This is a genomic window from Bacillus sp. 007/AIA-02/001 (assembly GCF_004634455.1).
Classification (GTDB): Bacteria; Bacillota; Bacilli; order Bacillales; family Bacillaceae_G; genus Bacillus_A; species Bacillus_A cereus.
Genome location: NZ_SEIY01000021.1, coordinates 1 through 57,671 on the forward strand (window position 1 = coordinate 1; position 57,671 = coordinate 57,671).

Genomic DNA, 57,671 nt, shown 5'->3' on the forward strand with positions numbered 1-57,671 from the left:
AAGATTCCAAGAAAAACTTCACGGCCTTTCCCCGATAGAATATCGGGAAAAGGCCGTGGCATAATACTCTTTTTATTACTGTCTACTTGACAGGGAGATGACCAGGTCGCGTCCTCTTTTTTATAAATCTTTCACTCTTAATACACGCATTGCATTTAACACTGCAAGTAGTGTCACACCAACATCTGAGAAAACAGCTTCCCACATTGTTGCAATACCAAAAGCACCAAGTAATAAAACGATCCCTTTTACACCTAGAGCAAAGATGATATTTTGCCACACTATACTTCTTGTACGTTTTGCAATTTTTACAGCTGTCGCAATTTTTGAAGGCTCATCAGTCATAATAACGATGTCTGCCGCTTCAATTGCTGCATCTGATCCTAAACCACCCATCGCAATACCAACGTCTGCACGGGCTAATACTGGTGTATCGTTAATACCGTCACCAACGAAGGCAATTTTTTCTTTTCCGTGCTTCGCTGCATCAATTTTTTCAATCTCTTCTACTTTTTGTTGCGGTAGTAATTCCGCATGAACTTCATCTAAGCCTAATTCTTTACCGACAACTTCACCAACTGGTTTTGCATCACCAGTTAACATTACTGTCTTTTTAATACCTAGTTCTTTTAACTTTTGAATCGCTTGTTTCGAATCCTCTTTTACCTCATCAGAGATAACAATATAACCTGCATATCTTCCATCTACAGCAACGTGAACTAATGTACCTACTGTTTCTGGTTGCTTAAATTCAATATTTTCTTTTCTCATTAATTTTGCATTACCTGCAAAAATTTCTTTTCCTTGTACTTTTACGACTGTACCGTGACCAGAAATTTCGTTATAATCATCGATTATTTTTTCATCAATTGATTTTCCATATGCCTTTCGAATAGATTGGGCAATTGGATGGTTAGAATATACTTCAGCAAATGCCGCATACTCTAATAACTCTTCACTTGTAGTACCTTCGCTCGGTTCCATTTTTGTAACTTTGAAAACACCTTTTGTTAATGTTCCTGTTTTGTCAAAAACAATATATTTTACATCATTTAAAGCTTCTAAATAGTTACTACCTTTTACTAACACACCACTTTTAGATGCACCACCAATACCTCCAAAGAATCCAAGAGGAATGGATACAACTAACGCACATGGACAAGAGATTACTAAGAACACTAAAGCTCTATAAATCCACTCAGAGAATGTAGCTCCTTCTAAAATAAGTGGTGGAATAAACGCCATGATCGCCGCTGTAATAACTACAACTGGAGTGTAGTAACGTGCAAACTTCGTAATAAAGTTTTCCGTTGGTGCTTTTTTACTGCTTGCATTTTGAACTAAATCTAAAATTTTCGATACAGTGGATTCACCGAATTCTTTTGTAACTTCAATTGTCAACACACCGTTTTGGTTCACAAAGCCACTTAATACATCATTTCCAACTTCAACTTCACGTGGTACAGATTCACCTGTTAATGCTGAAGTATCTACCATTGATGTTCCTTCAATTACTTTTCCGTCTAACGGCACCTTCTCACCTGGCTTAACGATAATATAATCGCCAATTTGTACATCTTCTGGTGATACTTGTTTCGTTTCATTTCCAACCTTTACATTCGCATAATCAGGACGAATATCCATTAATGAAGTAATTGATTTTCGGGAGCGGTTTACCGCAATACTTTGGAATAGTTCTCCTACTTGATAAAATAGCATTACTGCTACAGCTTCAGAATATTGTTGAATTGCAAAAGCTCCTACAGTTGCAATTGCCATTAAGAAGTTTTCATCAAATACTTGGCCACGAGTTATGTTTCTTATCGCTCTCCAAACGATATCTCCACCTATTAATAAATAAGCAAGGACGAATAACGGAATTGTTACCATTTGTGGTAAGCCCGCTAATGCAGCAATTGCTGTCAAAATTCCGCCGACCACTAATCTCCCTACCATCTTTTTCACATTTGCTTCACCATGATCGTGACTATGTCCGTGGTCATGACCGTTCTTCTCTTCACGAACAACTTTCACATCTGGTTCTAACTTTTGAACGACATTTGTTATATTTGCTACAGTCGCTTCTAGTTCTCTTTTATTCGCAACTTCTACTCGTAATTTCTTCGATACGAAATCAACAGTTGCTTCTGAGACAGCTGGCATTTCCTTCACTTTATTTTCAATTTTCATTGCACAGTTCGCGCAATCTAAACCTTCTAATATAAATACTTCTTTAGCAATTTTATTTTTTTGTTCTTCTTGAACTTTAATATGCGGTTCTAATTTTGTAACGAGTTGTTTTGCTTCCGTAACAACTTCGTTTTCTTTATTTTGTGCTGTTTCTAAGATCATTGTCTTTGTTGCGAAGTTTACAGAGCAAGAATTTACTCCTTCTATATTCCCAACACCTTTTTCAATTTTCATTGCACAGTTCGCACAATCTAAACCTTCTAACATCAGTTTCTTTTTCACCAATGCTTCAGCCATCGTTCTCCCTCCTCGCGTTCTTTTATTCTTCTTCGTTTACGTGTTCAAACGCTTGCTCGAAGATATGAATTACGTGCTGGTCAGCTAACGAATAATAAACAACCTTTCCTTCTTTACGATTCTTCACAAGTTTCGCTTGCTTTAACACACGAAGCTGATGCGAAATAGATGATTGTGTCATTCCTAATAAATAAGCTAAATCACAAACGCACATTTCAGCTTCAAATAGCGCATGTAATATTCTCGTACGTGTACGGTCACCTAATACTTTAAATAGTTCTGCTACTTTACTTAAACTTTCATCAGTTGGAATTGTTTGTTTTACTTGCTCTACAACTTCTTCATGAATTATCGTTTGAGAACATGTCTCTTGTGGTGTTTCTACTTTATTTCCAGCCATTATAGCTCACCTCTTTAATTGAACATATGAACAATCATTCATATATCTTATACTCTTATTATATGAGCGCCCACTCATATGTGTCAATGAAATCTGAATTTTTTTTATGAACATTCCGTTCACATTTTAATAAGTCGTATACATATTTTTCGCACTCTCTATATTCTCATACAAAAAAGGATGCACAATTCGCACCCCCCTTTTTACTTACTTTTCATTTTTCACCGCATCCACAATTAAAGAAACAAATCCTAAATGATTATCCCGATTTCTATGGTCAAAACGTTTCGAACGATAAATAAATCCATCTTTCTCATTCCAATCATTATAGTGAAACTTACCATTCTCATCACAGTATTCTAAGAGCCTTACTTGAAAACCTGCTGATTCAAACATGGACGTGATTGTTTTATAGCTATGAACAATTTTATGACTTGCTGCAGGATGATCTAATGGACCAGGTCCACCTACTTGTACCCCTTGCTGATATTCTTCATCTGGAAAAAATGCATCTGGTACTGCACAACGAATATATCCATTCTCCATTAAAAACTCATAACAAATTTTTGCAGCTTCAATTCCTTCTTCATATGATAAATGCTCCCATACATGTTCTGCCAAAATTACTGATAAAGAATTAGGTTGAAATTTATCAAGCCAAGCTTCTCTCCGTAATAAATTTAATTCTTCTTCATTCGTATGTAACCAACCAGGGTTATTATTATAACCCTCTGCTCCAACAACAACTTTTGCTTCTTCCATTTCGCTCCCACCCTTTTTTCATATTCCGACAGAGAAATTCGACAAAATAATATACATTCCCTTTATTTCAACAAAAGAAAAAGCCTTGCGCGCTCCCTAGACGCACAAGGCTTACTGTGTTTATATCCCTTTAATTAGCTTGTTCTAAATTATCCTGCGAACTTCCATCGTCTTTTAAATGACTATGTTTTTTCGAATAAACAAAGTATACAACTACTCCGATTGCTAACCAAGCACCGAAGTACATCCATGTTTTTAATGGTAGGTTTACCATTAAGAATAGACAACATGCAATTGAAATAATCGGCAAGATCGGTACAAGTGGTACCATAAATCCACGTTGTAATTTTGGATGTGTTTTACGAAGAATAATAACTGACACACCAACCATCGCAAATGTTAACAACGCTCCAATATTCGCTAAATTCGACAATTCTTTCAAATCGATAAATCCAGCAATTAAAGCACTACCAATTCCTGTTAACCAAACTGTAAATGTTGGTGCTTCTGTCTTTTTATTAATTTTCGCGAAAGATTCTGGCAATAAACCGTCACGGCTCATAGCGAAGAATACACGTGTCGTTGCATAAATGTAAGCAAAAATTACTGCCATAATACCAATTACAGCTCCAATTGCGATTATACCAGCTACTTTATCTTGTCCTACAACTTCTAACACATACGCCATCGCTTCCGGTACATCTAGCTCTTTATATGAAACCATACCCGTCATAACGAGACAAACTACAACATAAATGATTGTACAAATGACTAACGAAGCGATAATACCAATCGGTAGATCACGTTGCGGATTTTTTACTTCTTCAGCAGAAGTTGCTAATGCATCAAATCCTAAGAAAGCAAAGAATACTGCTGCTCCCCCCGCGAAAACTCCACTTAAACCATACGGTGCAAATGGTATCCAGTTTTCTGGTTTCACGTAGAATACACCAACTGCAATGAATAAAACAACGATACCAATTTTAATTAATACCATTATGTTATTCACTCGTTTACTTTCTTTCGTACCTCTTGATAATAACCAAGTTATAACTAATGTAACGATAACTGCTGGTAAATTCACTATACCACCTTGAGACGGAATCGTTAGCAGTGCTTTTGGAATTTCAAGCCCTAATCCACTCACTAAGTTATGGAAGTAACCAGTCCACCCGCCAGCTACTGCGGCAGTCGTTACAACATATACGGATAGTAATGTCCATCCCATTAAATGAGCTACAAACTCACCAATTGTTGCATATGAGTATGTGTACACACTACCTGAAACAGGAAGTGTAGAAGCAACCTCTGCGTAACATAATGCTGCAAATCCACAAACGATGGCTGCAATCATGAATGAAAAAATAACTGCTGGACCAGCATCTCTTGCTGCTACTAATCCAGTTAATACTAGAACTCCTGTACCAATTATCGCACCAATCCCTAGCATTGTTAGGTCAAATGCCCCTAGCGTTTTCGTCAAAGTTTTACTTTTACTTTCCCCTAACAATTGCGTAACGGATTTCTTTTTAAATAGGTTGGCCACGATGTATGCCCCCTTTTGCCAAGAAGAGCTAAGAGATCTTCACTCTTAGCTCTTATCATGTTGTTTTATATATTGTTCGATTTTGTTTTGTATAATGCTTCTATTAGCAAGATACTGTTTCTGCTTCTAATAATTCTTTAGCACCTTTGTACTCTACACCGTGAGCTTCTGCAACTGCTTCGAATGTTACATAGCCATCTAATGTGTTAATACCTTTTAGTAATGCAGTGTTACCTAGGCAAGCTTCTTTGTAGCCTTTGTTAGCAATTTGTACTGCATATGGTACTGTTACGTTTGTTAATGCAAGAGTTGATGTACGTGGAACCGCACCTGGCATGTTTGCAACTGCATAATGAACAACGCCGTGTTTTTCATAAGTTGGGTTATCATGAGTTGTAATACGATCAGTTGTTTCGAAAATACCACCTTGGTCAATCGCGATATCTACAACAACAGAACCTGGTTCCATTGATTTAATCATTTCTTCTGTTACAAGTTTTGGAGCTTTTGCACCTGGGATTAATACTGCACCGATTACAAGATCAGACTCTTTAACAGCTTCTGCAATATTGTAAGGATTAGACATTAAAGTTTTTACTTGGTTTCCGAAAATGTCATCTAATTGACGAAGACGTTCTGCACTTAAGTCGATGATTGTTACATCCGCACCTAGTCCAACTGCAATTTTAGCAGCATTTGTACCAGCTTGTCCACCACCGATGATTGTTACTTTACCACGTTTAACCCCTGGAACACCTGCAAGTAAGATACCTTTACCGCCTTTGTTTTTCTCAAGGAATTGTGCACCAATTTGTGCAGCCATACGACCAGCTACTTCACTCATAGGTGCAAGTAATGGTAATGAACGGTTTTCTAATTGTACTGTTTCATATGCGATAGAAACAACTTTTTTCTCGATTAAAGCTTTTGTTAATTCTGGCTCTGGAGCTAAGTGTAAGTATGTGAATAAGATTAAGCCTTCACTGAAGTGTTTGTATTCGCTTTCAATTGGTTCCTTAACTTTCATAACCATTTCCATGTTCCAAGCTTCTTCAGCTGTATCAACAATTTTTGCTCCCGCTTCAACATACTGAGCGTCTGTGAAACCAGACCCTAAACCTGCACCCTTTTGAATGAATACTTCGTGATTGTTACGAATTAAATGTACAACACCTGCTGGTGTCATTGCCACACGGTTTTCGTTGTTTTTAATTTCTGCTGGTACCCCAATACGCATAATGAAATGCCCCCTTATAATTAACAGAAAAAAGAGATTCTTTTTTCTTTTTGTAATAATTAATAACTTATGTCCTTATTCTAGCATAACTTAAAAGTTATGAAAACGCTAACATACCATTTTCCTAAAGTTTTTATATTTAGAATAGTGTAAATATATAAAACATTGATTCTATTAGGGGTTTCGTGTCATTTCATTATCTTTCACTCTATTTTTATTATACTGCTTCAAAATAAACAGCAATCATTTATTATTTGACAATAATGTAACAATGTAAGAAACCTAAGCGATAACGTATACATATACAGTTATTACTTTACTCAATACTTTAGAGATATATTCTTTTCACAAAAAAACAGCTGCTAGCATTTAGCCAGCAGCTGGGTAACTTATAAATAACTTAGAAAATAAATCATCTGTCGTTTCAGTAATTTTATCAAACAGATCACTTTCTTCCGCTTCTTGCTCTTTTAACATCTTAATTGTTTCACGTGCATCTTCAGGGTAATCGGTTATGATACCATCTACGTTCAACTTATAATATGCCTTTAAATTTTCCATATCATTTACTGTCCATACGTAAATTGGTTTGTTTAACTTCCTTGCTTCTTTTACTAATTTCTTATTTAACATATATTCTTCTGCTACGTAAAAGTCAGCCTTCACATTCTTTAAGTTAGCTCTACTTGCATACAATATATACCCTACTTTTATATCCGGATTTGCACGCTTAAACTCTTTAATAAGTGGATAGTGTAACGTTTGAATTACACATTGCTTCTCAAATTCATTATCTTTAATCGTTTTTAAGACTTTGTTTACAAAATCTTTTTCGCCCCCATGAAGCTTCACTTCTATATTAAGTTTGATTTTGCCATTTGCTAGCTTAATGATTTCATCAAGTGTACTTATTTGTCCTGAAAGTCCATCTTGACTAAGGGTAAGTTGCCTTAACTCCGCCATCGTTAAATCTGACACATGCACATTGGCATTTGCGAGACGTTTCAGCTTCAAATCATGTATAACCGCTAGTTCACCGTCTTTCGTTTGTAATACATCTATTTCAGCGTAGTCTGCTTTTGCATCAATCGCACCTTGCACAGCTTCTTTCGTATTTTCTACGCCTTTTGATATATACCCGCGGTGCGCCATAATAATCGGTTCTTTATACGAATTTGAAATAAACGTTACAATGAAGGCAACGACCATTCCGGCAGTAATAATTCCTACAATGTATACGCCAATGAATTTCCAACGATGTTTTTGGAAAAAACATTTATCTGCTTTCGTTTTCGAATAATCTAATCCTTCTTCTAATAAAACATCCTCAACCGGTACCTTTTGTAAGTATAATCGCGTAATCGCCATAATATAAAATGGCGTCACGATAAAGCTGAATAAATACAATGTGCTCGTTAAAAATACAGAAATCGTTGATTCAGCTAATAATGCAAATGTTCCTTTCGGGTTTGTAAATTCATAAACACCCCATAGGCACAATAAATATATTCCCAAAAACACGACATATACAATTCCAATTGAAATAAAAAACCCTACTAAAAAGAATAGTACTTTAAAAAAGCTTTCATTTACTAAAGTTGCACTTTTACGTGCTGCCACGCGAAATGGTTTTTGCTCTAAAACAACAATGGGTAGAACGAAAATCCATCGAAGATTCAAATACGCGACTACAGCAAAGAACGTGTAATAACCAACTTGTCCCATCGTTGTCTTAAACAGTTCTCCTGTAATAAAGTTAGGAATTTGAATTTGCGGGATTAATGCCGTTTCATATCCCATATTTAAAAGAGGCAACAATACGACAGCATATAAAATAAATCCTGGTAAGCAATATGTAAAAAGAGTAGGTAAATACGTTACCGTTTTATATAAAATCGGACGTAATTTCACCTTCTGTCTTTTATGAGCGAAATACGAAATAATAATAAGCACCGCAAATTCTGTAAAGATAAGAAACAGTGCTAACAATGATAAAATTACGATTGCTAAGATGCCATAAGGCGTCTTTAAAAACGCTAATAATTCATCATTTGTCGCATTTGCATAACCAGCAAAATACAATAACTTATTAAAAATGATTCCAAATAGTGGAACAAACACAATCGCTGCTAATAATTTATAAGCAAGTTGAAAAGTTAATACATTCCAAAAAGCAAATTTAACTGTTTGAAAGGAATGTCTCATTACTCCTGGTATAGATAGTTTTTTACGGTGTTGCATATATTCCTCCAAATTCTAAAACGGTATTTGAGATGGATTCCATATTTCAAGTTCTAATCCATCTTTTTAATAATAATATATTCCGCTTAACATGAACACTCTTATACATATAATGAAAAAAGTGATGGCTACTTCCCATCACTTTTTCATTTATTCTATTTTTTCTCTAGGCCTTGTCCAAATGCTTTCAAGAAGCTAAAACCGAATGTAATAGCTCTATTGATATCAGGATCTTTTAATACTTTAAAGAAATCCATTACTTTTGTTTTTTTACCACTATTTAATTCATCTGTTGCAAATTGCAATCCTGTAACTAAACTTGACGTAATTTGCTTCGTTATTTCTGGATCAACTGAAGATAACGCTTCTCCTGCCCCCATCATATTGTTGAGTGCATTTTTAACTGGTTCACGATTTAATTGCTCCACAGCGATTTTTGAAACATCTTCCTTCGCAGCAAGTAAACTAATTGCTGCATCTAATATACCAGCCTTCTGCAACTGTGCTAAAAGCTGCATCGTTTCTTCTACTGCTTCACGATTATTAGATAACTCATTTAGAAGTTCAGCTGCTACTTGCTGTTTCTGTTCTTCCTCTGTTACAACTTTCTTTTTAATTACAGTAATTTCTTTCGCCACTATCTCCGCCCCCTAGTCCACAAGTGATACGTATTGTTTTCTTTGCCATTTTTGCTGGATTTCAACACCATTTTGCGGATTACGCTTTTTATCTCTCGGGTTTGAAGATGGTAACGGACGATTCCCTTTTTCACGTAGTACACGCATCTTTACCATCGTTTGTTTGTACGCTGGTGTACACGTATAAAGATCTGTCGCCGTTCCAGTTAAAATATTGATTGCCTCTTCATTTACCGTTGCATGCATCGGTAAATATAGCTCTTTCCCCGTTACACGATCTGTAACAAGTGCCTGTACTTTAATTTTCCCAAATGGTGATGCTAATTCTACAAGGCCACCATCTTTCACATTGCGCTCTAGGGCAAGTTCAGGCGAGATTTCAACGAACACTTCAGATACTTTAGATAAAATACCAGCCGATTTATTCGTCATATTCCCTTCGTGGAAATGTTCTAACATACGTCCATTATTTAAAAGTAAATCATACTCATCTGGCGCTACAACTGGTGGTACCCATTCATCTAATGATAGACGAGCTAGTTTATCCGGGAAGTTAAATCCATGCACATATAATAGCGGTGTATCGCTACCATCATGGCTACCCCAACATAAACTATTCCATCCTTCTAAACGATCGTATGTTGCCTGAGAATATAAAGGTGCAAGCGATGCAATTTCATCCATGATTTCACTTGGACTTTCATAATTCCAGTCCCCGCCAAGTGCACGAGCTACTTTTTGTAAAATCCACCAGTCTGGCTTTGAATCACCAAGCGGCTTCAATACTTCATATAATCTTTGAATACGGCGCTCTGTATTCGTAAATGTTCCCTCTTTTTCTAAGCTTGGTGCTGCCGGTAAAATAACATCAGCAAAACGAGCTGTTTTCGATAAGAACATATCTTGAACAACAAGGAAATCTAAATTCGCTAAAATATGTTGTACATGGTTGGCATTCGAATCTACTAAAGCCATTTCTTCACCCATAACATACATACCACGCAGTTTTCCTTCATCTGCCGCAAGTAACATTGCAATATTATTTAAACCTGGTGCTTTCGGAATTGTAGTACCGTATGCTTTTTCAAATTTCGCACGGAGCGCATCATCTGAAACCGCTTGGTAACCTGGAAGCCAGTTTGGTAATGTTGCCATATCACAAGCGCCTTGTACGTTATTATGTCCGCGTAATGGATATGCTCCTGCACCAGGACGACGATAGTTACCCGTAACAAGCAATAGATTTGAAATTGCTGCTGAAGTTGTACTTCCTCCAGTATTTTGAGTTACACCCATTCCCCAAAGTACACAAGTACCATCTGCTTCATATACCATACGAGCCATTTCTTTCAGATTTTCTTTCGAAATCCCCGTAATTTCTTCTGTATAATCAAGCGTATACTTTTCTACCATTTTGCTATATTCATCAAAATTCTTCACATTTTCAGCTATGAACTTTTTATCGTGCCAATCTTGATCAATAATATATTTCGTAATACCAGCGAGCCATACGTAATCAGTTCCTTGGCGCGGATGAATGAATAAATCCGCACGCTCTGCCATTTCATGTTTACGAAGGTCTGCCACAATTAATTTTTGGTCATGTAATTTATGAGCACGTTTTACACGCGTTGCAAGTACAGGATGTCCTTCTGTTGGATTTGCTCCAACGATAATGACAAGGCCTGCTTCCGCAATATCTTTCACTGTTCCAGCGTCCCCGCCCATACCGACAGTTTTAAATAAACCGTCTGTTGCTGGAGATTGACAATAACGGGAACAATTGTCTACATTATTCGTTCCATATATTTGACGGGCTAGTTTTTGCATAAGATAATTTTCTTCATTCGTTACTTTCGAAGAAGAAATAAATCCAAATGCATCACTTCCATATTCTGATTTAATATGCTGCATATTGGATGCAACAACTTCCAGAGCCTCTTCCCATGAAGCTTCAACAAACGTATCTCCTTGGCGAATTAATGGCTTTGTAATACGATCTTCACTGTTTACAAAATCCCATCCAAATTTGCCTTTTACACATGTGGAAATACCGTTAACCGGCGCATCTGAAACAGGCTGCACTTTCAAAATGTGGCGGTCTTTCGTCCATACTTCAAATGAACAACCTACACCACAAAATGTACAAACTGTTTTTGTTTTATTCACTTTCGTCTTACGCATCGCAGCCTCTACTTCTGAAACTGCTAAAATACTACTATATCCCGGCTCTACATCCTTTACAAAATCAATCATCGGATCTAACACATCCGGTTTCAATCCTGTCATGAATCCAGCTTCACCCAGCATTGTTTTTTCCATTAACGCATTACATGGACATACTGTTACACACTGCCCACAACTTACACAAGATGAGTCATTTATACTTACACCATTGTCCCATATAACACGTGGACGGTCTAAGCTCCAATCAATCGATATAGTTTCATTCACTTGTAAGTTTTGACATACTTCTACACACTGCCCACAAGCAATACATTGATTTGGATCATATCGATAAAATGGATGTGACATATCCACTTCACACGCACTTACTTTTGGCTCATACGGATATTTCTGTTCCTCAATTCCCATCATATGTACTGTATTATGGACTTTACAGTTACCATTATTGTTATCACAAACGGTACAATACAATAGATGATTTTCTAATATTCGATCCATTGCCTCAGTCTGTGCCTCTTTTGCACGCTGGGACTGTCTTTCGATATGCATACCGTTCTCTAATTTCGTTGAACAAGCACGCAATAACTTTCCATTTACTTCTACAATACACGTATCACAAGTTTGAATTGGATCTACTTCTGGTACATGACAAATTTGAGGATGTTCCAAATTACTCTCGTTAAATAATTGTAGTATCGTCTTTTCACCTGATGCAGAAAATTCTTTACCATCGACGGTTACACGGACTGTCTGTTCTGCCATAGTTTCCCCTCTCCTTACAACCAACTGTACAACACAATTATGAATCCGTTTTCAAAATCGCATTACTGTACATATTTTTGAAACGCTCTACCCAAATACTTTCTTATGAAGTCGATTCTAGATGTTATAAGGTATAACTACGAAAGCTTGAAAATATCACTATTCTACAGTTCTATTATATCGTACATATACAATAATAACCAAAATAATCTGTGATCTTCTTGTTAATAGGTGTTTTTATTTTTTCCATTGTTTTATGATAAATGTGGGAGATAAATACATATAAAAGGGGAATGAAATATGGGGCCTACGCAAGAGACTTATACAATTGTACGTTATCAATCTGGTACATTTTCAAAACAACTTGATGAGATTGTTACAGAATCTCCTATTACTATTAAATTGAATGGTGAAGAATATGTAACAGTCGTATGTACACCAAATTATATTGAAGATATGGTAATTGGTTTTTTAATTTCTGAGGGGATTATTTCTTCCTATAAAGATGTTGAAGAACTATGGGTTCAAAAAGATAACGGAATTGTCCATGTAAAATCATCAAAAGTGAATCCGCTCTATCAAACTTTATATAATAAACGATACATCACTTCTTGCTGCGGAAAAGGTAGACAAGGTTTTATTTTCGTAAACGACGCAGCAAAAGCAAAAGACTTACATGATATACATGTAAAAATTACTCCTGAAGAATGCTTTCATTTAATGAATACCTTGCAACAATCTTCTACTACATTTCGCCAAACTGGCGGTGTTCACAATACCGCGCTATGTGATCGAAACAATATCCTCCTATCAAGAATGGATATTGGAAGACATAATGCATTAGATAAAATATATGGTCATTGTTTGCGTAACGATATATCCATTAAAGGAAAAATCATCGCATTTAGCGGACGTATTTCATCCGAAATTTTACTCAAAGTTTCAAAAATCGGATGTGAAATTGTTCTATCTAAATCCGCTCCAACAAAACTGGCATTGCAACTTGCCCATGATTTAGGCATTACAGTCGTAGGGTTTATTAGAAATGAATCTTGTAATATTTACACACATCCAAAACGAATTGATGGCTATCAATCCAATGTTTAAAAAATAACTCCTCAATCGAGGAGTTATTTTAGTTATAAAAATGTAACATATTAAACACTTGAATAGTTAACAAAGTTAATATATAATTTCATTACATAATTAAAACAAAACATTGTAGCATATATCTTTTCATTCTTTTACAAATTAAAAGAGAATACTAACAAAACATATACTCAATCTTATAAAAGTAATGGATTTATTTGAAATCCACCAGGGAGGTTACAACTATGGAAATTCGCTTATTAACAACAGAGGACGCAGAAATATATTTAAAAGTTTGTATGGAAGGTTTAACGAAGAATCCGGAAGCTTTTAGCTCTTCTTATGAAGATGTTCTTAAACATGAAAATCCTGTGGCTGCTATGGCTAAACGATTAAGCAATCCGGATAAGTATACTCTAGGTGTCTTCAAAGATAATGATTTAATTGGTATCGCTACTTTAGAAACAAAACCATTTATTAAACAAGAACATAAAGCAAAAATTGGCTCCGTTTTTGTTTCTCCAAAAGCGCGTGGCCTTGGAGCAGGACGAGCTCTAATTAAAGCAATTATTGAAAATGCCGATAAATTACATGTAGAACAACTTATGCTCGATGTTGTAGTTGGTAACGATGCAGCAAAAAAATTATATGAGTCATTAGGTTTCCAAACTTACGGCGTACAAGAGCGTTCATTAAAACATAACGGTCAATATTGGGACGAGGAACATATGGTTCTGTTCTTAAATGATTAATACTTCAATATAAAGTGAAACTTTACTCAGTGGGTGATTTTTCCATCCCCTACTGAGTATTAGCTGAACCAATCGGGCTTTTGCGGGGTAGTTTTCCAAAAACATCTTTCTTAATAAGAAAGATGTTTTTTTGCATTACAACAATGTAATCTTCATGTCACCTTTATCGATCGTACCAATCCTTACCATTCATTATACTAAAAATATAAAGTGAAACTTTACTCAGTGGGGAACTATATCCCACGCTGATCGCATGTACTTGATATGTAGAGGAGAATGTGACATGAAACAAAACAAACGAGCTATGCTTTTAATATTTACTACAGCAATTGTAACTTCTGGGTTAGCAATTTTACCTTGGTTTATCATATAGGAATACTCCCCTAACAATGAAAAAAGCTGATTGCTTCTTAAGAAGCAATCAGCTTTTTTTATATTATAAAATCCCCAAAATTTTATTTACACAACTTATAATAATAACCATAGATACGGCAACGCACATGACAACCGTATTACGATCTTGCTTTTCTTTTTTTGAAATTTCTTCTTTTGAATTCATGTGTATGATCTCCTTTTAAAAAAAGTGTGAGATAGGAAATTTTTCTTATCCGATGCGAGGTGAATACGAAAACCCTCTCTATCTCACATACACAATAGAATGGAATTGTCATTTTATAAATAAAATGACATGACGTTATGTCGCAACATAGGGTATTTTGTGTCGCTACGTTTTTTATTATAAAAAATAGTTGTGCAAAACTAGTGCATTTTTTATGTCAATTACTCCGAGCGAAAAAATCATCCCTCCATTCAATCACATAAAAAGAGTTTTTTATTATTTTCATGTAAACTATACAAGTAGAATGAACAGTTTGGGGTGCACAAGATTATGGTAAAAATTTTATTAGTAGACGATGAAGAACGTATGTTACGATTATTAGATCTATTCTTAAGCCCTCGCGGCTATTTTTGTATGAAAGCTACCTCTGGCCTTGAAGCACTAAAATTAATCGAACAAAAAGAATTCGATATTATTTTATTAGATGTTATGATGCCGAATATGGATGGATGGGATACTTGCTATCAAATTCGTCAAATTTCTAACGTTCCTATCATTATGTTAACAGCTCGCAACCAAAACTACGATATGGTGAAAGGCCTCACGATGGGCGCAGATGATTATATTACAAAACCATTTGATGAGCATGTATTAGTCGCACGAATCGAGGCTATATTACGCCGTACAAAAAAAGATGGCTTTGTTAGTTTCAATGGTATTGAGTGGGATAAAACGAAACATACCGTCACAGTGTACGATGAAAAAATCTCGCTAACTCCTATCGAATTTTCGTTACTCGGACTATTTTTGCAAAATACAAACCGTGCTTATAGCCGAGATGATTTAATCGAAAAAATTTGGGGCTATGAAACAGATATCGAATATAGAACAATTGATTCACACATTCGTAATATCCGTGATAAACTACGCAAAAAAGGATTTCCGATTGAAGATTACCTAGAAACGGTCTATAAAGTCGGATATAAATGGAAAAGTGAATAATTACTTCGGTCAGTGGGAAATCGTATACCACTGACTCTTTATTATGAATAAGGTATGGTGAGAAAATGAGTAAACTTTCCCTTAAAATTGGGACATACTTTTTAATATTAGCTTTATGTATTGAAACAATTGCTTTCGTATCTTTTTATAAAAGCCTTTCAACAATGCGTGTGAAAGAAGAAACCGATGCTCTATTAGAGAAAGGTAATCGGTATCGTGATAAGATTGTAAACCGTGCAAGATGGAATGATCATTCTAAACAACAGCAATACACAGAACGTCCTAAACACCCTCGGTATCAGGATTTCACTATCGAGCATGCGGCTGAAGATTTAATCGGTTCCGAATTAATTGCTAATACTGATATCACAATCATTATAACTGACAATAACGGCAAAATTATTTCTAACTCAGAACCCATAACGAAAGAAATGCAAAAACAACTTATTTGTAAAACAAAATCTATTCCAAAAAGCGGGTTAATTGTAGAAAGAAACTGGAAAAAATCAAAATTCATCTCAACAGTAAGTCCACTTGAAATTCAAGGATTTCAAGGTAATTTACATATGTTATTAAAAACATCTTTCTTAGAAAAGATGTTACTTAAGCTCCTGCATCAATTTCTTATCATTAGTATTTTGACGATTATTTTAACAACTATTTCTGTCTTTGTTTTTTCTAAATTTATTACAGATCCTCTTATAAAAATGAAGAGAGCGACAGAAAAAATGTCAAAATTAAACAAGCCAATTCAATTAGGTATTAAACGAAATGATGAACTCGGAAGTTTAGCAAAAACAATTGAAGATTTATCGAGTGAGCTTACGTATATGAAAAAAGAGCGCAATGAATTTCTCGCTAGTGTCGCTCATGAACTATTAACTCCATTGACCTATATGAAAGGTTATGCAAAGGTAGCAAAGAGAGACTCTTTAACAAAAGAGGAGCGAGAAGAATACTTACAAATCATTGAGGATGAAACGGATAGTGTAACCGATCTCGTCCAAGATTTATTTATGCTTGTACAATTAGAACAACACCAATTTGTTATAAAAAAACAAAAAGTGCTTCTTCAGCCATTTTTAGAACGAATGGTTGAAAAGACAAAAACAACATTAACGAATAAGCAAATGCAACTTCATGTATATTGCAAAGATGATTTAGAAGTTTGTATAGACGAAAGACGTATGGAACAAGTTATGTTAAATTTATTACACAACGCTTATCAACATTCGCCAGAAAACACATCCATTACGATACGTGTACTCATGGAAACAGATTCTTTTACAATAAGTGTACAAGATGAAGGTGAAGGTATTCCTGAAGAAGATATCCCGCATATTTTTGACCGTTTTTATCGTGTTGATAAATCTAGAACACGAGCTACAGGCGGAAAAGGCATCGGGCTAGCTGTTGCAAAGGAAATTGTAGAATTGCATAACGGTTCTATTCTAGTAACAAGCCAATTAGGAGCGGGAACAAACTTTATAATCGAGCTACCTTTTGAATAATATGCGTGTGAAAACACCAGTAGTAGTAAACACTACTGGTGTTATTTTGTTCATAAAAACAGCTCATATAAGCTAAGCTTTTGAAATTATTCTTATTTCAATATAAAATAAAGGTACATTTGCAAAGATTTGGAGGGTGATATAATTGGATATCCATGTATTAACAAAAGACGAAGCAGAAATTTACTTAGAACTTCGCGTAGAAGGATTAAAGCAAAACCCTGAAGCATTCAGCTCTTCTTATGAAGATATTATTAATAAAGAGTGTGCGATTGAATATAAAGCACAAAAATTAGCACAAGATGAAAACTATACGCTAGGTGCATTTAAAGATGGAAAATTAATCGGGGTTGCAACACTGGAAACGAAACCATATGTAAAACAAGAACATAAAGCTAAAATCGGTTCTGTATATGTATCTCCAAAAGCACGCGGACTTGGAGCAGGAAAAGCACTTATTAAAGAATGTCTTGAGCTTGCTAAATCTTTAGAAGTAGAACAAGTTATGCTTGATGTTGTTGTTGGCAACGATGGAGCGAAAAAACTTTATGAATCATTAGGTTTTAAAACATTCGGTGTACAAGAACGTTCATTAAAATATAACGGACAATATTGGGACGAAGAGCATATGGTCTTATTCTTAGATGAAAATAAATAATAAAAAACATCCTCATGTTTGGAGGATGTTTTTTACTTTCTTGTAAACCATGCCGTGTGTAATAATTGAATCGCTTTCGCAATCTCTTCCTCTGATAATATCGCAAACCCAAGTAAAACTACACTCTCAGGCGCCATACCGTCTTTATAGTACGTAGACACAGGATATATTTTAATACTATATTTCGCAGCTTCTTGAATTAATTCTTCTTCCCGCATTCCATTATGCACTTTTAATAAAATGTGTAATCCCGAATCTTCTCCTATCACTTCAACACTATTAGAGAAATACTTCTCTATTTCAAAAACAAGTCTATCTCTCTTCTTTCGGTAGACAACACGCATTTTATGAATATGTTTTTCCCAATATCCTTCATTTAAAAATCTTCTAATCACTTCTTGATCTATTCTTGAAACACTTTGTGTATAAAATAAATATTGCTGTTGATACTTTTTAATTAATTTCTTCGGCAACACCATATAGCTCATCCGTAGCGATGGCAATAATGCTTTAGATAGCGTCCCCATATAAATAACTTTCCCCTCTGTATCTAACCCTTGCAGCGCCGGTATAGGCTTTCCAGAATAACGAAATTCACTATCGTAATCATCTTCAATAATATACCTGCTCTCTTCTTTCTTTGCCCATTGTAAAAGCTGCATCCTTCTCGTAATAGGCATAATCATTCCATATGGAAACTGATGGGAAGGTGTAACAAATACAACATTCGCATTGCTATTTTCTAAATCTGCAATACAAATTCCATCTCTATCTAAAGATAACATTTGGACTCTTGCTTCTCCCTGTTCAAAAACAACCATCTTTCTATGATACCCTGGGTTTTCAACTGCATAATTGCTTCCCTTTAACAATTGAAACAATAGTTTCACTAATATTTGTGTTCCCGCTCCTAATACAATTTGACTAGCTGAACAACGCACACCTCTAGATTCATACAAATAATTCGTAATCTCTTCTCTTAAGCTTGCTTCCCCTTGAGGGTGTCCTAGAAAGAGAAGTTCGTTATTATGCGGCTGCCATACTTCATTTACAATTTTCCGATACATATTAAATGGAAAAGCATTTGTATCAATTCCTGTTTGTGTAAAGTCAAATTTATAACGCTTCTCCTGAAACGGGACTTCTTCTATCCTCTCTTCGCTATCCTCTACATGAACCATTTGCTCAATCTTGCATACAAAATAACCTTTTCTCGATATCGACTCAATATAACCTTCTGCAAGTAATTGTTCGTACGCTGCCTCTACTGTATTTTTACTTACTTGTAAATGTATCGCTAACTTTCGCTTAGCCGGTAATTTCGTAAAAGGGACAATTGATCCATCTTTAATCTCTTTTTTTATATACTCATACAATTGCACATATAATGCCTTTTTACTATTCATATTTAAATTAGGCGTTAATTCTAACATAGTATCTGACCCCTTAATAAAACTAAAACCTGATACTTTTTACAGTACCAGATTTTATATATAATTCCTTTTATCATGTCACACATCAAAAATCAAATACTGGAGAGGAGAAACATGATAATGAACAACGGTAGACGTATCGGACTTATTATGATTATTACAGGGGCTACATTATGGGGATTATCTGGTCCAATGATTCAGTGGCTATTTCAGCATACTAATGTATCCTCAATTGATTTTTTAACAATTCGATTGTTGCTTGCAGGAATATTTATTTTGTCTTTCTTACTTATAAAGAAACAAAACATATTTCAAATTTGGAAACACCTTAGATATTCTATACAACTTATTATTTTTTCTATTCTCGGCATGCTCGGTGCACAATACGCCTTTATCGAAACGGTTCATATTAGTAACGCGGTCACTGCAACGCTATTTCAATTTCTAGGTCCTGTTCTTATTACCGTGTATGTCGCATTTGAACAAAGAAAATTCCCTGCTTCCATGCAACTATTCGCAATTATAGCCGCGCTAATAGGAACATACTTTATTATTACAAATGGCTCAATTGAAAATATTGTTTTATCTAAAGAAGCTATTATTTTTGGAATATTAACAGCAATCGGATTTGCATTTTATACCCTTCATCCGGCTTCTCTCATTAAAGAATGCGGGACAACTGTAGTAATTGGTTGGGGGATGTTAATCGGAGGAATTGCACTACTTATTTATAATCGTTCATTCGGGTGGAATCAATTTTCACAAACCCTTACACTGAAAACTTTTTCTATGCTTATTCTTATCATTGTTAGTGGTACCCTTTCTTTCCTTCTATATATCGGTAGTCTTAAATATTTAGCAGCAACAGAAACAAGCATTTTATCTAGCATTGAACCCCTTGTAGCTGCCATCGTTTCAATCACTTGGCTAAATGAAGCTTTTGGAGCATACCAATTATTAGGCGGCGTATGTATCGTTCTGTCCGTTATTTTTTTGACGATGCCTCAAAAAGAAACCGAACCAACCTATACAACGGAACAAATATAAAATGAAACTTTAATTAGTGGGGCTATCTCCCACTGATTATTAACCTACACCAATCGGGCTTTACGGGATAAAAAATGTCAAAAGAGGTCGTACAAAACTTACAACCTCTTTTTATACTTTAAAGGAATTGTCCCGCCTTCTAGCAAATACAATTACACTAACAATAAAAACTAGGAGTGTGGCACCATGAAAAAAATCGGAACTATGCTACTTCTCTCCCTCCTCATCACTGGATGCACACAAACTCAACCGGATTCAAAAGAACAAAAAAAAGACGTAATAGCAACTTCATCCACTCAAGTGAACGCACCTTCCTTCTTTCACCTTAGTGTTTTAAAAGATGTAAATTGGGAAGAAGCCCCCTCATTCATAGACGGAAAAATACCTTTAAAAGGCATCGAAGGAAAAATCGCAATGGCTGATAGTCCTATTATCGCAAATGAACAAAATGAAATAATGTGGTACTTTCTAGATTCTGAAATACCTACTGGAAAATTGTCTATTATTGCGCTAAAACAAGGATCTGTAACGCCAACACCAGTACTCTTTCAAAAAGAAATTTCCAAACAAACTTGGACTACTTCAAATACAATCAATTCTACTACAAGCGAACTCCCTCTCGCTATGTCACTACCTTCATCTGGATTATGGTTATTAAATATCTATGTGAATGAAAAATATTATGATCAGTTTGTAATCACCGCTAAGTAAAGTGACAAAAATAAACCACTTTCTTACAACAATGTAATTTCTACGTCATGTACTTCGATAGTTGAATTATCTCTCTTCTCTTATACTTAAAGTAAGAAATGAAGCGAGGAGAGATGAGAGATGAAAAAAATGATAGAAGTAATCGTAGCAGTAACTGAGGTTTTAGTGAATGGTAAACAAGTTGCAATGGAATTAAATAAATAGTGAAGAAACATAAATAATTCTACACTTCTTCATTATTTTGATTTCTTATCTCAAAAAAGCAGTGCCTTTTAGGCACTGCTTTTAGCTATTAATAACGTGGTATTTTCGTAATTTGTGCCACGCCTGAATCAATAGCTGCTTTCGCTACTGCTTCCGCAACACTTGGAACAACTCTTTTATCTAATGGATTCGGGATTACATAATTCGCATTACGTTCTTCATCAGTAATGATGTTAGCGATCCCATATGCTGCCGCTAATTTCATCTCTTCTGTAATATCAGTTGCGCGCACATCTAACGCACCGCGGAATATTCCGGGAAACGCCAATACATTATTTACTTGATTCGCATAATCCGAGCGCCCAGTTCCTACTACAGCTGCCCCAGCCTCTAATGCATCCTCAGGGAAGATTTCTGGAATTGGATTCGCCATTGCAAACACAATTGCTTTCTCATTCATCGTCTGTACAAGTTCTTTCGTTAATACGTTAGGAGCAGATACGCCAATAAAAATATCAGCTTGGTTAATCGCTTCTTTTAACGTTCCACGCACATGTTCACGATTTGTCTTTTTTGAAACTTCAATTTGCGCTTCGTTCATCCATGTTTCACCTTCACAAACAATACCTTCTAGGCTAACTAGCGTAATGTGCTTTGCACCAGCCTTTAATAATAATTTTCCAATTGCAATTCCTGCCGAACCCGCACCGTTAATAACGATTTTCACATTATCCATTTGTTTGCTAACAACTTTTAATGCATTAATAACAGCTGCTAAAACGACAATAGCTGTTCCATGTTGATCATCATGGAATACAGGAATATTCGTTTCTTCTTTTAATCGTTTTTCAATTTCAAAACAACGCGGTGCTGCAATATCTTCTAAATTAATCCCTGCAAATGTAGGCTCTAAATTTTTCACAAGGGTAACGATTTCATCTACATCCGTTGTGCCTAAACATAATGGGAAAGCATCTACATTCGCAAACTTCTTAAACAAAATACTTTTTCCTTCCATAACAGGCATAGCCGCTTTCGGTCCAATGTTTCCTAAACCGAGTACCGCTGTTCCATCTGAGACAACTGCCACCATATTACCACGTGCTGTATAGTCATACACCGTTTCTTCATCTGCCGCAATTGCTTTACAAGACTCCGCTACACCTGGTGTATACGTCAGGCTTAAATCATCCGCTGAATTTACTTCTACTTTACTTGTAATTTCAATTTTCCCTACTAATTCTTTATGCAATAACAATGATCTTTCATTAATTTGATTTGCTAACATACTTATAATCTCCCCTTAATTTGACAAGCTAGCTATATGAATATAGCTAGCTTGTTTGATCATGAAAACATCTTTAATAATATTGTCGCTGTTACAACCATTGCCGCTCCGCCTAAACGAGTCGAAATTTGCGCGAACGGCATTAATTCCATACGATTTGAAGCTGATAAAATAGCAACATCTCCAGTTCCACCTAAACCGCTATGACATCCAGTTACAATCGCTGATTCAACTGGATACATTTTCATCACTTTCCCTACAAGAAAACCTGATGCTACCATTGTAAGAACAACCGATGCGCACACAACAACATATCCTACTGAAAGAACTGCTGCTACGTCTTTTAACGGAATATATAGCAATCCTAATCCAACCATTAAAGGCCAAGTTAAGTTCTTCGAAATAAATTTATATAAATGGAATGCTCCTTGCTCCATTTTTGCTGGCATTAATTTAAAGTATTTCACAAGCGCTGCTGAGAAAATCATAATGATTGCCCCAGGAATACCGATGAACTTAGAAGCAAATCCTCCGAAGATGAAGAACGTACACGCAATTAATAAACCTGCTCCCATTAATGAGAAGTCAATTGGCTTCTCTGTATTTTGTTCTTTTAATAATTCTGCTTGATTGTCTGTTTTCACTAATACACCGTTACCACTAAGCTCCGGTTTCTTCTCACCTAAACGCTTCATATACCCTGCACTTACAATTGCGAACATATTTCCAATAATAGCTGCTGGAATAAGCTGTGATACAAACGTTGCTGATGATTCATTTAAAATATCACTATAAGCTAGCGACAATGGTAAAATCCCTTCCCCGATACCACCACTCACAATTGGTACGATGATAAAGAAGAATGTGTGCTTCATTTCAAATCCAAATAATGAACCGACCAATAATCCTACTGCTACAGAAGCTAACGTCCCTACTACTAAAGGAATAAACATACGAACGAAACCTTGTACTAACACTTTACGGTTCATTCCTAAAATACTTCCGACTACTAAACAAGAAATATATAAATATAAAAAGTTCGATTTTTTCATTAACATAGTCGCAGCTTCCATTGAAGCTGGATTCATCCAGTTAAAAAATACAAGTAATGATGGAATAAATAACGAAAGTATTGCTGGACCACCGATATTTTTTAAAATTGGAATTCTCATCCCAATATCGCCTAAGAAAATCCCCATGATCATAATAACTGCAAATCCACCAATCATATCTGCTGGCAATTTATTATATACAGATGCCCCATAAATAATAGCAGCCAATACTACATATAACGGTAAAGGTATAACACCGATTTTTACATTCATAATTTTAGAAGCGAAAGATTCTCTTTGTACTTCATTTCCTTCAGAAAATGATACCGCTTCCACATTCTTTTGAATTCCCATATGGCACCCCCTCGTTTTCTTAATAACAATATTAAAACGCTTTCAATAGTAAAAATAGTTTTTGTAAGTTTTGTAATTGATTTTGTAATTAAAAAAAGTATAAGCGACTTATGTTAAGTCGCTTATACGTAAAACTCTATTTTCTTTTGATCAACACATCTTAATTTACTTACAGGTCTTCCCACATGTTGGTACATCATTTCGTTTTCTAACACCCCAATGTCAGTCAGAAACATTACATATTTTCGAATAGAAACTCTTGAAATTCCAACTAATTGTGCCATTTCATCTGTTGTAAATACTCTTCCATTCAGAGACTCGATCTTCTGCCAAATTAATTGCAACGTTTGCTTCGTTAACCCTTTTGGAAGCTCTTTCGTCACAGTAGGCTCTCTTTTTTCTTTTTGTAAAATTAATGAATCTAATTCCGATTGACTAATTTTTTGTTGTTCTTTCATGAAAGTAAGTTTTTCTCGATATATAGTTAATGCCTCTTTAAATCGTTCAAATGTAAATGGTTTAATTAAATAATCTACTACGCCATATTGTAATGCTTTTTTTATACTTCCCATATCATGTACAGCTGAAATCATTATAATATCGCTTTCTTTTTCTTGGTTCCGGATATACATTAAAAGCTCAAAACCAGTCTCTTTAGGCATAAAAATATCAAGTAATACTAAATCTACTCGTGATTTCTCTAATATTTCTATCGCTGACTTTACTGAGTTAACTGCTTGAACAAGTTCAAATCCTCCTACTTGCTCTAAATAATGCGTATTTAACATTGCTACCATCGGGTCATCTTCTACAATTAAAACTTTAATCATATTTGCCTCTCATCCCTACCTTTAGGTATTTCAATCGTTATCGTTGTTCCCTTTCCTACTAATGAATGCATATGAATTTCCCCATTTATTCGCTGTATACTTTCTTTTACAAGATACAAACCATAACCGCGGTTATCTCCCTTTGTGGAATAACCTTTCGTAAATAATTCCTCTATTTCTTTTTCTTGTATACCTTTTCCCGTATCTTGCACTGTAATAGTTAGTATATCCCCATGTTGTATCTTAACTTCAACTCGCTTCTTTTCACAATTCGTAACTGCCTCTAATGCATTATCAATTAAATTTCCGACAATCGTAATAAGTTCATGAGTAATACTTTCAACATCTATTTCCGGCATGTAAGAATCTTCACTTATAATTAATTTTATATTTTTCTCTCTAGCATAGCTGAGCTTACCTAGTAAAAAACCAGCAAATACTGGACTTTTTATTCTTTTCATAACTCCACCAATTTCATATTGATGCTCTGATACCATGCCGCTTATATACTTCTGTAATTCTTCATACTGTTTCATATGTGTAAGCCCTAATACGACATGCATCTTATTCATAAACTCATGAGATTGTGCCCGTAATGCTTCTGCATATAGTCTAATACCAGTTAGTTCCTCTGCTAGTTTTCTAATCTCTGTTTTATCACGAAATGTTGCAATTGCACCAACTATTTCTCCTTTTACATATAAAGGAACTCGATTCGTCACAATCGTAATTCCATAAATATTTTGTTCTTCGTTTAATTGTACTTCTCCCGTTTGCAATACTTCTTTTATACGTGAATTTGGCATATACAACTCAACATCTTTACCGATAAAATCTTCTTCAAGTCCGCTTTTTTTAAATAGACGTTTCGCTTCATTATTAATTAACGTTACTCTAGCCTCTTTATCTACAGCAATAATACCTTCCTTTACAGATTGTAGCATCGTATTTCTTTCTTCAAGAATTTTTGCTATCCTGTGCGGCTCAAGACCGAATAAACTTTTCTTTATATGTCTAGCTAGCAATATTGCTCCTATAATTCCGACTAATACACCCACTCCGACACCAATATAAATAATATGTCTACTTTCCTTAACTCTCTCTTTTACATTATCTGCTGAAATACCAACAGCCACTGCTCCAAGTTGTTCACCTGTTTCAGAAAATATTGGTACAAACACTCGCATGGAAATACCTAAAGTTCCTTCTGCTAACGATACATGTTCTTTTCCTTTCAATGCAGGCCCTTCATCTCCCCCAATAAAATGATGCCCTATTTTTTGAGGATTTGGATGTGACTTTCTTATTCCATTCATGTCCATAACTACAATAAATTGAACACCTGTGTTTTGTAATATTCTATTTGTATACGTTTGGATTGCAGAGGTATCTGCTTTCCCAACCAAACCATCGATTACAATCGAATCATTCGCCACAATGTGTGCAATTGTTTTTGCTTTCTCTGCTTGGCTATCCTCCGTCGTCCGTTCTACATTATGACTAATTAATATATCTGTCACAAGTAAAGAAAAAATTACAACTGTACAAACTAACAATGTAATCGTTTTCCATAAATTCCATAGTCTTTTTCTTTTTTTCATCCTGTTAATGACTCCCCTAATTGCTGAATAGAAAAATAAGTAAGGTGATATTATTTTCACCTTACTTATCTGCTGTTATTATACTTTAAATTTACTAGTCATCGCTTGTAGTTCTTCTGCCATCTCAGCTAAGTTTTGCGAAGCTGAACTAATTTCCTCCATGGAATTAACCTGTTCTTCTGTTGAAGCTGCAACACTTTGCATACTAGCTGTATTTTCTTCTGCAGCAGCTGCAATTTCATCAATAGCATTTGTCACTTCATTTGCATCTCCAGCAATTCTCTTCGTTGTTTCTACCATTTGATTAACTTGAGAAACAATATGTGTAGTAGAACTTAAAATTTCCGTAAAACTTACTTTCGTTTTTGTTACAACATCAAGGCCTTGTTGAACTTCTCCATTCACATTATCCATCGCCTTAACAGTATGTTCAATATCCGCCTTAATTTCTGCAATTAAATTTGCAATCTCTCCAGATGACTCTCCTGATTGCTCTGCTAATTTTCTAACCTCATCTGCTACAATAGCAAATCCTCGTCCCTGTTCACCTGCTCTTGCTGCTTCAATAGCCGCATTTAAAGCTAATAAGTTTGTTTGAGTTGCAATGTTTTGAATTGCTTCAGAAATAGCTCCTACTTGCTTTGATTTCTCATCAAGAAGTTTAATAATAGCATCTGACTCGGATACCGACCTAGAAATAGACTGCATTTGTTTTGCGGTTTGTTCAACTAAATCTTCTCCCTCTTCAGCTCTTTCACGGGCATGTAATGAGGAAATAGAAATTGACTCTGCGCTTCCAGTTACATCTTGAATTGCTGTATTTACTTGTTGTAATGTAGCCGCACCTTCTTCAACACCTTGACTTTGTGACTCAGCCCCACCTGATACTTGTTCCATCGCAATTGTAATTTGATCTGTCGCATCATTTGCTTGCTGTACGCTCGCTGTTAACTCTTCAGCCGATGCTGCAACATGTTCTGCTGAAAAGCTAATTTGGGTAATAACATCCTGTAAAGACATAGACATTTCATTAAATGAATTCCCTAATTTCCCTATGTCATCCTTGGAATGGATTGTAATTTTCTCTGTTAAATCTCCCTTACTAATTTTATATGCCGATTCAGCTATTTTTCGTAATGGCCCTGTAATAGACTTTGTAATGAAATAAATTAATATACTACCAAATGCAATAGCAATAGCAATGACAATCAAAGTCTTATAAAACACTGGACTGGCAGCTTGGTTAATTTCTTCATCGAACATAACACCAACTACTTTCCAGCCTGTTTTCTCATTTGTTGCAAAGATTAAATTCTTTTTATCATCTTGTTCTGTATAAGACACATTTCCTTGTTTTTCTTCATAAATTGGTTTAATCCAAGGATCAGTAACTTTTGCACCTGGTTTTCTAGATGGATGACTAACAATTTGCTTATTTTGATCTAAAATAACTGCATAACCTTTTTCACCAATATTAATCATTTTGGAAATTTTTAAGATGTTATCTAAATTTAAGTTAATTCCTATAACACCTTTACCATCTTTTACTTCTTTAGCAATTGTCACTACCATATTTTTGGTAGATGCTGATTGATATGGTGAAGTAACAATTACTTTCCCTTTATTTTCATGTGCTTCTTTATACCAAGATCTATCTCTTGGATTGTATCCATCAGCCATTTGGATAAATGGTTCTCTTATAAACTTTCCCGTCTCTGTTCCAATATAAATACCTTCTACTTCTGGATGAAGTTTTATATATTGCGCTAGCTTCGTTCTTACTATTTCTTCCTGTCCATTTAGATATGTATCTTCTGTTAAGATGTCTGCAAAGTACGTCGCATCAACAAATTTCTCTTCTATATTTTGAGAAATAACAGTATTTAAAATCGAAATATTCTCCTTTGCTTTAGCTGTCATTTGATGTTCAAAATTTGTTTTGGCAGTTTGATATGAAACACCACCAATAATAATTCCTGGTATAGTTAAAATAATAAAGAATGAAATGATTAATTTTTTATTGATACTCATACATTTAACCCAGTTAAATATTTTTTGCATAATAAGCCTCCTTTATGTAATGTGGATACTTGTGTCATTTTATACAATTAACATGCATAAAACAATATATAATGATAACATGTAAATTTTTCGTCAATTATGCATCTTTGCATATCCACTCCTTATACGTATTTTAATCATAAAAATAAGAGAACTTTAGCATTATATATGCTAAAGTTCTCTTATTTCTTAACAGCTTCTACTCTATAAAACTTCTCTTATAATCCTTAAATCTTTACCCTTCGCCTTATAGTCATATTACTAAAACTCTTCGTCCTAATTTATTTGACGCTCTTTACATAACTAATTGCCTGACTTCCCATTTGTACCCATGCCTGTTCAAAGGTTTCTCTCGGTACTTTTACATCTAAGCTATCCTCAAGTGGATCTCGAATATATACAAATTCCTGATCATATCCAATAAGTACAACACAATGTTCATTATACGTAATAGAAACATCTCCACTATTTGTTTCCCATGTAGTAAATTCAGCTGCATCTAATGGTGCAAATGTTGCATTTGTGATCATGACTACAGGTTGCCCTGCTTTTATCCTCTTATAAATTTCTTCTATATTCTTCCCTGTTAAGTCTACAGCTTTATTAGGTAAATATTTTTCCGCTAACTGAAAAAGTGGCCCATGATATACACCATATCCCGATTCAGAAAATGTATAAATATTACCTACAAATCCTTCATTTGGATTCCCGCGCACACCATCGTCTATAAAATCAACTTTTTTTATTTCATTTGCTAATGTCATCTTATCCACTGAAACACCAGCGTATTGTAACATCATCGCTAAGCTTGTCACTTCACAGCCTCTATCTAGCTCTGGTAGTTGCTGAATTAATGGTACACTTGATAAAATGACCTTTTCATCATTATTACTAAATTCCGGTTCTTTCCCGTTTTGTATATTGAAGAATGTCCACTTCTCCCCATACTTTGTAATTCCATTTGTATATACACTCCATACCGCTATAGCTAGTAATGCTATACATATATACCACTTAAACCTCCGTATCACTCTCACGCCCTTTTTAGTTCGTTAAATAAGAATAAAATGCGTCAGCATCCGTTCGAATCACTGGTACAAAATTTAGTTCTTTTTCTCTCTCAGGTTGATCTTTTTTTATTTTTTCTGTTAGCTCTTGAATATTCATGTTCGCTTTGTCCATATTAAGCTCATCTGCCAATTGTAGCACCTTTTGTTCATTAATTTCTCTTAATACTTGATATATATCTTTCCCATATAAATCAATATGATATTTTTTTGCTTCTTCCTGCACTTTTTGTTCGTACACCTCTTGTGCTAACACTTCTATCTCTTTTCCTTTTGGTGAAATACCTAACTTCCCTGCTTCCTCTCTTACTTTCGTTCCATAGATTTCTTCTGCAATGTCCTCTATTTCTTTTCCATTTGTCGAAATACCTAATTTATCCGCTTCATCATTAATTTTAATCGTATTAATTTGATTAATTAAATTTACAATTGATGTATTTTCTATAGATATGCCTAGTTTTAACGCTTCTTGCTTTACTTTTGTTTCATAGATTTCTTCTGACAGCGTCCCAACATCTTTTCCTTCAATCGAAATTCCTAGCTGCTTCGCTTCTCTTCCTACTTCTGTCTCATGAATTTCTTTTTCTAACGTAATTTGTTCTTTCCCTTCCGTTTCAATACCTAGATTCTCTGCCTTTTCTTCTGTATGCACAGCATGTATCTTTCCATTATTTAATTGTTCTTTACTACGTTGTGTGTAATCTGTCTTTCCTTTTGATGTTTCAGAAGGAGAGGCACCCCCTAATATACTTAAGCTCATTACTCCAATAGTGAATACCGTCATCATTTTCTTTTTCAAAATTAATTCCTCCCTCTTATACTTTCTTTCCCATCATTCCCCTAGTTTTTTTAATACTATACATACATCTCATCGCTGCTTGAGATAACATTATGATTGATAAACCCCACTCACATACACCTAGTCTCTTCTTCATGTAACGAACTTTCTTCATGCCATATATAATATAAATAGTTTCTTAACTTTGTCTTAAAAAAAGACGACCTTGTAAAAACAAGATCGTCTTTTTACTTATATTTTTTGGTTTTTAGGGAAAATCACTTCAAAACAAGTGCCATCTCCCCATTTGCTCTCTACTGATATTTTTCCGTAATGCTTTTCTACAATCCAATTTGCGATTGAAAGACCTAATCCAGCTCCTTCTGACGTACTTCTTGCTCTATCCCCTTGATAAAAACGATCAAATAATTTCGGAATATCTTCTTCTTTCACTCCTATCCCGTCATCTTTCACCTGTATGCGAATCGAACTACTCGTTTGCGTGCAATCAATTTGAATATGCCCGCCTTCGTTTGTATACTTCATCGCATTATCTAACAGTATGACCATCATTTGATGAATCCGCTCTCTATCAGCCATAAAAGATACGTCACGTTCTACTTTTAGTATCATTTCTTTTTCTTGATAAGAAGCAATCTCTTTATATGGAGCTACTATTTCTTCTAACAATTTATCAAGTTCAAATGTTTTTTTATCCATCTCAATTTGATTAGAATCAGAACGTGCTAGTAATAATAAATTACTAACGAGTTTTGATAACCGCCTACATTCTTTTGAAATTGTAGAAATATCCATCGCTTTTTCTTCTATCGTAGCGGATGGTGACTGAAATAACACATCCGTTTTTGATTGAATAACTGCAAGCGGTGTCCTTAATTCATGTGATGCATCAGAAACGAATTGCTGCTGTTTCTCCCATGAATTTTGAATAGGTACGAGTGCTCTGCCAGCTAGGAAAAAGCCGATACCTATCGCACATAAACTTCCTATGCTACAACCTATAACGAGGATTAAAAATAAAGTATTTAACATTCCTTCTTCCGCTGTTATATCTCGCACGATTTGAACTATTTCTCCATCTTTTTGAAGCGAAAATGCTCTAAAATATCGTCCTTGTACTTTGATATCTTGTAACTCCCCTATTTTTTCCGGAGAAAACTTTTCCAAATTCTCTTCAAAAATTGAACGGAATTTACGATTATCGCCCTCTATTTTCACTATTTTCCCATTCCAAGTTATTCTAGTTACTCGCGGATCTCCAATTTGGATATTCTCCATACGTTTTCTTGGTGGTATTTTAACATCTAATTTTTCTCTATACTGAGCCATCATTTTTATAGATTGATCCACTTCATTATAAATACGCTTATATGTGTATGAATAAATAATACTACCTAATATACCTATTAATAGGATAAATACTAATGAATTCACTATAGTCAAACGAATGCGTGTCTTTTGAAACATACTTCCTTTTTTCATTGTTCTTTTAATATATATCCAATACCTCGAACAGTTTGAATATCTTTCTGATAACCGAATGGTTCTAATTTTTTACGCAAATGATGCACATACACTTCCACAATGGCTACTGTCGTATCTGAATCAAATCCCCAAACACGATCAAAAATTTGTTCACGCATTAAAATCTTACCGCTATTTTGAATGAGATACTCTAGTAGCTCATATTGTTTCAATGTCAACTTAATACTTTGTCCATCTACTTGAACGTCTTTATCTTTTCCGAACAATTCAATCCCTTTATAACGAATCGTTTGCTGCGTTGTTAAACTACCACTTCTGCGTAGTAAAGCGCGAATTCTCGCTTTTAATTCAGGGGCCTGGAATGGCTTAACGATATAGTCATCTCCACCAAAATCCAATCCCTTCACCCGATCTTCTAAAGAATCTCTCGCTGTCAAAAACAGGACTGGTGTTTCAATCTTTTCATCACGTATTCTTTGAATTACTTCAAATCCATCCATCCCTGGCATCATCACATCCAGCAAAATTGCATCATATATATTTTGAAGCGCTAAAAACAATCCATCTTCTCCATTTATTGCCGTATCTACTTCAAATTCATCACGCAAAATTTGTACGATAGACTCTAATAACGAGGCATTATCTTCTACTACAAGTAAGCGCATGCTCTCACCTTCCATCAAATAGTTCAATTCTATTTATTATTACATTTCTTCTCTTCATAGCAAAAGAATGTAGTTACATTACGTATTTTCATTTTTAACTATTTCCTTCTAAAATTTTGAAGTTTTATTATAAAAACTTTGTCTTAAATTTAGCTTAATAAAAAATTGAAAGAAATAAGATTCCTCTTATCTCTTTCAATTTTTTATTACATATACCTTTTTACTCGGCAATTCCAAACAATTTAGCTGACCACCGTACACAGCCCCGCCATCAATTCCAATAATACGATTACTACCAAAATACACTCCGCACTCCTCACTACCATGAAGCGTTTTTGTTTCCGTATGCCCAAATACAACAACCTTTTCACCGCTATATCCATTATGAAATTCATTACGGATCCACATTAACGTATATGGTTCAGATTCAGAAACTCGTTTCATCGGTTCAACCCCAGCATGTACAAATATATACTCTTCTGTTTCAATGTAATGATCTAATTCTTGAATAAACTTTATATGTTCCTCTAATACACGAGAGTGTAAAATCGGTTTTTGGAAGTCTTTCTCATTAACCGCAATATCCTCTTCTACAAATCCATAGCTATATAATGTCTTATCTCCACCATTTCTTTTTACCCAATGGTTCCATGAACGTTCCTCATTTGTCGTTAACGCCTTAATCATCATATCTTCATGATTTCCCTTTAAAATGAGTGCTCCCTCTTCTTTCAATTCTCTTACCTTTTCAATTACAGCACGCGCATTTGGACCACGATCTACATAATCTCCCAGTAAGATTAATTGATCCTGTTTCGCATCATATTGTGCTTCTTCCAATAACTGTTCGAACTTTTCTATCTCTCCATGAATATCACTAATAACAAGAATTCTTTTCATATTATCCCCCTCTTTCTAATTATAGTTCAAAACAACAGAAACTTCCGAATCTTAATCTTAAATCAAATTTATCCCGCATTAACGGGCAGTACGCCCCCCCAACTGATTACAGTTTCACTTTATTACAAACTAAACTATTATCCTTACAACAATGTAAGTCTCTTGTCATCCAATTCGATAGTTGTAATTACTGTATTTCCTTATACTGAAAGTAAGAAATGAAACAAAAAACAAGGAGAGATGAGAGATGAAAAAAGTAATGGAAGTTGTAGTAGCGGTAGTAGAGGTTTTCGTAAATGGTAAACAAGTCGCAATGGAGTTAAATAAATAATGAAAAGGACAACATTCACTCTAGACCCTTTACTCATATAAAAGAGATAAGACTTCATCATTTCTTTGATCCCTTATCTCCCTATAAAGAAAGCCTTATCCCTTTTAAGGATACGGCTTTCTCTTATTTTTGACTCGTACGAGCTGAAATGCTAATTGTTCTATCTGTTGCTTTGGCAGCTTCATCTAACGCTTCTTTACTATTCTTCCCGTCATACATCGCTTCTAATGCTTTTACAACTGCATCTCGTGATTCTGGGAATACACTAATTAAAGCCCCTTGTGTTGCTGGAGATTGCTTCGTCGCTTGCAGTTGATCTACTGTTACTTTCAACTGTGGATATTTTTCATATTGCTCTTTTACTAATGGCTCATTATATGCATCTGGATTAATTGAGAAATAACCTGTTGCAGTATGCCATTTTGCTTGTACGTCTGGCTTCGTTAAATATTTCATAAAGTCCCAAGCACCTTGTTGCGTTTCTTCTGAAACCATATTCGTCATCCATAATGATGCTCCACCAATAACAACACCATTTTGTTTCGAATCCTCTGGATACGGAATATATGAAACACCTACATTAAACTTAGATGCATCAATTAAATCACGAACACCTGCTGAAGAATCTAAATACATAGCAACTTGTCCAGACTGGAACGCGGCACGAATATCATCCCAACTTGCTCCATACTTTCCAAGTGCGCCAGCTTTATTTAAATCATCTAACATTCCAAATACTTTCTGTCCTTCTTTACCGTTAAATACCGCCTTCTTTGCAGCATCCTTACGACCGTTTTCGTTATCTACATATAAAGCACCTTGTGTCGCTAACAATTCTTCAAAGAACCAACCGTAGTTAAGCATGGAGAATCCATATTGTTTTACATTTCCGCCTTCTTTAATCGTTAACTTTTTCGCTGCTTCTTGTAATTCCGCATATGTTTTCGGAGCTTTCTCTGGATCTAAGCCCGCCTTTGCGAAAGCATCTTTATTATAAATTAATACTGGTGTAGATGAATTAAATGGCATAGAATACATTTTTCCATCAACTGAATAATAATTTGTAATTGCTTTTTCTAATTTTGACGTATCGTACTTATCTTTTTTTATCCAGCTATCAATTGGTGTGATTTTTTTACTATCAACCATATATTTCGTTGTAATTTCACTCGATTGAACAAGAGCTGGCGCTTCTTTCGTTGCAGACATCGTTCTAAATTTCGTTAAAGACTCTTCATATGTTCCTTGGAACTCTGCCTTTATCTCATATTTATTTTGCGACTTATTATAGTCTGCAACAAGACCATCTAGTACTCCTTGTGTTTTTCCACCCATCGCATGCCAGAAGCGAATTACTGTTTTATCACCATTTTTTTCAACTGGTGCTACTTTTGCCTGTGCTTCAGGTTTTCCCTCTGTTTTACTATTTGAACAAGCGACACTAGATAATGCCATTGTTGCTACCATTAATAGAGCAGCACCTTTTTTTACTAGATTCATTTAAATCTCACCTTCTCTTAATTATTTAATTGCACCTTTTGTTAATCCTTGTTGTAATTGCTTTTGCCCTAAAAATAGTAAAATCAATGTTGGAATAACGATAACCGTAACACCGGCCATTACGCTTCCCCAATCAGTTGCAACTTCTTGAGACTGAAGCTGCTTCACACCGATTTGCACTGTTCTTACTTTTTCATCAGTGGTCACTAAAAGTGGCCATAAATACATATTCCATGTTGTTAAAAAGCTATATACTCCAAGCGTAATAAAACTCGTTTTACAATACGGAATTACAACGCTGAATAAAAATCTTATATTTCCAATCCCTTCAATAAACGCAGCTTCTTTCAGTTCATTCGGAAGTGTCATAAAATGTTGACGTAACAAGAAAATACCGAAAGCTGTTGCAAAAAACGGCACTGTCATCCCGGCGAAACTATTGATCCAACCAAAGTTTTGAATCGTTAAAAAGTTAGGCACCATCGTTGCTTCCCACGGAATAAGCATCGTTGAAATAAACAAGAAGAAAATTAAGTTTCTCCCTTTAAACTGAAGAAAAACAAAAGCATAAGCTGCTAAACTTGATACGATAAGTTGTCCAATCATAACGACTGTCGATACAATTAAACTGTTATATAAGTATGTAAAAAGTGGTACTTTTTGAAAAATATTAATGAAATTATCAAAAGTAAACTGGGTCGGAAATAACCTTCTCATTTGAACATCGTCTGGTGTCATAAAACTTATTAAAAATGCATACAGTACAGGAAAAAATACCATTACTGCACTAATAATGAGCAGCATGTATAATAGGAAATTTTGTTTCCACTGTTTAACAATCATTTATAATGCACCTTTCTCTCAGCAAACTTAAATTGAAGTAATGTAGCAAGGAAAATGAAAACAAATAATACCATTGCTTGTGCACTTGCTGTTCCAAATTGATGATTCACAAACGCCTCTTTGTAAATCGAGTACACAATCAAATTCGTTGCATCATTTGGTCCACCGTGCGTTAAAATATCAATTTGTCCAAAGCTTTGGAACGCACTAATTAATGTTACTGTTACAATAAAGAATAAAGTTGGTGATAGCATCGGTAATGTAACACGGCGAAGTTTATATAAATAACTAGCACCATCTATAGATGCACTCTCATATAACGACGTATCGATATTTTGTAAACCACCTAATATAACTAAAAATGCAAAACCTGTATTCACCCAAACTGTTGTAACTGATACAGAGAATAGTGCCCAGTCCGGACTCGTTAACCATGCGATTGCAGGAAGGTTCATAGAAGCTAATATATTATTAAATAATCCTACACTTGGATGAAATAAAAATAGCCAAATCACTGCACTAGCAGCTACTGATATTCCCATCGTCGAAGAAAACAGAACTCGGAATAACCCAATACCTCTTACTTTTCCATTTGCAATCAATGCAAGAAACAAAGCAAATATAATACTCGTAGGCACTGTATATAAAACAAATAATAAAGTTGATTTTATACTTTTGTAGAAGGCTGGATCAGAGAATAAGTATTGATAATTTTCTAAGCCAACGAAAAGATTAGCTTCCCCATGTATATCGGTTAAATAAAAGCTATAGTAAATTGTCCTAAACAATGGATAGAACAAAAAAATCGAAAATAACAAAATAGATGGCGCCAAAAACAATAATCCTATTCTTAAATCTTTCGTTCTCCCCCATAATTTTTTCTTTTTTGACACCTTTGTTTGAACTGGTAACTTACTTACTTCGATCATTATTTCGCCACCACTTTCAACTCTTCTTCAGCTACCACTTTTAAGCGTTCATTCGTGTTTTCATTAAAGAAGCATAACTTTTCTTGCGAGAATAATAATTTTACTTTGTCACCTTTGTTCAAGAGTAACTGTCCGATGACTTTCGCACTCCAAGTTGTTCCATTTACCGCAAAGTTCAATATAGACTCATTCCCTAATACTTCTACAGATTGCAACGTCACTTCTTGTCCCTCCTCAGACAGTACAATATGCTCAGGGCGCATGCCTATGCGAATTGTTCCTTCTGGTAATTGCTTTAACTGTCTAATAGATAATGGAATTTGCAATTGCCCTATATGTAATACACCTTTTTCTTTATTTACTTCCCCATCATTTATATTCATAGAAGGAGAACCTATAAAGTTTGCAACAAATTCGTTTGCTGGTTCGTTATATATGTCAAGTGGTGTTCCAACTTGCTGTATACTTCCTTTATTTAAAACCATGATACGATCTCCCATAGTCATCGCTTCTATTTGATCGTGGGTAACGTAAATCATCGTAATTCCTAATCGCTGCTGAATTTCTCTAATTTCAATTCTCATTTGCGCACGTAATTTCGCATCCAAATTCGAAAGTGGTTCATCCATTAAACAGATTGGCGCTTGACTCACAATTGCCCTGGCAAGTGCAACACGCTGTCTTTGTCCGCCTGATAATTGGCCTGGTTTCATTTTCACATACTCTTTCAGTCCTACCATTTCAATAGCTTCCATTAATCGCTTTTGTCGCTCTTCTTTTTGTACTTTTCTTACCTTAAGTCCAAATAAAATATTTTCTTCTACAGATAAGTGTGGATATAATGCATAATTTTGAAATACCATTGATAGATTACGGTCTTTCGGCTCTAGATCATTTGCAACACGTTCATTAATAATTAAATCTCCTGAAGAAGTCTCTTCTAAGCCAGCGATCATTCGTAATAATGTGCTTTTCCCGCATCCCGAAGGTCCAACTAAAACAAAAAATTCACCCTTCTTAATATGAACCGATACGCCTTTAACCGCTGTCTCTTCTGCATTTTTATATACCTTTGAAACATTTTTCAATTCAATCACAAGGTTGCACTCCTTTTTTCTTCTTGTATCCATACTTCATAATGACTTGTTGAAATCGCACTTGCTCCTGCATGAATTGCAATTTCCGCATCTTCTCGCGTTTGAATCAGCCCACCTGCAATAATAGGAAACTCTATTTCCTCTACTAGCTGTTTAATTATAGAAGGTATAATCCCCGGCATAATCTCTACTGCATTTGGTTTAGTCGTTTTACAATTTTCAATTGATTTAGTAAGGGATAAAGTATCTACAATAAAAATACGTTGAATTGTTTTCAATCCAATTTTATTAGCATTTCGAATTGTTGAACCCTTTGTTGAAATAATACCTTGTGCCCCGATAACATCTTGAATATACAAAAGCGCTTCCTCTGTATTCGTATTTAAGCCTTGTATAAAATCACAATGAAGAAATACATCATGTCCATGTTTCTGCAATTCATATACACGCTCTGGTAATTCCAGCATTGAACCAGTCATAAGAAAAACTGTTTTCGGCAATTTTTTGTATGCTTTGTATCCTTTCCAATCCTTTATCATCGCAATATAAGGTTCTTTAAACATTTTTTCCACCTAACTGTTCTATTTTTATCCAAACTAAAAACACCTACTTACATAGAACGCCTTTCTCCTTATTTGAACTCTAGGGAATAGAGCACACCTAAGAAAGTGGCACATTATATGTAAGTGGGTGTTCTCAAATGTTCTCTACCCTATTTATTTTGTTACCTTTACTATATTACGCATTTATTAAGTCAGTTTTGATAGATTGTTAATTAGGTGTTAACCGAATGTTAATATTCACCATATCACCATTTACATTAATCCATATATTCGAATACAAACGAATAGAACGAAACAATACTTAAAATTCAATCAATATGTAAATTCATTCCATAGTTAATAAGTTTTAGTTTGCTTGCCACTGCTTGCGAAGCAAAGTTATCCCAAGCAGTACTATAAAGTGGAATGCGCTTTTCCTCTTGTATTGATAAGGCCCAGGCTGTAACAACATCAGTACCATATCCATTCCCTTGAAATTCCGCTAAAGTTTCCACACTTGCCTCAGCAGCTACGGGCGTACTTCTGGCACTGCAACAAACGGAAACTACCTTTTCATTTTTTACAATTGCAAAATAAGGTTTCCTCCATTCCATCTGTTCTATTAGATTAGGAAAATTTTCTCGCAAAAGCTCTCTATTCTTCTCAGTTATTTGTATTGTTCTAGTCGGCTTATGTAAATTACTATGAAACATGAAAGCAGGACCCATCCAAATATTTTCCACTGTTCTTTCTTCATTTAATATATTAATAATCTTTGCTATCTCTATATGCTTTGAAGGTTCTCGAATTAACTTCTCAATCTTACTTACCGTTTCATCGTCCACATTACAATGATATCTCGTTATACTCCCTTCACGAGTTCTGCCAAGAAAAAAACGTGGTGCTTTCGGATTTCCTTGTTCATTTACATATTTCATTTTTCCTACTTGATTATGAACAAATAAAACCTCTGCCTGAATTACTATTAAATCAAGTTTTGAGAGCCTCATTTTTATCCTCCTTATTTACTCCATATACCATCCATTCATAATCTATTTTTCATGTTCAAAATAAAAATCCCATTCAAATACACATTACTGAATCCATCATACTAACTGATTTCTTCATTCTGTCTATCTAAATGGGATTATTTTTCCGTTTTTTACTCTACTGGTTGTTGTGGCTGTACTACTTCATTCGCTCCAGCTACCCTCAACATATTTACAATATCTTTAAAACCTCTTTTTTCAGCGTATTGCAGTGGCGTCAGATGTTCCTTGTTAGCCATGTTTACATCTGCACCGTGATCAATAAGCAATTGAATTACTTTCTTATGGTTTTCACTACCATTTCCTAATACAATTGCTTCTAATAACGCTGTTCCACCACGTTCATTTTTATAATTCACATCAATATCTGTATGCTCTAATAATTCTTTAACAACCTCTACATGGCCACGCTCAGATGCAGAAATAAGTGCTGTCCCACCTGACCTAGTCGTTTCTTTCGTATTAACTCCTGCATTAATTAATACTTTTACAATATCCGTATATCCTTCTCTACTTGCATAAAGAAGTGGATTACTTTTTTTCTCATCTTTAATTTCAATATTAGCACCTGCACCAATTAATGCTTTAACTGTCTCTACATGATTTTGGTACGTCGCTGCAAGGACAGGCGTTTCTCCGTTGTCACCTTCTACGTTTATATTCGCTCCATCCTGAATCAACTTCATAGCTGTCTCTGTGTCTCCAAGGGTAGCTGAAAGTAACAACTGTTTGTCCATTAAATTTATACTTTTCTCTTCTTTAGATTCTTCCTGTTCTTTATGCTTCTCTTTTTTCTTTTCATTTTTCACATGAACCGGTTTCGATTCTGGTTCTTCTTGCTTATCGCAAGCCACTACCGTCATTAAAAGTCCTAATAAAATACATAATAAAATTTTTTGTTTTCTCACAACTACAGCTCCTATGAAAGATAATGTTTTCTTAACCATTCCTCCATCACATACAATAACTCTTCTTGAGTACATTTATCCATAAGCCCTTTATATTCCTTCTTTAATCGGATTATCTTAAGCTTATACTATGTTTCTCAACCTATTGAAATGATACGCCTGATGGCCCCATCATTAACATTATGAAGCAATTAGTTTAGCACGTTTTTACCGCATTTGTATACATTTCTAAAAAGTACATAAAGTGAAACTTTAATTAGTGGGGGTTTTGTTCATCCACCACTAATTATTAGCCCACACCAATCGGGCTTTTACGGGCAGCCCGACTCCACCTAACTTCTTTGCTTTCACTAAATTTTGAGGTGGGGATCTTATTGCCCGTTAATGCGGGATAAATGATTGCTTTAGGTTACTATATTCCATTGTAACCGTTCTTCTAAAAATTTTACACCTTTTCTATATTTGCACCTGAGTAATAATAGAAAAAGACAACTATATAGTTGTCTTTTTCTATCATTAATGATGTCCACCATGATTTCCTGCTTTCGGTTTCCCCATCATCTCTTTATTCATTTCCCATTTATGCTCTGCTAGCTCTTTATATGAAAGAACTTTCCCCTTATAGTTAGATACAAAGCTCTCTGCATCTTTTTTATTTTTAAATGAAATGACATTATAAGCCATCGGTGTCGTTATTGTTTTATCATATACGTAAGTAGCGTCTTCTAACGAAATCCAATCTTTCGAATCATAATCTCGAACAAATTTCTCTTTCGTCTTTTCACCTGAGTTGATCTCCATCCATTTATACATACAACCGATATCATCAAACTTTAACGCTTTTCCATTTTCTAAAATAATTTCTGTTGCAAATTGATTATCTGTTACCCCAATTTGACAAATATCACATTTATCATGTTTCTCATCAATGGCAACAGCTGCTGTTTCCTTTTTCCCACACCCGACTACCGTAAATACGAAACATAAACATATAGCAAGTACGACATATTTTACTTTCATCAATATTCCTCCCTAGAAACCGTATACTCCACGAAAAGAATACCAAAAGGTTGTGTGAGATTTGTGAAAAAACAATGTGCTTTTTGTAATATAGGAAACAAAAAAAGATGTGTAGTTATTTCTACACATCTCTCATCACTCACAACCTGTAATTAATAAATCATCTTCTAATTTAACTAATAATGTATCCTCACTAATTTCCTGTCCAACTTCTACATTTACCAATCTTATATTTCCACTAATCCCGACTGCAATTTTTTTAAGCTCACCGTCATTTTTTCGGATCATCAGTAATTTCTCCCATTCATATACGTAAGAAGATTCATTAATAAAAATCTCCTCTACTTTTCCTTCATAAGAGCTATAAATCTCTTCAATTCTCGTTTTCATATAACATCTACTCCCTATTTCACACTTCACTATTTTCATCTTATTCTACCATTCTTACGAGGAGCAGCTTACTTTTTAAAAATTCAAATTAACTACCATGAACAAAATGAACAAAATAAAAATTATGCTTCTAATGATGTTATTTTTCAAATTATTTACCATTTGAATAGATGCTTTTATTATAAATAAAAAACCTTTTTCTGAATTTTTATTCTTTTTTGAAAGCGCAATCATTCTTTTGAGGGGGAAATTACATGTTAGCACTACTTGGATTTGCGATGGTATTTGTCTTTATGTTTTTAATTATGACGAAACGTATGTCAGCGCTAGTAGCATTAATATTAATTCCGAGTGTTTTTGCATTAATTGGCGGATTCTATGCCAATATGGGGCCTATGATGTTAGAGGGAATTCAAAAATTAGCACCTACTGGTATTATGCTTATGTTCGCTATTTTATATTTTGGGATTATGATTGATAGCGGTTTATTCGATCCTGTCATTAGTAAGATTTTAAAATTTGTAAAAGGAGATCCTTTAAAAATCGTTGTCGGAACGGCTATATTGACTATTATCGTTTCTCTAGATGGTGACGGTACAACAACATACATGATTACAGTTTCCGCAATGTATCCACTATATAAGCGCCTTGGAATGAACCCCCTCATATTAGCTGGAGTTGTTATGTTAGGGGCGGGGGTAACAAATCTTACACCTTGGGGTGGACCCACAGCTCGTGTTATGAGCGCACTTGGACTTGAGGCTTCTGAATTATTTACACCTCTTATTCCAGGAATGATTGCTGGTGCAATTTGGGTTGTTTTCGTTGCTTACTATCTTGGAAAAAAAGAAAGAAAACGTTTAGGAATTATGGATGTACAGTATTTAAAACAAATGCAAACAATGGATGAGCAAGCTGCAACTGTCGAAGCCGCAGTGCATAAACGTCCTAAACTTCTATGGATTAACTTTTTATTAACCGCTACATTACTTGTCTGTCTCATACTAGAAGTTATGCCGTTACCTGTTTTATTTACAGTCGCTTTTGCTATCGCTGTTATGATTAACTATCCAAACTTAGAGCAACAGAAAGAACGTATTGCTTCTCATGCAGGGAATGTATTAGCAGTTGTTTCTCTCGTATTTGCTGCCGGTATTTTCACTGGTATTTTATCTGGAACAAAAATGGTAGATGCCATGGCTAACAGTGTAGTAACTCTTATACCAGATGCACTTGGACCACAATTGCCAATTATTACAGCTCTTCTTAGTATGCCATTCACATTTTTCATGTTCAATGATGCATTTTACTTTGGGGTATTACCTATTTTAACTAAGGCTGCTGCTACTTACGGAATTAGTGCAGCTGAAATGGGACGTGCTTCCTTACTTGGGCAACCCGTTCACTTATTAAGTCCTCTTGTTGCATCCACTTATTTATTAGTTGGGATGGCAAAAGTTGATTTTGGTGAACATCAACGTTTTACTTTATTGTGGGCAGTTGGAACGACAATGGTGATGTTGATTACTGGCATTGTAATTGGGATTATTCCAATATAAGACGCAAAAAACAGTAGAAGAAATAAATCCTCTACTGTTTTTTATTATGAAGAAACAAGAAAATACCGTCTCTCCGGTCTCCCCACACTCCCATATATTAGCTCTGCGTGGACTTTCTTCCCAGATATTAAATACTCTAAATAGCGCCTTGCAGTTGATCGACTTACGCCTACCATTGAACTTAGTACCTCTGCTGTAATGCCTTCTTCATTAACTGTTAACATATGTTTTTTTATTTTTGCTAAAGTTAAGGGGTCTATCCCTTTCGGGGCATATTCCATTTCATTTCCCTTTACGCCTCTTTGAGACCATAAATGTTCTATTTGTTCTGTAGATAATTGATTATTTTTCTTCAGCTGCACAATCTTTTTTTGATAACTTTCCAAACTCGCCTTAAATCGATCAAACATTAGTGGCTTTACAATATAATCTGTTACTCCGCCCCGCAGGGCGTGCCTCACTACATCTGTTTCCGATGCCGCTGTAATCATAATAATATCTGTATCGTGCAAATGATGCCTAATATATGTGACAAGTTCCGTTCCTTGCATATCAGGTAAGTACACATCTAATAACACAAGCTGTGGCTTCACAAGCTCTAGCCATTCTTTCGCTTGTTCTCCAGTCGTTGCCGTTCCAATTACTTTAAATCCCTCAATTTTTTCAGTAAAACGACGATGAATGTCAGCAATCCGAATATCATCTTCTACAATTAATACTTCAATCTCCTCACCCATTACTATTCGCCTCTCTCTTTCGGTAGTGCAATAATAAATAACGCACCACCTAAATCCCCTTTTTCGATTGCAATACTTCCATTTAAATCTTCTACTAACTCTTTCACTTTTGCTAATCCATATCCTCGCTCTCCTCCTTCTTTCGTCGAAAAGCCTTTATAGAATATGCTAGTAATTATTTCATCATGAATCCCTTGCCCTGAATCTTCCACTTCAATTAATATTTCTTCTCCAATATCAGTTACAAACATCCTTACTCTCTTATCATTCTCTTCATTTTTTTCAATTGCTTCAAATGCATTCGTAATTAAATTTCCTAAAATAGAAACGACATAATTACTCTCAATATGTGGACTTAATTTGTGTAAACCACTTTCTCTATCTAGCATAAAATCAATCTTCAACTCTCGTGCTCTATTATAAAATCCAATTAAAATTCCACCTAGCCATGGATTTTGAATCCGCTTCATAATAAATTGAACAAAATCTTGATATACCGCTGTTTCCTTATGAATAAGCTCTAAAGCATCTTCGTATGATTCTAATTGGATAAGACCTGAAAGCGTATACAATAAATTGTTATATTCGTGCGCTTGCGCTCGTAATGCCTCTGTATATTGCTTCGTCTGAGATAATTCTGCTGTTAACTGATCCATTTCAGATTTCAAACGTAAGCTCGATACAACGCCAGTTACTTTATTCTTTACTTTAATAGGTAGACGGTTCGCAATAACAGCCTGTCCTTTTATATTTAATTGGCGATCAAACTGTTCTTCACCAGTTTGAAGTACATCTAGTATCGTTGAATTAGGAATTACATTTAAAATAAATTCCCCAATAATATTTTGTTGTTTATCTAGCGAAAGAATATCATAAGCTGCTTGATTGACTAAACTAATCATGCCATTTTTATCGATTACAATAATCCCTTCACGTACAGATTGAATCACTGTACTATGCTCTTCATATAAAGATGAAATTTCTTCTGGTTCCATACCGAACATCATTCTTTTTATACTTGCCGCTAAATATATAGAGCCGATTACTCCAATTAATAGGCCTATTATTGTAATCCAAAATACACGCTTTCCATACACCTCTACCGCTCCATGAATATCATCCATTGAAAATCCAACAGACACCACACCAATGATTTCATTTTCCTGATTACGGATTGGAACTTTTCCGCGTAATGAAGGGCCTAATGATCCAGTTGCTTTCGAAACATATGATTTTCCTTCTAATAAAACGCCTTTGTTATCTCCACCAATCATCGCTTCTCCTATTTTATCTCGCTCAGGATGTGCATATCGAATCCCCTCTTTATTTCCAACTACAATGAAGTCAGCCTCTGTATCCATTCGAATTCTTTCTGCAATCGGCTGAATAATAGAAGCTGGGTTTTCTTTTTGAAAAGCTTCCTTTATTTCAGGTATAGCAGCAACTGTTTTCGCAACATGCAAAGCCCTTTTGCCAATTTGCTCTTCTACCGTTTCAGATAATATGTAATAAAATAAATAACTCGTTAGCATAAGTACAACTAAAATAAGTGTACTAATAGTTAATGTAATTCTCGGTTGGAGTTTTAATTTTTTTAATTTCAAAACCATTCCCCTAACATGATTAAAGATAGAATTTAAAGAATATACAGTCTCTTTAATTATACTTAATCATAACACGGTTACTCTATATTTCTTTCTTTTTCTCTTCATAAAAAAAGAAACGAAGTAAAATTACTACCTCGTTTCTTAACATTCGTTATTACACTTTAAACTTACTAATCATCTCTTGTAATTCTTCTGCCATTTGTGATAAATGGACTGCTGCTGCATTTATTTCATCTACTGAAGCTAATTGTTCCTCAGAGGAACCAGCAATATTTTGAACGCTTGCTGCATTTTCTTCAATTGTAGCTGCAATTTCATTAATAGATGCACTTACTTGTTTTGCATCTACCGTCATTTGTTTTGCTACATCTACCATGTTATCAATTTGTACAACTGTATCATCCGTAGATTTCAATATTTCAGCAAAGCTTTGCTTCGTTTCATTTGCAACTACAAGTCCTGATTGTACTTCTACTCCAACTTGATTCATAGAGCTTACTGTTTCTTTTATATCAAATTGAATCTCTTTCACTAGTTTCCCAATTTCCGTAGAAGACTGTCCTGATTGTTCTGCTAGCTTTCGCACTTCATCTGCTACAATTGCAAATCCTCTTCCTTGCTCTCCAGCTCTCGCAGCCTCAATTGCCGCATTTAACGCTAATAAATTTGTCTGTTCAGCAATATGTTGAATCACTTCAAGGATTGCTCCAATTTGTTTCGACTTATCGTCTAACAAACCAATGATTTTGTCTGACTGCGAAACAGACTCATGAATTAATTGCATTTGATTCACAGTTTGTTCAACTAACTTCCCACCATTTTCAGCTTTTTTCTTCGTATACATAGAGGCTGTAGATACTAATGAAGAACTATCTGCAACACGCTGAATTCCTTCTGTAACTTCTTCTAACAATGTTGCTCCTTCTTCAACTTCTTTCGTTTGTATTTCTGCACCACTTGATACTTGCTCTATCGCCTGTGTAATTTGTTCCGTTGCTTCGCTTGTCTGCTTCATACTAGCTGTTAATTCTTCTGAAGATGCCGCTACATGACTTGCTGAAGTGTTTATATTGGAAATGACACTTTGTAACGATGCAGCCATCTCGTTAAAACTTTCTCCTAGCTGCCCAATTTCATCTTTAGAATGAACTGTAATTGACTCTGTTAAATCGCCTTCACTAATCTTTTTCGATGATATAACAAGTTGTTTTAACGGACTAATAATAGAAGCAATTATGAAGTAAATTAAAATCCCACCAATTACTAATGAAATACCAATAACAGTTATTGTTTTATAGAAAATAGGGTTAGCTGCTTCGATAATTTCTTTTGAAGGCATAATTCCTGCTATTTTCCATCCAGTTTTCTTATTCGTTTTAAAAGTGATATTGCGATCTTCACCATCTAATGAATAATAAAAATCTCCAGCTTCCTGTTTATACAATTCTTTACTAAGTTTCTCTTCTAATTTCTCTCCTGGCTTCATTTTCGGGTGCGCTACTACATTTTTATCTTGATCAAATATCGCTACATATCCTTCCTTACCGATATTAACCATCTTGGAAGTAGTAACAATATTATTAATGATTAAGTCAATCCCAAGAACTCCACTTTTATCCTCGTTTTGTTTTGCTAGTGTAATAACAATATTCCCTGTCGTTTTTGACTTATATGGAGCAGTTACAATTACCTCTCCACTTTTCTTCACGGCCTCTTTATACCAATCTCTTTCTGTAGGATTATATCCATCTGGCATCTGAATAGCTGGTGATTGAATGAACTGTCCATTACTAGATCCTGTATAGATTGCTTCCATTTCTGGATGCAGTTTATTGTATTCTTCTAGTTTATTTTGTATGTTTTGAATTTGATCTGCTTGGTAACTTGATTGTGTGAATAATTTCGTAAAATAAGTTGCATCTACTTTTTTACTATCCAATTCTTTATTAATTACATTATCCAAAATTTTTATATTATCTTTCGCCGAGTTTAAAATCGTTTCATTAAAATTCGTCTTCGCCTGTTGATAAGACGTCCAACCAATTACAATACTTGGAAGAATTAAAATAATAATAAATGATACAAGTAACTTTGTTTTTAAACTACTACTCCTTAATTTCCCTTGAAACATACTTCTACCCCTCCATACCGTTTTAAATGTAATTATCTCACATTTAATTTATTTATATAAATTACACGATTAATTGTATTAACTCTTTGTCTCTTTTTCTATTAAAGAGTTAATACATACCTTTTTCATTCTATATAAATTAAATAATTAAAACAATATATAAAAATGTATATTATTCGAAATATTATAATTCACAGAAGAACCTCTAGCATCGTACTTACTAGAGGTCTCTCCCGCCTTACTATTCTTTCTCTTTTTCTACTCCCTTTTTCTCATCTTCTACTACAGATACAACAGGTTTATCACTTGATAATTGCTGTACTGTTCCTTTTCCAGCAAATCCTTCTAATAACTCTTTTAAGTCAATTCCAGAAGAAGCTTTTAATGTTTCTTGCATCGTTGCCATTAAATCAGTTGCATAACCCGCAACTTTTCCGGCGCCGCTATTTTTACCACCGCCGCCTGTATCAACAACTGTAATTTTATCAATGTTACTAAGCGGACTTGCCACTTCCTTCGCATAACTTGGAAGCATTTTAAGAACCATATCCATAATTGCCGCTTGGCCATATAACTCAAATGCCTCTGCAATTTTTTGCTTCGCTTCTGCTTCTGCTAAACCTTTTAATCTAATAACATCTGCTTCCGCCGTACCTTGTGCTTTTTGTACTTCCGCTTTCGCTTGACCTTGCGCTTTTTCGATTTCCGCCTTCGCTAAACCTTCTACACGTACTTCTTCCGCACGAGCTCTCGCTTCAGCTTCAATCTTATATTGATCCGCATCTGCCTTTTTAATTTGTTTTACTTTTTCTGCTTCCGCTGATTGCTCAACAGCATAGCGATCTGCATCTGCTTTTTTCTTAACTTCTGCATCATATTGCTTTTCACGACGCGCAATCTCTTTTTCTTCTAACTCGATTTGCTTTTCACGCTCAATGATTTTAACGCGCATTTGCTCTTCTGTAACACCTTGTTGTGCTTTCGCTTGTTGTAATTCGTAAGAAAGATCCGCATCTGCACGGGCTTGCTCTTGTTCCCTCTTATAGGACTGTACTTTTAATTCTTTATGTTTTTCAGCTTCAGCGATTTGTGCATCACGTTGATATTCTGCTTCTTTTGCCTCTTTTTCAGCACGTGCTTTTTCAATACGTGCTTCTTTTTCACGCTCTGCGTTCGCAATTGTTGCATCACGCTTCACTGTCGCAATTTGCGGCTGACCAAGTGCATCTAAGTAACCATTCTTATCCATAATTTCTTTAATTGTAAAGGAAACGATGCGAAGACCCATTTTCTTTAAATCAGTAGAAGCTACTTCATGTACTTTTTGAGCAAATTGCTCTCTATTACTATACGCATCTTCTACTGTCATAGAAGATAAAATCGCACGTAAATGACCTTCTAAAACTTCTTTTGCTTCTACTTTTAACTCTTCTGTTTCTTTTCCTAAATATTGCTCAGCTGCTGTAGATACTTCTTCAATCGTAGAACCTACTTTAATAATAGAAACACCATTTACTGTAACTGGAACACCTTGCTTCGTATACGTATCACGTGTACCCACTTCTAACTTATAGTTTAATAGGCTTAAAGGCTCTGCTCGTTGCATAATTGGAACTACGAATGTACCGCCACCGCGAATAATCTTAATCTTCTTTCCATCATCAGTGGTAACAACATTTTTTCCGCCTCCAAGCCAGTTCCCTGTAACAATTAACGCTTCATCTGGTCCAACCGTACGATACTTCGTAATGAATACTAAAATGAGTAGAATTAAAATTGCGAGTAAAACTCCACCGATAATTAATGGAATCGTCATGTAAATTCCCCCTTATAATTTTGGTTTCTTTAAAGAATAAGCGATGTTTTGTACAAGTAAAACACCATCTTGGACTCCCTCGATAATAACCTCTGTTCCTTGCGAAATATCTTTTTTTCCAACTGTTTTAGCTGGGATTGCATTACTTCCAAATTGGGATGAAATTAATACTTCACCAAATCCTTCTGTAGGAATTGTCGTAATGACTTCTCCTTTGCAACCGATAAATTCATCCATACGTTGTACGGTATTTTGCTCTGCTTCTGCAATCGGCTTTAAAATTAGTATTTTCATTATGAATACACCAATAAAGGATATAGCACATGCAGCCCCGAAAATAGTAATACTATTAAAGGAAAACAAATATTCTCCTATATAACTAAGCCCACATAACATGGCGAAGAAACTAAGTAATAAAGTAACAACGGATACAGATCCGCCCCCAAAACTAAATATCGATTCAAATATATCTCCAAAGAAGATATAAATAACAGTGAGTATAGTAGCAATAATAAATCCATATAAATAAATTGTTTCAAGTGGATAACCAAACAAGACCATTTCTTATCCCCCTTTCTTAAACAATCCCTTTTTTGTTATATGTATGCCCCACCTCTTTCAAAGATTATAGTTCTTAATTTTCAGTTATTTACCTTTTAAAGAAAAGCCTGTAAGACAGGCCTCTAAAAAAGAACAGGAGAAACCTATTGTGACAGGCTCCTCCTAGAAAATAGTATATTATATATCTATATAATATACTATTTTCTACAAAAAGTAAAGTTAAACATACATTGGAAAGACACTTATTTTACTGATAATTTGTACGTTCCATCACCATTATCATATTTATATACATACAAGTAATACTTGCCTGGTTTTGCATTAAATTTCGCTTCTATATGATTCCCATTGGCTTGACCGTAAGCTGCATAATTTTGCATATCTGATTCATGGTGAAGTACCCATGTCATCCCAATTCCATACTCATTTAAAACAGAAATGTCGATATCTTTCGCTGATGCTACATTAAATGTATAAACATCAGTGTGGTCCCCGCCAATAAGACTGCCTTTTATCGTACTATTTAGCCCGATACGATTTGCTTCTTCTGGACGATTATTTGGTTCTGATTCTGTTAAACTTCCATCTTTAATCGTAACAGTTGTTTCGCTTCTGCTCTCTTTGCCTTTATCATCTTTTACTCTTAACGATACTTTATAAGAACCTTCTCTTTCATATACATGTACTGGATTCACTTCTGCACTTGTGCTTCCATCTCCAAATTCCCATAAATAAGAAACAATTTTTCCATCTTCATCGTTTGAGCCATCACTTTTAAATTGAATTCCCTCTTTTACAAGACCGCTATAAGGGCCATTTATATTAACCGTTGGAGCTTTATTTTCTCCATCATCTTTTGCGATTCCATGGAAGACTACATCATATTCAAATTCATTTGAACTATTCACACGATAATTGACGAAGTATGCTGTAACAGTTTTGTAGCCACTCCATTCTTTTTGCGCCAATTGTTCTAAAGATTCATTTACTCTTTTACTCATTGCTTTCCAATCTTCTGATTCACCTTTTGTGACACTACCTGTATACGTACCTTCTAATGTAAATGTATTAAAGAATTGAGAATTATGTTTTGTCATTTTTGTATCTTTCATAGGCAACGTACCACTAATTTCTTTTTTCACTTCAGTTAACGATTTCGGTGCATGTTCAGCTAAATAATCATCTGCTACTTCCGGTACATTATATTTATCTTGATTATCAATTAACTGCTGCATATACTCTTGATACTCTTTATTTAACTTAGGATCTTTACTTAGATTTTCACGATATGCATCATAATTTTTCACGTCATTCGCACGAATCAAATCTTGAATTTTATCAAATGTTTCAAACTGATGCGTATATAAGTAAGACTGCAATGCGAACGAGTAATTATAGAAATCCCAAGAACCGTATTTAGCAAATAGTGTACGCTCTGCTGTATAACGGCTTGCAGGATCAGATGATAATCCGCTAATTATACTCTTTCTTGGTACAACGTTATTCGTACGAGTAGATCCTGCGAAAAACTCTGCATTTCCTTCTTGGAACCAAGTTAGCCTTTCATTTTGATACATATCTCCTCTTCCAAATAAACCAGGAACTTCATATCTCCCTTGCAGATAATGAGTAAATTCATGACGGAATAACTCTTCTAAACTATAAATACTTTGCTCTGGTGTACGCTCATATGTAAAGAATGTACCTGTCTCTTCAATATAAATTCCACCGTTGTTTGTTTCATATCCATACAATTGTCTATTTAACTGATATTCATCTGGACTATTATAAATTACGATCGTTAATACATCATCCGCATTTCCTGGCTCTAACGCTTTGTCATTTCCAATTACACGGTGATACTGTGCCTTTACTTCCTTCGCAGCCCAATATAGTCTCTTAATTTTTTCTTCTGATACTTTATCTCCTGTTTTGAACACAATTGATCCATCGTCGAATGTATACGTTTTTGGTAAGTATTGCTCTTTTCCTTCTTTACGTATTTTCTCTAAATCTACTGTATTCCCGCTATAATCTTTACCATTATAATTTGTTGTAATTTGTTCTACCGCAACAAAATACGGTTCACTTAAGCGCGGGTACATATGCATTGCTTGTGTAACAACCTCTAATCCTTTATTTGGATTGCTATGAAACTTCCCTAAACGGCTAGCAAAATAAATGCCATTATTAACGAGCCATTTATTTTCTGGCGTTACTTCATTTAGAAGAGCAATACGATTTATTTCATTAATAAACCCATCTACTTTTCCATACCACATCGTTTCATTCGCTTCTTTACGAGCCTCAGTTAAGTACGACTGTATATCATATTCAATACCTTGCATAATATCGTATATTGCTTGTCCCTTCATTCGATCATTTACATAAGTAGTATAATTATCATTGTATTGCTTTAAAATATTCGATGCATATTGAACCGTTTCAACATCGCTTGAAGCATTACTAATTAATTTACCGTATGCAGATACGACTGTATCTTGTTCAACTGTACCAAGCTTAAAGTTTGGATTTTTTGCGATTGCTTTTAAAGCAGGTAAACATTTATCCTGGAAGCTTCTTTGATTTAAGTCGCTTAATTCACTATTATAAAATGCAAGATAAAAAGCTGAACGCAGCACTTCAGTAAACGTTTGAATTCCTTTTGAATCATCTTTCGTAAATGTACTACCTCTATGAGCTAATTCATCTATAATGACTTGCATTTTTCCTTTATCTTTATAAAAAGCCTTTGCATCTTCATTAAACTGGAATAAGTCTGTAATTTGGTGCCACTTAATACTGCCTAACGTTTCAACTAATTCTTGATCATTCATTTTGTTTAAATCAGCCATTGAATAGCTTTCTTTAACTTGCTTCACTGCAGTTTTCTTCGTAATAGATGCTGGTCGCTGTGAAAAATCTCCTACTTTTAAACGTTCTTGAAATGATAAAGTTTCATCAACTTTTGAAATATGTCCAACTTCATCTACCGACTTTTCAATTCCAACCGGTTTCGTTTTCAACACGTTATACGGTACTTTTTCTTCCGCTGCTGCATGAGTTTGAAGTGCGCCTAACGATAAAGCCATTGTACTAATGCTAAGCATCACTTTATTGATCTTTGATTTCTTGTTCATATCCTTGCCCCCTATTTTAATATTCCATTCAAGAATTTAACATAAAATCTGGATGTAACAATATAAAATGCAATATTTCATATTATTTTTTCCTATAATTTGTACATATCGTGAACACATTGCTCTTTACCTCCCTAAAACAAATTGCATCCTTTCACATTATAAAAAGGTAATTTTTTGACAATTAAAAACTTAATTGTTATGATTATTATAATTGTTAACTTTATTAAATAAGGGTGGGATTCTATGATAAAAAAAGAAAACAGTGTATTTTATATCTCCTTCTTGCTAACAACATTATTCATTATATGGGGAATTACCCCAGCAAGTTGGATACAAGGCTACGATTTACAAAGTGTTACATCTTCTTTAAACTCATTTATCCTCAATAAATTTGGGTGGTTTTACTCTCTACTTATGACTACAATGATTATTTTGGCTGTTTATTTAGCATTTTCTAAGTACGGTTCTATTCGTCTTGGTAAAGATGGAGAAAAGCCAAAATATAATTATTCATCTTGGCTATCCATGTTGTTTGGGGCAGGAATGGGAATTGGACTCCTCTTTTATGGAATCGCTGAACCGATTTCACATTTTACAGATCCATTAACAGGAAAAGCGGGGACAGAGGAAAGTGCCAAACTCGCTATGCAATATTCATTTTTCCACTGGGGACTCTTTCCGTGGTCACTATACGCAATGGTTGCTTTAACAATTGCATATTTCACATTCCGCAAACAAAAAGGTAGCACTATCGGGGCTACAGTTACTCCATTATTTAATCGATCGAAAAATTCTCGTATCGGAAAAACAGTTGATATTCTAGCTGTTTTAGCCACAGTATTTGGCATTGTGCCATCTGTTGGGATTGGTGCTCAACAAATTGCTGGAGGATTAAGCTATTTATTCCCTTCTATTCATAACACTTTACTTACACAGCTCGTACTTATCGCCATCTTCGCCGTTTTATATTTAACGAGTGCACAAACTGGCTTAGATCGTGGGATTAAATATTTGAGTAACTTAAATTTCTCTCTTGCAGGTATTTTACTCGTCTCCTTTTTATTTTTAGGGCCAACCGTATTTATTATGAAATATTTCACATCTACACTCGGTTCTTATATTGGAGCTTTGCCTAGTATGGGATTAAATTTAGGAGCATTTAATGAAAAATCTTCTTCTTGGATTGAAAACTGGACTATTTTCTATTGGGGATGGTGGATTTCTTGGTCTCCATTCGTCGGTACATTCATCGCTCGTATTTCTAAAGGGCGCACAATAAGAGAATTTATTTTTGGAGTTGTATTAGTCCCGACTCTTATCTGTACATTTTGGTTTGCAGTATTTGGTGGTACCGCAATCCATATGGAAATGTTCCAATCGCTTGGAATAGCTGATGAAATTGCAAAAAATGGTACAGAGATTGGATTATTTGCTGTTATTTCACATCTACCATTCTCTACATTTTTAACGATTATCGGGTTAATTTTAGTAGCCACATTTTTCGTTACTTCTGCCGATTCAGCAACATTTGTTGTTTCAATGCAAACGAGTAACGGAAGTTTATCACCGAAAAATAGTTTAAAACTTATATGGGGATTAACAATCGCGATAATTGCCGCTATTTTATTACAAGCTGGAGGATTAAATGCACTACAAATCGCAGCTATAATTGCTGCGCTACCATTTTCTATTGTAGTCGTTCTTATGGTTACTTCACTCTTTAAAGAGCTACGAAAAGAAGATGTTAATTTGCAAACGAAAGAAGTGCCGAAAAAAATAAAAAAGGTTATGTAACGATTGGCGCCTCAAATCACTTCTAAATCCGCAATAAAACCCATTCATATGAAAGATCATTTTCATATGAATGGGTTTTTCACTCTATTATATAGTGTTGCAAACATGCTTTTTCCTCAAAACCTACTTTCTTGTACAATTTCATCGCACGATCATTATTCGTATTCAAACATAGTACTATCTCTCTCATCCCTTGGAAGGAGAAAATATACTGAATTGCCCCTTGTAATATCCGCTCTCCGACACCTTTTCTTCTACTATTTTCAGCGGTTGCAATAAATTCAATATTCGCTTCATGAAACTCCGGATTTACTTCAACATATACATAACCTTCTAACTTACCATTCTTCATACTTACAAATAATTTATTCGTATCACTTAAACGTTCAATGATTTCATTTCCTTCATAATATGTATTAGGAAAAATATTATTATGTAAAACAATAAACTGCTCAAATACTTGTTGAGATGCTTCCTCTACTTGATTTATTGTACATTGCTCCACATTAGTTTTCTTTAAAATTAAAACGCTATGTTTCTCTTGTTTTTTAGCTTGTAAATATTTCATAAAGTCGATGCCATTACTATTTTTCACGTGATAAAATCCATGAAACTTTTGAATATGAAGTGGAATTTTCTCGATAAGTTTCTTCCACATACTTAAAGCAATCTCTCCCCAATTCGAAGCTATAATAAAAGGCCCCCAAATCTCCGCACTTTCGCTTACCTTATCTATATCAAATCCTAATACACCTACAATTTCATTATTATCATTATAAGAAACGACAAAAGACTTCTCCCACCCTATATCAGAAAAACCATGAAGAATAGCGTCCAATATTTCTTCATGATTTTCCCCGCAATAACCAACATGCTGCGTAATATCTTTATTCATCATCGAAATAAATTCTGTAGCTTCTTCGATCTTTGAAATAGAATTAATATGCATAACTTCCCCTCCTTTTCTAATACACTTAGACAATCACTAGTAATATCCTTCTCTAGTAAAAAAAGACATCATCATATGCATGTTTCTAATAAAACCGCCATGATAATGTCTTCTCAAAAAAGAAAAAATTAATTATATATAATAATAAGATTAAACGTTATTTATTTCTTAAATAATCTCTTTCTAAATACGAACATACTTAGTGCGGAAAGAACAAGTGTTATGCCAGAAAGTAAAGTCGAAGTGCTAGCTTCACCGCCTGTTGATGGTAAAAATTTCTTGCCTTCCTCTGGCTTATTAGTATGTTGTTTATTTAAAGTGTCTGCTTTTCTTCCCTCGTTTTCAACAACTTGATTATTCCCTTTTGGCTCTTGATCCAATCCTGTTGCTGATTCTTTTACTTCTTTCTTTGGTTCTTTCGCTTCTTCAACTTCTTTTGTTGGCTCTTTTTCTTCTTCTTTTGTACCTTCAACTTCTTTTACCGGCTCTTTCACTTCTTCTTTTGTTTCTTCAACTTCTTTTACCGGCTCTTTCACTTCTTCTTTTGTTCTTTCAACTTCTTTTACCGGTTCTTTCACTTCTTCTTTTGTTTCTTCAACTTCTTTTACCGGTTCTTTCACTTCTTCTTTTGTTCCTTCAACTTCTTTTACCGGTTCTTTCACTTCTTCTTTCGATCCTTCAACTTCTTTTACCGGTTCCTTCACTTCTTCTTTCGATCCTTCAACTTCTTTTACCGGCTCTTTTTCTTCTTCTTTTGCTTCTTCAACTTCTTTTACCGGTTCTTTCACTTCTTCTTTTGTTTCTTCAACTTCTTTTGTTGGTTCTTTCACTTCTTCTTTTGTTTCTTCAACTTCTTTTGTTGGTTCTTTCACTTCTTCTTTTGCTTCTTCAACTTCTTTTACCGGTTCTTTTACTTCTTCTTTTTCCACTATATTCTGTATAACTGTTCCGTTAAACCTTATGCTAATTTCATCAGAATCTAAATCAAATTTATACACCTTTTCACCTAGCGTATTCCATTTTATTACTCCGTTATTAAACGTCCCTTCCTCACTTGTCAATTGAATATTTTCAATACTTTCTCCTTCTAAATCATATACAGGAACTTGAATTTCTTCGTTTATTTTTGCATCATTTAAAATGATATTTTGTCTTCCAACATCAATTGTAAACCACTGCCCTAATTGTATTAACGGCCTGACATCACGAATCTCATTCCCAGCTAGATTTAAGCTAAATAAGTTTAGCATGGAACCAATAACCGTTACATCTTTAATATGATTGTCCGCAAGATTTAACCACTGTAAATTTTCCAATGAAGATAGTGGTGTTATATCTTCAATTTGATTATGAGATACATTCACATTATTCAATTGTTTCAAGTTTGAGATGAACTCAATATTTTTCAGGCCTACTCCTTCTAAAGTGAGTTTTTCT

At 34.7% G+C, this 57,671-nt stretch carries 46 protein-coding genes and 2 pseudogenes (1 of these 48 running past the window's edge); 9 read left to right on the forward strand and 39 right to left on the reverse strand.

The genetic code is table 11. The features are described 5' to 3' along the window. Positions 1–120: 120 nt before the first annotated feature. The 8 genes from ES895_RS25555 to fdhF form a co-directional block, all read right to left on the reverse strand. Positions 121–2,487 carry a heavy metal translocating P-type ATPase gene (locus ES895_RS25555; protein WP_135238738.1) on the reverse strand — a complete coding sequence of 789 codons (2,367 nt, stop codon included), beginning with the start codon at positions 2,485–2,487 and terminating at the stop codon, positions 121–123. Between the two features lie 22 nt (positions 2,488–2,509). Next, positions 2,510–2,887, reverse strand: coding sequence for an ArsR/SmtB family transcription factor (locus tag ES895_RS25560; RefSeq protein ID WP_000918378.1), 378 nt, complete (start codon positions 2,885–2,887; stop codon positions 2,510–2,512). A gap of 207 nt (positions 2,888–3,094) precedes the next feature. Continuing rightward, entirely contained in the window at positions 3,095–3,649 is a 555-nt protein-coding gene (locus ES895_RS25565; protein ID WP_000390569.1) for a class I SAM-dependent methyltransferase, read from the reverse strand. A gap of 130 nt (positions 3,650–3,779) precedes the next feature. After that, the gene (locus tag ES895_RS25570; RefSeq protein ID WP_001284887.1) at positions 3,780–5,195 is read right to left on the reverse strand and encodes an amino acid permease; all 1,416 of its coding nucleotides are present in this window, start codon (positions 5,193–5,195) and stop codon (positions 3,780–3,782) included. A 103-nt stretch (positions 5,196–5,298) separates the two neighbouring features. Continuing rightward, positions 5,299–6,432: an alanine dehydrogenase gene (ald, locus tag ES895_RS25575; protein ID WP_001219744.1), complete on the reverse strand. Its 1,134-nt coding sequence runs from the start codon at positions 6,430–6,432 to the stop codon at positions 5,299–5,301. A gap of 369 nt (positions 6,433–6,801) precedes the next feature. Then, positions 6,802–8,673: a glycerophosphodiester phosphodiesterase gene (locus tag ES895_RS25580; protein ID WP_001164706.1), complete on the reverse strand. Its 1,872-nt coding sequence runs from the start codon at positions 8,671–8,673 to the stop codon at positions 6,802–6,804. 155 nt (positions 8,674–8,828) lie between these two features. Further along, positions 8,829–9,311: a helical membrane plugin domain-containing protein gene (locus ES895_RS25585; RefSeq protein WP_001040535.1), complete on the reverse strand. Its 483-nt coding sequence runs from the start codon at positions 9,309–9,311 to the stop codon at positions 8,829–8,831. 12 nt (positions 9,312–9,323) lie between these two features. Beyond that, entirely contained in the window at positions 9,324–12,260 is a 2,937-nt protein-coding gene (fdhF, locus tag ES895_RS25590; RefSeq protein WP_135238739.1) for a formate dehydrogenase subunit alpha, read from the reverse strand. Between the two features lie 300 nt (positions 12,261–12,560). On the opposite strand from fdhF, the gene fdhD reads away from it, so the two are divergent. Both fdhD and ES895_RS25600 read left to right on the forward strand, forming a co-directional pair. Further along, entirely contained in the window at positions 12,561–13,367 is an 807-nt protein-coding gene (gene fdhD, locus ES895_RS25595; RefSeq protein ID WP_000529230.1) for a formate dehydrogenase accessory sulfurtransferase FdhD, read from the forward strand. Between the two features lie 227 nt (positions 13,368–13,594). After that, the gene (locus ES895_RS25600) at positions 13,595–14,101 is read left to right on the forward strand and encodes a GNAT family N-acetyltransferase (protein WP_000405883.1); all 507 of its coding nucleotides are present in this window, start codon (positions 13,595–13,597) and stop codon (positions 14,099–14,101) included. Between the two features lie 436 nt (positions 14,102–14,537). Here the strand turns inward: ES895_RS25600 and ES895_RS30045 are convergent, their stop codons facing one another. Further along, positions 14,538–14,660, reverse strand: coding sequence for a hypothetical protein (locus ES895_RS30045; RefSeq protein WP_001085006.1), 123 nt, complete (start codon positions 14,658–14,660; stop codon positions 14,538–14,540). A 330-nt stretch (positions 14,661–14,990) separates the two neighbouring features. Here ES895_RS30045 and ES895_RS25605 point away from each other — a divergent pair, with 330 nt between their 5' ends. The 3 genes from ES895_RS25605 to ES895_RS25615 all read left to right on the forward strand — a co-directional run bounded on the left by ES895_RS25605 (position 14,991) and on the right by ES895_RS25615 (position 17,831). Continuing rightward, entirely contained in the window at positions 14,991–15,662 is a 672-nt protein-coding gene (locus ES895_RS25605; RefSeq protein ID WP_000238956.1) for a response regulator transcription factor, read from the forward strand. 65 nt (positions 15,663–15,727) lie between these two features. Continuing rightward, a complete protein-coding gene (locus ES895_RS25610) occupies positions 15,728–17,173 on the forward strand; it encodes a HAMP domain-containing sensor histidine kinase (protein ID WP_084065513.1) in 1,446 nt (481 codons plus the stop codon). Between the two features lie 145 nt (positions 17,174–17,318). Continuing rightward, on the forward strand, positions 17,319–17,831 hold the full coding sequence (locus tag ES895_RS25615) for a GNAT family N-acetyltransferase (protein ID WP_000351212.1): 513 nt from the start codon (positions 17,319–17,321) through the stop codon (positions 17,829–17,831). A 32-nt stretch (positions 17,832–17,863) separates the two neighbouring features. On the opposite strand, the gene pdxR is transcribed toward ES895_RS25615, so the two are convergent. Next, positions 17,864–19,264, reverse strand: coding sequence for a MocR-like pyridoxine biosynthesis transcription factor PdxR (gene pdxR / locus ES895_RS25620; protein ID WP_135238740.1), 1,401 nt, complete (start codon positions 19,262–19,264; stop codon positions 17,864–17,866). A gap of 120 nt (positions 19,265–19,384) precedes the next feature. Here pdxR and ES895_RS25625 point away from each other — a divergent pair, with 120 nt between their 5' ends. After that, entirely contained in the window at positions 19,385–20,311 is a 927-nt protein-coding gene (locus tag ES895_RS25625; protein ID WP_135238741.1) for a DMT family transporter, read from the forward strand. A gap of 186 nt (positions 20,312–20,497) precedes the next feature. After that, positions 20,498–21,022 (forward strand): DUF4871 domain-containing protein, encoded by a 525-nt coding sequence (locus ES895_RS25630; RefSeq protein ID WP_000719695.1) that lies wholly within the window; start codon positions 20,498–20,500, stop codon positions 21,020–21,022. Between the two features lie 292 nt (positions 21,023–21,314). Here the strand turns inward: ES895_RS25630 and ES895_RS25635 are convergent, their stop codons facing one another. The 20 genes and pseudogenes from ES895_RS25635 to ES895_RS25725 all read right to left on the reverse strand — a co-directional run bounded on the left by ES895_RS25635 (position 21,315) and on the right by ES895_RS25725 (position 41,937). Further along, positions 21,315–22,514 (reverse strand): NAD(P)-dependent malic enzyme, encoded by a 1,200-nt coding sequence (locus tag ES895_RS25635; RefSeq protein WP_000880782.1) that lies wholly within the window; start codon positions 22,512–22,514, stop codon positions 21,315–21,317. 59 nt (positions 22,515–22,573) lie between these two features. Further along, positions 22,574–23,920, reverse strand: a complete 1,347-nt coding sequence (locus ES895_RS25640; protein ID WP_000512722.1) for a 2-hydroxycarboxylate transporter family protein — start codon at positions 23,918–23,920, stop codon at positions 22,574–22,576. A gap of 122 nt (positions 23,921–24,042) precedes the next feature. After that, the gene (locus tag ES895_RS25645; RefSeq protein ID WP_135238742.1) at positions 24,043–24,750 is read right to left on the reverse strand and encodes a response regulator; all 708 of its coding nucleotides are present in this window, start codon (positions 24,748–24,750) and stop codon (positions 24,043–24,045) included. Continuing rightward, positions 24,747–26,351 (reverse strand): sensor histidine kinase, encoded by a 1,605-nt coding sequence (locus ES895_RS25650; RefSeq protein WP_000746423.1) that lies wholly within the window; start codon positions 26,349–26,351, stop codon positions 24,747–24,749. Before ES895_RS25650 ends, ES895_RS25645 begins: the two co-directional genes overlap by 4 nt. 78 nt (positions 26,352–26,429) lie before the next feature. Beyond that, complete coding sequence (locus tag ES895_RS30290; protein ID WP_434787947.1) at positions 26,430–27,377, reverse strand: methyl-accepting chemotaxis protein; 948 nt, start codon at positions 27,375–27,377, stop codon at positions 26,430–26,432. After that, positions 27,369–28,412 (reverse strand): annotated as a pseudogene (locus ES895_RS30295) (HAMP domain-containing protein); the annotation flags it as partial. The pseudogene ES895_RS30295 and the gene ES895_RS30290, both read right to left, overlap by 9 nt. 281 nt (positions 28,413–28,693) lie before the next feature. Beyond that, positions 28,694–29,443: a C39 family peptidase gene (locus tag ES895_RS25660; RefSeq protein WP_000621163.1), complete on the reverse strand. Its 750-nt coding sequence runs from the start codon at positions 29,441–29,443 to the stop codon at positions 28,694–28,696. 13 nt (positions 29,444–29,456) lie between these two features. Next, on the reverse strand, positions 29,457–30,278 hold the full coding sequence (locus tag ES895_RS25665; RefSeq protein ID WP_000728596.1) for a hypothetical protein: 822 nt from the start codon (positions 30,276–30,278) through the stop codon (positions 29,457–29,459). A 231-nt stretch (positions 30,279–30,509) separates the two neighbouring features. Next, positions 30,510–31,760 (reverse strand): sensor histidine kinase, encoded by a 1,251-nt coding sequence (locus ES895_RS25670; protein ID WP_000715830.1) that lies wholly within the window; start codon positions 31,758–31,760, stop codon positions 30,510–30,512. Further along, positions 31,757–32,428 (reverse strand): response regulator transcription factor, encoded by a 672-nt coding sequence (locus ES895_RS25675; RefSeq protein ID WP_002102717.1) that lies wholly within the window; start codon positions 32,426–32,428, stop codon positions 31,757–31,759. Before ES895_RS25675 ends, ES895_RS25670 begins: the two co-directional genes overlap by 4 nt. A gap of 195 nt (positions 32,429–32,623) precedes the next feature. After that, entirely contained in the window at positions 32,624–33,328 is a 705-nt protein-coding gene (locus ES895_RS25680; RefSeq protein ID WP_048568054.1) for a metallophosphoesterase family protein, read from the reverse strand. Positions 33,329–33,782: 454 nt separating this feature from the next. Next, on the reverse strand, positions 33,783–35,159 hold the full coding sequence (locus tag ES895_RS25685; protein WP_135238743.1) for an ABC transporter substrate-binding protein: 1,377 nt from the start codon (positions 35,157–35,159) through the stop codon (positions 33,783–33,785). 21 nt (positions 35,160–35,180) lie between these two features. Further along, a complete protein-coding gene (locus ES895_RS25690; protein WP_000635956.1) occupies positions 35,181–36,002 on the reverse strand; it encodes a carbohydrate ABC transporter permease in 822 nt (273 codons plus the stop codon). Then, positions 35,999–36,931 carry a carbohydrate ABC transporter permease gene (locus tag ES895_RS25695; RefSeq protein WP_000573803.1) on the reverse strand — a complete coding sequence of 311 codons (933 nt, stop codon included), beginning with the start codon at positions 36,929–36,931 and terminating at the stop codon, positions 35,999–36,001. The genes ES895_RS25690 and ES895_RS25695 overlap by 4 nt, the downstream gene beginning before the upstream one ends. After that, entirely contained in the window at positions 36,931–38,028 is a 1,098-nt protein-coding gene (locus ES895_RS25700) for an ABC transporter ATP-binding protein (protein ID WP_135238744.1), read from the reverse strand. Before ES895_RS25700 ends, ES895_RS25695 begins: the two co-directional genes overlap by 1 nt. Beyond that, entirely contained in the window at positions 38,025–38,591 is a 567-nt protein-coding gene (locus tag ES895_RS25705; RefSeq protein WP_135238745.1) for a glycerol-3-phosphate responsive antiterminator, read from the reverse strand. The genes ES895_RS25700 and ES895_RS25705 overlap by 4 nt, the downstream gene beginning before the upstream one ends. A gap of 308 nt (positions 38,592–38,899) precedes the next feature. After that, positions 38,900–39,580 (reverse strand): GNAT family N-acetyltransferase, encoded by a 681-nt coding sequence (locus ES895_RS25710; protein ID WP_001239778.1) that lies wholly within the window; start codon positions 39,578–39,580, stop codon positions 38,900–38,902. Positions 39,581–39,732: 152 nt separating this feature from the next. Beyond that, positions 39,733–40,602 (reverse strand): ankyrin repeat domain-containing protein, encoded by an 870-nt coding sequence (locus ES895_RS25715; protein WP_000287336.1) that lies wholly within the window; start codon positions 40,600–40,602, stop codon positions 39,733–39,735. Positions 40,603–41,043: 441 nt separating this feature from the next. Further along, positions 41,044–41,547, reverse strand: a complete 504-nt coding sequence (locus ES895_RS25720) for a nitrous oxide reductase accessory protein NosL (RefSeq protein WP_000865666.1) — start codon at positions 41,545–41,547, stop codon at positions 41,044–41,046. A gap of 135 nt (positions 41,548–41,682) precedes the next feature. Beyond that, positions 41,683–41,937, reverse strand: a complete 255-nt coding sequence (locus ES895_RS25725) for a hypothetical protein (protein WP_000857377.1) — start codon at positions 41,935–41,937, stop codon at positions 41,683–41,685. 254 nt (positions 41,938–42,191) lie between these two features. On the opposite strand from ES895_RS25725, the gene ES895_RS25730 reads away from it, so the two are divergent. Continuing rightward, positions 42,192–43,496: a CitMHS family transporter gene (locus ES895_RS25730; RefSeq protein ID WP_135238746.1), complete on the forward strand. Its 1,305-nt coding sequence runs from the start codon at positions 42,192–42,194 to the stop codon at positions 43,494–43,496. 44 nt (positions 43,497–43,540) lie between these two features. Here ES895_RS25730 and ES895_RS25735 read toward each other — a convergent pair whose 3' ends face one another. The 7 genes and pseudogenes from ES895_RS25735 to colA form a co-directional block, all read right to left on the reverse strand. Further along, a complete protein-coding gene (locus ES895_RS25735) occupies positions 43,541–44,233 on the reverse strand; it encodes a response regulator (protein WP_000503463.1) in 693 nt (230 codons plus the stop codon). 2 nt (positions 44,234–44,235) lie between these two features. Then, positions 44,236–45,843 (reverse strand): ATP-binding protein, encoded by a 1,608-nt coding sequence (locus tag ES895_RS25740; RefSeq protein ID WP_080024498.1) that lies wholly within the window; start codon positions 45,841–45,843, stop codon positions 44,236–44,238. Between the two features lie 151 nt (positions 45,844–45,994). Next, positions 45,995–46,942 (reverse strand): methyl-accepting chemotaxis protein, encoded by a 948-nt coding sequence (locus ES895_RS30300; RefSeq protein WP_372584125.1) that lies wholly within the window; start codon positions 46,940–46,942, stop codon positions 45,995–45,997. Then, a pseudogene (locus tag ES895_RS30305) lies at positions 46,937–47,971 on the reverse strand (HAMP domain-containing protein); the annotation flags it as partial. The pseudogene ES895_RS30305 and the gene ES895_RS30300, both read right to left, overlap by 6 nt. A 241-nt stretch (positions 47,972–48,212) precedes the next feature. Beyond that, positions 48,213–49,787, reverse strand: coding sequence for a flotillin family protein (locus ES895_RS25750; RefSeq protein ID WP_098327273.1), 1,575 nt, complete (start codon positions 49,785–49,787; stop codon positions 48,213–48,215). Positions 49,788–49,799: 12 nt separating this feature from the next. Beyond that, positions 49,800–50,348, reverse strand: a complete 549-nt coding sequence (locus ES895_RS25755; protein ID WP_135238747.1) for an NfeD family protein — start codon at positions 50,346–50,348, stop codon at positions 49,800–49,802. Between the two features lie 242 nt (positions 50,349–50,590). Continuing rightward, positions 50,591–53,488 carry a collagenase ColA gene (colA, locus tag ES895_RS25760; protein ID WP_135238748.1) on the reverse strand — a complete coding sequence of 966 codons (2,898 nt, stop codon included), beginning with the start codon at positions 53,486–53,488 and terminating at the stop codon, positions 50,591–50,593. A gap of 246 nt (positions 53,489–53,734) precedes the next feature. On the opposite strand from colA, the gene opuD reads away from it, so the two are divergent. Beyond that, the gene (gene opuD, locus ES895_RS25765; RefSeq protein ID WP_087964820.1) at positions 53,735–55,285 is read left to right on the forward strand and encodes a glycine betaine transporter OpuD; all 1,551 of its coding nucleotides are present in this window, start codon (positions 53,735–53,737) and stop codon (positions 55,283–55,285) included. A gap of 79 nt (positions 55,286–55,364) precedes the next feature. Here opuD and ES895_RS25770 read toward each other — a convergent pair whose 3' ends face one another. Both ES895_RS25770 and ES895_RS25775 read right to left on the reverse strand, forming a co-directional pair. Beyond that, positions 55,365–56,234, reverse strand: coding sequence for a GNAT family N-acetyltransferase (locus ES895_RS25770; RefSeq protein WP_000547924.1), 870 nt, complete (start codon positions 56,232–56,234; stop codon positions 55,365–55,367). Positions 56,235–56,395: 161 nt separating this feature from the next. Continuing rightward, positions 56,396–57,671: the end of an NEAT domain-containing protein gene (locus ES895_RS25775; RefSeq protein WP_135238749.1), read on the reverse strand. The gene runs 1,769 nt beyond the window's last position; only the last 1,276 of its 3,045 coding nucleotides appear in the window; its start codon lies beyond the right edge, outside the window; the stop codon is at positions 56,396–56,398.

Excerpts from the sequence above, each read along its gene's own strand:
- ES895_RS25670 (WP_000715830.1), bottom strand. The coding sequence starts at position 31,760 with ATGAAAAAAGGAAGTATGTTTCAAAAGACACGCATTCGTTTGACTATA.
- ES895_RS25625 (WP_135238741.1), top strand. The coding sequence starts at position 19,385 with ATGAACAACGGTAGACGTATCGGACTTATTATGATTATTACAGGGGCT.
- ES895_RS25715 (WP_000287336.1), bottom strand. The coding sequence starts at position 40,602 with ATGTACTCAAGAAGAGTTATTGTATGTGATGGAGGAATGGTTAAGAAA.
- ES895_RS25640 (WP_000512722.1), bottom strand. The coding sequence starts at position 23,920 with ATGGGAATTCAAAAGAATGTGGAAGCGGTATCATTTTCTGAAGGAAAT.
- ES895_RS25630 (WP_000719695.1), top strand. The coding sequence starts at position 20,498 with ATGAAAAAAATCGGAACTATGCTACTTCTCTCCCTCCTCATCACTGGA.
- ES895_RS25770 (WP_000547924.1), bottom strand. The coding sequence starts at position 56,234 with ATGCATATTAATTCTATTTCAAAGATCGAAGAAGCTACAGAATTTATT.
- ES895_RS25555 (WP_135238738.1), bottom strand. The coding sequence starts at position 2,487 with ATGGCTGAAGCATTGGTGAAAAAGAAACTGATGTTAGAAGGTTTAGAT.
- ES895_RS25560 (WP_000918378.1), bottom strand. The coding sequence starts at position 2,887 with ATGGCTGGAAATAAAGTAGAAACACCACAAGAGACATGTTCTCAAACG.
- fdhF (WP_135238739.1), bottom strand. The coding sequence starts at position 12,260 with ATGGCAGAACAGACAGTCCGTGTAACCGTCGATGGTAAAGAATTTTCT.
- ES895_RS25675 (WP_002102717.1), bottom strand. The coding sequence starts at position 32,428 with ATGCGCTTACTTGTAGTAGAAGATAATGCCTCGTTATTAGAGTCTATC.
- ES895_RS25720 (WP_000865666.1), bottom strand. The coding sequence starts at position 41,547 with ATGAAAGTAAAATATGTCGTACTTGCTATATGTTTATGTTTCGTATTT.
- pdxR (WP_135238740.1), bottom strand. The coding sequence starts at position 19,264 with ATGTTAGAATTAACGCCTAATTTAAATATGAATAGTAAAAAGGCATTA.
- fdhD (WP_000529230.1), top strand. The coding sequence starts at position 12,561 with ATGGGGCCTACGCAAGAGACTTATACAATTGTACGTTATCAATCTGGT.
- ES895_RS25725 (WP_000857377.1), bottom strand. The coding sequence starts at position 41,937 with ATGAAAACGAGAATTGAAGAGATTTATAGCTCTTATGAAGGAAAAGTA.
- ES895_RS25610 (WP_084065513.1), top strand. The coding sequence starts at position 15,728 with ATGAGTAAACTTTCCCTTAAAATTGGGACATACTTTTTAATATTAGCT.
- ES895_RS25600 (WP_000405883.1), top strand. The coding sequence starts at position 13,595 with ATGGAAATTCGCTTATTAACAACAGAGGACGCAGAAATATATTTAAAA.
- ES895_RS30300 (WP_372584125.1), bottom strand. The coding sequence starts at position 46,942 with ATGGCTGCATCGTTACAAAGTGTCATTTCCAATATAAACACTTCAGCA.
- ES895_RS25735 (WP_000503463.1), bottom strand. The coding sequence starts at position 44,233 with ATGGGTGAGGAGATTGAAGTATTAATTGTAGAAGATGATATTCGGATT.
- ES895_RS25605 (WP_000238956.1), top strand. The coding sequence starts at position 14,991 with ATGGTAAAAATTTTATTAGTAGACGATGAAGAACGTATGTTACGATTA.
- ES895_RS25755 (WP_135238747.1), bottom strand. The coding sequence starts at position 50,348 with ATGGTCTTGTTTGGTTATCCACTTGAAACAATTTATTTATATGGATTT.
- ES895_RS30290 (WP_434787947.1), bottom strand. The coding sequence starts at position 27,377 with ATGTCTATGTCTTTACAGGATGTTATTACCCAAATTAGCTTTTCAGCA.
- ES895_RS25635 (WP_000880782.1), bottom strand. The coding sequence starts at position 22,514 with ATGTTAGCAAATCAAATTAATGAAAGATCATTGTTATTGCATAAAGAA.
- opuD (WP_087964820.1), top strand. The coding sequence starts at position 53,735 with ATGATAAAAAAAGAAAACAGTGTATTTTATATCTCCTTCTTGCTAACA.
- ES895_RS25690 (WP_000635956.1), bottom strand. The coding sequence starts at position 36,002 with ATGATTGTTAAACAGTGGAAACAAAATTTCCTATTATACATGCTGCTC.
- ES895_RS25730 (WP_135238746.1), top strand. The coding sequence starts at position 42,192 with ATGTTAGCACTACTTGGATTTGCGATGGTATTTGTCTTTATGTTTTTA.
- ES895_RS25695 (WP_000573803.1), bottom strand. The coding sequence starts at position 36,931 with ATGATCGAAGTAAGTAAGTTACCAGTTCAAACAAAGGTGTCAAAAAAG.
- ES895_RS25650 (WP_000746423.1), bottom strand. The coding sequence starts at position 26,351 with ATGAAAAAAAGAAAAAGACTATGGAATTTATGGAAAACGATTACATTG.
- ES895_RS25580 (WP_001164706.1), bottom strand. The coding sequence starts at position 8,673 with ATGCAACACCGTAAAAAACTATCTATACCAGGAGTAATGAGACATTCC.
- ES895_RS25750 (WP_098327273.1), bottom strand. The coding sequence starts at position 49,787 with ATGACGATTCCATTAATTATCGGTGGAGTTTTACTCGCAATTTTAATT.
- ES895_RS30045 (WP_001085006.1), bottom strand. The coding sequence starts at position 14,660 with ATGAATTCAAAAGAAGAAATTTCAAAAAAAGAAAAGCAAGATCGTAAT.
- ES895_RS25645 (WP_135238742.1), bottom strand. The coding sequence starts at position 24,750 with ATGATTAAAGTTTTAATTGTAGAAGATGACCCGATGGTAGCAATGTTA.
- ald (WP_001219744.1), bottom strand. The coding sequence starts at position 6,432 with ATGCGTATTGGGGTACCAGCAGAAATTAAAAACAACGAAAACCGTGTG.
- colA (WP_135238748.1), bottom strand. The coding sequence starts at position 53,488 with ATGAACAAGAAATCAAAGATCAATAAAGTGATGCTTAGCATTAGTACA.
- ES895_RS25685 (WP_135238743.1), bottom strand. The coding sequence starts at position 35,159 with ATGAATCTAGTAAAAAAAGGTGCTGCTCTATTAATGGTAGCAACAATG.
- ES895_RS25680 (WP_048568054.1), bottom strand. The coding sequence starts at position 33,328 with ATGAAAAGAATTCTTGTTATTAGTGATATTCATGGAGAGATAGAAAAG.
- ES895_RS25705 (WP_135238745.1), bottom strand. The coding sequence starts at position 38,591 with ATGTTTAAAGAACCTTATATTGCGATGATAAAGGATTGGAAAGGATAC.
- ES895_RS25565 (WP_000390569.1), bottom strand. The coding sequence starts at position 3,649 with ATGGAAGAAGCAAAAGTTGTTGTTGGAGCAGAGGGTTATAATAATAAC.
- ES895_RS25710 (WP_001239778.1), bottom strand. The coding sequence starts at position 39,580 with ATGAGGCTCTCAAAACTTGATTTAATAGTAATTCAGGCAGAGGTTTTA.
- ES895_RS25740 (WP_080024498.1), bottom strand. The coding sequence starts at position 45,843 with ATGGTTTTGAAATTAAAAAAATTAAAACTCCAACCGAGAATTACATTA.